The organism is Metabacillus sp. KJ11-3 (assembly GCF_055808295.1).
In genome coordinates this window covers 980,414-1,038,084 of sequence record NZ_CM147865.1, presented here as the reverse complement: position 1 = coordinate 1,038,084, position 57,671 = coordinate 980,414, and the positions used below count along the sequence as shown (strand labels likewise).

Here is a 57,671-nt window from a genome sequence, read left to right as displayed (position 1 = left end):
AATTCTTTTAACTGTACAGGCTTTGGATTAAATACCCCTACTTCAGTTACTTCAAATTCTTTACCTGTAGCCATCATTTTGATCTTTTGACCCACTTTAACCGATCCTTCTACAACACGGATATAGGCAACCACTCCGCGGTAAGCATCATATAAGGAGTCAAAAATCAATGCTTTTAACGGACCTTCAGGATCCCCCTGTGGTGCAGGAACTTTCTCAACTACTTGCTCCAGAATTTCTTCAATTCCAATACCAGCCTTAGCAGAAGCTAATACTGCTTCTGAAGCGTCTAGGCCGATAACATCCTCAACTTCTTGACGAACACGTTCTGGATCAGCACTTGGTAGATCGATTTTATTAATAACAGGTAATATTTCTAAATCATTATCAAGAGCTAAATACACGTTTGCCAGTGTTTGTGCTTCAATTCCTTGAGCTGCATCTACAACAAGGATCGCTCCTTCACATGCTGCAAGGCTTCGTGAAACCTCGTATGTAAAGTCGACGTGTCCTGGTGTATCAATTAAATGGAAAGTGTATTCCTCTCCATCTTTTGCTTTATATTTCAATTGAACAGCATTTAATTTTATTGTAATTCCACGTTCTCTTTCCAAATCCATAGAATCTAATAATTGATTCTTCATTTCACGCTGAGTTAATGCAGATGTTTTTTCTAAAATACGATCTGCTAGAGTTGATTTACCATGATCAATATGGGCAATGATCGAAAAATTCCGTATTTTCGATTGCCTATTTAATTTTTCTTCTCTGTTCATATTATGACTTCACTCCTACATAGCTTACAAATACACTATTTCTCATTATATCAACTGGCAAATCAACATTCAATGGATAATAAACATGCATTGAACAAAGTTTATTCCATCAAGAAATGATTCTGTATATAATGGTTGCAAAAAAACTGGGAAAGTTGCAAGAAAAATCGAGGCAATCAGACCAGTGAAAGCCACTATTTACAGTAGTTAAGAAAGGATAGTGAGTTACAACAATAAAAAACTGTCAAAAGATACAGTATATAATGTACTCTTTTGACAGCTTTTTCATTAGTTTTTGCTTTTGTGATTCATTCATCCATCCATTAATTCTGTTACTGTTTTAAGCAAAGATGATACACCACTGCTAACAATATTGGCAAATTGTTTACCTAATTGAGAGAACATATTAAAAGCTTCTATTTGTTCTAACTGTTCTTGTTTTTTTTGAAGGTCTTGGCTTGTAACCTCATTCCCCAGGATTGAAGCTTCTACGTCACCAGTCTCATTACTATCAATTTGGAAAGCACCTTGAAAATCAGGATCATTGTAGCCCTTCATTTTAATCATCCCTTGGTTAGCTTGTTGCATCCCAATAAGTACCCCAAAAAGTAGAACAGAACAAAGAACAATGCATTTTAACATAAATTTCACCATCTTGCTTCCCTCACAATAAGTTTACTTTTTTTCAGAAGAAGTTTCCCCATTCACCTTTTCTGCTTGCCAATAATACTCACTAAAAACATCTGCCACTGCTGCAATTGTATTTTTTAATTCGTCAAGGTTATTATCCACACCACCAAATTCAAGAAGCATGGCATTATTTGATAAATCTTGATTATAAACTCCGTTGTATCCTTTACCACCTTGTTCAAAAATACCTCTACTTAAACCTGGATATTTTTCTTGTAGTAATTCATGTAGATCTTTTGCCAGCTGTTCGTTTTTTTCAGCTGTTGGATTGTCTCCACCTATCACAAACGCAAGCTTCGCGTACGATTTGTCTCCAATTTTTATGGTTGTGACACCCTTCCTTTGTGAATCACGGTGAATGTCAATCATATACGTTAGGTCCTGATTACTTGCCATTGCACTTTGAACTACAGGACGAGAAGCTGTATAAGACTTGGCATAGTTCCAACCTTTTTGTTTCAAATTGGCTTGAATATCGGTTGTTTCCACTTGACTTCCAATTCCTTCTTCTTTAAGGGCTTTTCCTAATAGTTCACTAACCATTGTTACATTTGCCTTGGAATGAATGGCACGATTTGGATCGTCTTCACCCTCTAAAAGAGGAAGGTATGACTCCGTATTATGCGTGTTGTAAATGTACACTACTTTTTTGTCACCTGTTGTTAATGCCGGAGGAGTTTTAGGTTCACCATCATCTGCATTGACAACATCATTTTTATCAATTGAAGCTTCTCTTTCTTGAAGTAGCACTTCTGTTGGTGGTGGTGATTCATATGGCATATTTGTATAGTTTGTCCCATCTCCGGCAACAACTATTTCACTATCAAAGAGAGAAAAACCCGGTAACTCCCGTCCTAAAAGGCTTCGCGGATCATCAGGGTTTATGCTTGTTGCCACTTTAAACATAATTGAGGATAGTTTTATTGGCTCGGCTTTTTCCGGCATAGCGGAAACAAAATAGCGATTTTCCGCTCCTAACAATTGCAAGAATGCCTCACTATCAATGTGTTTTGTTAAATCATGAATGGATGAAGAGGTTAATCGGTATTCCGGCTTTAAAGATGTTAAAATACCTGAAAGTAAAAAGGTTATGACCAAAACAATGAAGCTTATGACGATTCCCTTTTTTATGCTTGTCCCATTTAAGGTAACAATCATATTGCGACTAGTAGTAGTACGCTTCATTCAATATCCTCCTTATGCTTGTCTACTAAAATGTATGTCCAAGCATAAGGAAATAGAACAACGTATTAATGAGTATAACCGCCTGAATTGCTTTGATCCACTTGTTGATGAAGGGCTGTGTTTAAGCCACTCGCGATAACATTTGCCATGTCATCGATAAATGTATCCACCTCTTTAGGTGTTACCATTAAATTATGTCCCAGAGGTGCAAGTACTTCATGAATGAGCTTACGCTTCTCATCATCCTCCAAGCCCCCGACAATACCTAAAAATTGTTGGCGTTGTTCATCACTTGGTAAATCCTCATCTGTTAAAACACGTCGTTCGCCAAAATTCATTCCTGCCGGTGTTAATGACCTTGACGGCCTGTTACCTTCGTTCATTTCTCGACCGAAATGCTTTAAGATATAATCGATCGTATCACTTGTTATGGATACAGCGTCTACTACTGTCGGGATACCGATTGCAATTACAGGGATGCCAAAAGTTTCTTTGCTTAATGCCTTTCGTTTATTCCCAACTCCTGACCCGGGGTGGATACCTGTATCTGAGATTTGAATAGTCGTATTTACACGGTCTATTGATCTGGCAGCCAACGCATCAATAGCAATAACAAAATCGGGTTTTGACTGCTCGATTACACCGGAAATAATGTCACTTGTTTCAATACCTGTTAATCCCATAACACCTGGCGCTATAGCACTAACCGGCCGGAACCCTTCTTCAACATTCTCGGGTTGAAGCTTAAATAAATGTCTTGTAATTAGAAGGTTTTCTACCGCAAGAGGACCAAGAGCATCTGGTGTTACATTCCAATTACCGAGTCCAACGACTAAACAGCTTGCATCTTTAGGTATATTTAAATCAGTTATAAACTGACTGAAATGTTTTGCAAAAACTTCAATGACTTTTTCTTGAAGCTCTGTGTCCTTTTGTCTTATCCCTTGAACTTCAAGAGTTAAATATTTCCCTGCTTTTTTTCCAACAATTTCAGAACCCTGTTCATCTATCTCCAATGAGGAAAGACCTACTCCCTCTTCCTCCCACTCTTTTATAATAACACCGCTAATATTGGATGTATTTTCAGCCTCTGTCTGCTCAAGTGCCATCGCCCTTGCTTCAACTGCCAAGTCTGTACGAACCGAATATTTACTTAAATCAAGTGACTTATCCATTTTTCAATACCTCCCATTTCATTATTCCTACTTTTTAGCCTTGCCATTTATACACGGAAACATTCTCTAATATTTGTTCAAAATGGAAGGAACAATTCCACTTGAATCCAAAATAAATAAATTTTAATGGCTTTCAATGTATTTTCCTTTACATTAGTATTGCAATATAGGTAGCTGTTTGATAGAATATCTTTTGTTCATGTAAAGGAAATGATCGAGTATTATAGATCTCGATTTACTTCTTAGGAGGTGAAAGATATGCCAAATATTAAATCTGCAATCAAACGCGTAAAAACTAGCAATGAGCGTAATGCACATAACTCTGCTATCAAATCAGCAATGCGTTCTGCTATTAAAAAAGTAGATGCACTAGTTTTAAACAACGATGCTGATAATGCAAAAACTGCACTAGTTGAAGCAAACAGCAAAATTGATAAAGCTGCACAAAGCGGTTTAGTACACAAAAACACTGCTGCTCGTTACAAATCACGTTTAGCAAAAAGTGTTAACGGATTAACTGCATAATTTAAAGAGAAAAATACGCAGGAGCTTTAAAGTCCCTGCTATCAAAACTTTCTCAAACAAAAAACGATCCGGTTTGGATCGTTTTTTTATGTTTCATTAAACAACTTTAATAAAAATAGCTCCAATAGTAGCTGTTTATCTTTTTTCCCTGTCTTCATTTCGTAATCTGCTTCTGCCAACTCCATTAATATCTTGGCCAATTCTTCCGTTTGAAATAGCCTGGCTTGTTGTAAGGCAAGCTTGACTCTGAAAGGGTGTACTTTTACAGTTGTTGCAATCTGCTGCTGACCATATCCTACAGTAGACAATTCCTTGACCTGTAAAATCAGGCGAAATTGATTAACTAATAGAGATAGAATTTTAATTGGTTCTTCATTGTTTTTTAAAAGATCATAGAATATCTGCAAAGCATGTTTGCTTCTTTTATGAATAACATGATCAATTAAGTCAAATATATTTTGCTCAAGTGTCCTGGCGACAAGAAGATTAACCGTATCAACTGTAACGATTCCACCTTCTCCAACATATGTACTGAGTTTTTGTAACTCTTGATGAATGACCATTAGGTCCCCAGCTGTTAATAAAAGCAGCTGATTAACGGCATCTCCCTCTAATTCAACTTGTGTTTCCCTAGCAACATTTATCATCCACTTTTTTGTATCCGCATCGGTAAGTGACTTCATTTCAAGTACTGTCGCTTGCTTTTTTAACAGCTTTGTAATCTTTTTCCGCTCATCCAACTTTTCGTATGGCGCAACAAATACGACAACTGTATACGGCGCTGGTGAATGTAAGTATTGTTCAAGTTTTTCAATACGGTGTTCCACTTTTTCCTTCTTTTTTTCACTTGTTAAAAATACAGGATTTTTTATTATCACAACACGGCGCTCTCCCATAAAGGGCAGAGTTTCCGCATCCTCAATGGCTGTTTCAATTGCCGTATCCTCCATGTCATATATAGATAAATTAAAATCTTTTTCCTCTTCAAGTAAAGAAGCTTGAACTATATAGCGTAATGTTTCTTGCATTAAAAAAGCCTCTTCTCCTAAAAGCAAATATACGGGGTTTAATTTCTTATTCTGGATATCCTTCCATACATCAAAAATCATCTTTATTTTCTCCAATCGTTCATTTCACTTCACTTATCGTAAAATGAAACCATCACTTTGGCAAGTATGAAAAGGAAACTCTATTTGCATTTACCAGGCTTTTTTTATAAAATAAGTATAAGAGACCTGAGATTACAGCTCAGATCCCCTTTCATCTATATGAACGTTCCGATCCAGGGCCTAGGTAACCTGAATACGAAACGATGCCCCAATGTTATCTATAGTGTAGCCATTCAATTTAAAATTATTTGTGAGTAATCAAGGCAACACTGGAAAGAAATAGCCTTTGTTAAGTAGAAGATAATGTAGATTTTTTTAGTGTAATCGCTTATACTAAATATGATATAGGAGGGGTAAACGTGAACGAATTTGAAAAGAACGTCCAAAGTAAGCGTAATGATGCTGTCGATTCAGGTGTAGGATTTGTTGTCTCATTTGGATTCTTCGCGACAATTTTCATTATTGCTACTGTTGTAAAACTAATTGCTACATAACTATGAATGACTACATAAGAGACTGCTCCGTGCAGTCTCTTTTTTCTTTCTATTTTACTTCATCATATGGAGGATGAATTGAAAAGGTTCCACTTGTTCCAATAAATTCATATAAAATTCCTCCATGTAAATCAGTCCTATATATTTTAATACCTCGACTTTTTAGTTTTTCAATTACCTCAAGATGAGGATGTTGATATCTGTTGTTATATCCTGCAGAAATAACAGCTACAGAGGGTGATAAAGCATCTAGAAACTGCTCAGATGTTGAACCCTTACTCCCGTGATGACCAACTTTTAGAACATCAGCTTGTATGCGCGGGTATTTTCTAAGAAGTTTTTCTTCACTACCATGTTCAGCATCACCTGTAAATAACCACTCGACTCCTCCTAATTCTGTCCACAAAACAAGAGAATCATCATTTTTACTGTCAGTTAGCTCCTGAGGGGATACGATATAAAAAGGAAAATCATTAAACATCAACCGATCACCGGTCCTCACAACCTCCACATTAATATTGTTTTCATTCGCTATATCTATCACCTTTTTTTCAACATCACCTCTTACAAACCCTTCCGGGACAATCAGGTCCTCAATCTTTATTTGATTTATGAGTTCAACCGCCTCACCAATATGGTCAACATCACCATGGGTTAGAAATAGACCATCTATTTTGGTTATCCCAATTGATTTTAAATACGGTATTGTTATGTTTTTTACAAGAGAATATGTGCTTTTTGTTTTTTCCCATTCTTCTTGCGGAAAAGAAATTCTCCCACCTGTGTCAATCAGGAAAACCCCCTTATTAAATGGCAATTGTATTAACACTGAATCACCTTGTCCTATGTCGATAAACATAACCTTCCCATATGGATTCACATGAGATGAAGAAACTTGAAAACTAAATAACAATACTAAAATTCCTACAGAATGACAGATTTTATGTATTGTAACTCTTTGTTCTATTCTAAGAAGAAGAAAATATGTTCCAAGACAATATAAGAAGATAAAAATAATAGACGGTCTCCCAGTTACCAGTGTTGAAAAAGGCAATTGCAACACATACAATACAAATTGATGTGAATATGAAAGAATACTATCAAGTAACGAAACAAAAATAGTACCGAAAGGAGGAAAAACGACGATGAAGAAAGTAGCGGCAATTGACAGTGGTAAAATAAGGTATGAATAGAATGGAACAAACATCATATTTAAAGGTAAACTAATTAGTGAAACTTCAAAAAAATGGAATAACAAAAGTGGTATAGAGCAAAGTTGTGCAACGGATGAGACGATGGTTAATACAACTATAAAGTTTTTATATTGACTGATTAACTTTGCAGAGAGTAATAAACCTAGACTGACAACAAAAGATAATTGGAATCCCACCTGAAATAGATAATACGGATTAAAAATAAGTAAAAATAAGCAAGTAAAGCTTATGACATCAATAGCCGGGATCTTTAAACGGAAGATCTTAATAAGAAAATAAAGTATTACCATAAAAGATGCACGAATAACAGAGGGAGATCCACCTGTTATGACCATATATATTGGCAATAATACAAGCAAGATCAATCTCGCTCTTTCATGAGTAACTCCACAATAAATCATACCATAATATACTCCACCTACTAATATAGCTACATGAAGGCCGGAAATGGCAAGTAAATGGACAATACCTAAGGATTGGTACCCTTTTTCAACCTCCTCATCAATTAATTGCCTTTCACCAAATAATAATGCTTGAACAATTCCCTCTGATGAAGGTGGAAAATGAAGTTCAATTAATTCCAACCCCTTCAATCGAATTTGTAATAAAAAAGTATCCACTTTTAACTGTCTTGGTGAATAACATCTCTCAATTTTTTCGACTTTATATTGCCAATGAATATGTTGGTCATGAAGGTATTGCTTATAATCAAATGCGTTTGGCATTGTTGCTGCTTTTGGTGTATGTAACCCTCCTTTAAAAACGCATTGATCACCCGGCTTTAGTTTTTCCACCACTTCTTTTTGCTCTATTGATTCTATCGTATATTGAAAAGTTAGCTTTTCTTTGTCCTCATTTTTCATCAGTCCCTTTAGTTGGTTTCCATCAACACTTGGTATGGATATTATTTCACCTAGTGTAAAATACTCCCCTTCAGTTAGACTTGATTGATTATGTTTTTCTGTAACTGTATAAAGAAAAATAAAGAAAAGAATGGTTAAAATATGAAGAATTACGTGAATAGGTTTGAATTTAAGTAAAATATAAAGAAGGAATAATAGAGTGAAACATAAAGAAAACGGATGAAATTGTAAACGGCATAATGATAGTGATAAGGAAGCAGAAATTGCGAAGAAAAGTAACTGACCTTTAATATGCAACACCTCTACAATATTTTTATGTTAAGTTTAAGTCAAGTAGAGAAGGAGGACTAATACTCCAGCTCTACTTGACCTTTAATTACTTATGACAGTAATTGATCAGCCTTGTTTCGAAGAGCTTGTACTACATCATTATCTGTATTTGATTCAGATAGCTTATTAAGTAAATTTAAGATTAGTTCATCTTTATCCTTATCAGCCTCACTTTTTGTCTTTTCAAATTTGACAAATTCTATTTTGACATCCGCCTGTTCAAAAAGTTCAATAGCATAAGGATGGTTTTTATAATCAGTTGCATAATAAACGGTTTTTATACCTGCTTGAATTAGTGCTTTACAACATTGTAAGCAGGGAAAATGAGTAACATAAATTTCAGCGCCTGCTGTCGGCACTCCGAATTTCGCACATTGCAAAAGAGCATTCATTTCTGCATGAATTGTTCTTACACAATGATTCTCAATCACATAACAGCCCTCATCTGAACAGTGTACGCCTCCTGCAATTGACCCATTATATCCTCCCGCAATAATACGTTTATCTCTAACAATTGTTGCTCCAACAGCTAATCTTGTACAAGTGCTTCTCATTGCCAAAAGATGGCTTTGAGACATAAAATATTGATCCCATGAAATACGGCCCATGATGTTATCCCCCTACTCGACATTTTTCTTTCTATAGTGTATCTGCAATACTAAATATTCGTCAATTTAAACTTCCTAAATAATCATTTAACCGAAATTTCTTCACGTAATTTCTCAAAAGATTTGTCTCCAATTCCAGTTACTTTGAGAAGGTCTTCAATCTTTGTGAAAGGCCCTTGTTCCTCGCGATAAGAGATAATTGCCTCCGCTTTAGAAGGGCCTATTCCTGTAAGTGTTTGAAGCTCCTCACTAGTTGCAAGATTAATATTCACCTTTTTTTGAGAGGGGTCTTCAGCAACATTTTGTGAGATAAAGGGATTTTCTTTTGTTTCTCCTTTAATAGGGATATAAACCACCATTCCATCCTGTAGGGGTGAAGCTAAATTAACGGCTAATTCATCAGCTTTTTCACTTAATCCTCCCGCCTCTTGAATAGCCTCATACACTCTGGCATCCTGAGGAACCTCATAAACGCCCGGTTTTAGTACAGCTCCCTTTATATCAATAACAATTGAAGTACGTTCCTCTCCATTATCAACGGGTTCCTTTTCATTTAAGGAAATGGTTTCTTCAAATTCATTCTTGTCCATTTCTTCTATCTTAACTATTTCAGATTTCATAGGTTCCATAGCGTAAAAATAATAAAAACAACAAACAATTAACACACTTATACAAATGATGATCATCCATTTTTTGTTTATTTGTAAATTCACGATTTCAAACTCCTTATTAATAAATCATTAGAAAATTTTTCTGTATTTTCAAGTCCTAATGGTGAAGACTTCGTTTTTCTTATACTATCATCAATAAAATTTTATACTTCTGATAGTATAAAATAACATTTCATATCATATCGTGTAGGAGAGAATTGCATTCTAAGGAGGGGATATACTTTGAATGTAGGTTTTGTTGGAACAGGGAACATGGGGAGAATACTTATTGAATCATTCGTTGAGTCGGGTGCAATTAGGCCCTCATTCATTTATATGACAAATCGAACAATCACAAAGGCAGAGGTGATAAAAGAAATATATCCAAAGGCAAATGTGATGGAAACAGCTGAGGAAGTTGTGAAAAGGTCTGATTTAGTTTTTATTTGTGTTAAACCATTGGATATACACCCCCTATTAAAAAAACTGGACCATCTTTTAACACCAAACAAGTGTATCGTATCAATAACAAGTCCATTAAGTGTTGAGCAGTTAGAGTCTCTTGTTCATTGTCAAGTAGCCCGTGCTATTCCTAGCATTACAAATCGAGCTTTCTCAGGAGTTTCCCTACTCACATTTGGTAACTCATGCCATAAAGAGTCTCAAAGAACCATCGAAGAGCTTTTTGAACAAATTTCAAATCCTGTTCAAATTGAAGATGATATTACAAGGGTTTCATCTGACATTGTTAGCTGTGGCCCAGCATTTTTCAGTTATCTTCTTCAACGTTTTGTTGATGGGGCTGTAGCAGAAACGAATATTTCAAAAGATCAAGCAGTTGTATTAGCTAGTGAAATGATTATTGGAATGGGTAAATTACTTGAAACAGAATTATACACATTACCTACCTTACAAGAGAAAGTATGTGTAAAAGGTGGAGTAACAGGAAAAGGAATAGAGGTACTTGAAGAAAATGTTGGTGATATGTTTGAGAAAATTTTTCAAGCAACACATAAGAAATTCGCTGAAGATCTTGTAGAAGTTTCAGAGCAGTTTAGTAAAATACCAAATAAGTAATTCTACTTAGGAATGATAAACTCCTTTATTTATTTAACATTTTTTTAAAAAAGGTGAACTCACTTAAAATGAGTTCACCTTTTTTTACAAATAAAAAATACTCTCTCCGTCATATCATTAGGCTCTTTATTTAATTCGAAGTCTCCACAAATGTTTACTATTTCAAAAGAGGCCCCTTTTAACCAAAGTGAATATTGTTCGATAGAAAAGGTACGCTGATAGTGAAGCTCATCATAGCGTTCATAATATTCATCTCTTTTCACAAAAAAAGTCATATCATGTTCAATACTATTCGGTTCATCACCTAAAAAGGAATTCCAAATAAAACTTACCTCTTCATCTTGATCAGTAAATGTTGCATTTGCAAATACATTGTGAATTTTATGTAGTGAATGGATATCAAAAATAAATAATCCATCATTTTGAAGCTGTGAATGCACAGCTTCAAACGTTGCTTGTACATCCAGTTCTGTCTCTAAATAATTAAGGGAATCACAACAAATTGTGATGACATCAAAGGGGGTAGGGAAATCCGTTAAATGTCGCATGTCCTGCTGAAGAAATAAAATGTTTGCTTTGTTCTTTTCCGCTTTTGACTGCGCGACAGCTAACATATCCTCGCTAAGATCAACACCTGTTACTGACAGCTGTTTATTTGCTAATAAAACCGCAATTTCTCCTGTTCCACAACCTACATCTAATAAGGTTGATGCCCCCGTGTGATAGAGCGAAATCGATTCTTCAATAATATTTACCCACTGTTCATAGGGAGCATCCTTCATTAACTGATCATAAATATAGGCGAAGCCTTGATAGATCATTGCTCAAGCTCACTCACAAGATCTTCAATAGGAGCATCTCCCCATAGACGTTCTAAATTATAGTAACTTCTCTCATCTTTATGAAACACATGTGCCACTACATCACCTAAGTCGATCAATATCCAACGTGCCTCATCAAACCCTTCAAGTCTTCTTACATGAATTCCGTTTTCTTCAGCTTGTTCTTTCATTTCTCTTGCAATGGCCTGTACTTGTTTGTCTGAGTTACCATGACAAATAAGAAAATAATCAGCTATTAATGAAATCCCATCCATATTGAGTGCAACCAGATCCTCTGCACGTTTACTATCAGCTGCTTTTGCTACGATTGTTAAAATATCTCTGCCAGTCATTAACTTGTTTTTCCTCCTTTTAATACTAACGAATTGTATGTCTCTATCGTGTCCGGATATACGGCATGATTTTTTTCAGTAAAAATATCATTGTATTTTGCAAAGATTTTAAAAGAGCTTGATTTAAGCTGGTCTCTGCAAGTTCTCTCACTTCTTCTACCCCTGGAAAATGTCTTCCCGGTTCTATATAGTCTGCCACATAAATGATTTTTTCAAGCATTGTCATATTTGGCCGACCGGAAGTATGATATTTTATGGCCTGTAAAACTTCTTTATCCTTTATCCCTACTTCTTTATTAACTAGATATGCCCCAACAGGTGCGTGCCAAAGCTCACTATTATGCTTTAATAAAATTGCCGGCATATCCTGTTCTTTAATGATTTTTTCCATTTCTTCTTTCGGTCTAAATTTAGCGTAATCATGAAATATGGCTGCCAGTTCCGCCTTTTTGACGTCTCCCCCATATGTCTTGGCAAGCCGGATAGCCGTCTCCATCACACCTAGTGTATGAACATATCGATGCTCTGTTATTTGTTCAGCTACAATTTTTAAGGCTTCCTCACGTTCCATATAATTTATTCTCCTCAATATATCTTCTCACATCATCCTGTATAAGAAATTCTGTATTTCCACCTTTTCTGAATCGTTCTCTTAACATTGTTGAAGACACCTCAAACTGAGGTATTTCAACCTCCAGTACTGGATAAGGTGTGTTTGTTTGATACCCACTTCTCTTCACACCGACAAAGGTGACCAATTTGATCACTTCATCGATTTTATGCCAGTTTGGCAAATACTCAATCATATCTGCTCCAATGATAAAATAAAACGTATGTTCAGGAAATTCTTCACGTAGCAATCTTAATGTATCATATGTATAAGATGGTCCTTCCCGTTCTAATTCAATTGTATTAACTGAAAAGTCCGGGTAATCCTTTACAGCAACTTTTATCATATTAAGCCGATGATCACTGTTAGTAAAATGATCCAGTTGTTTATGAGGAGGAATTTGATTCGGAATAAACCATATTTCTGAAAGTGCAAGAGCATGCTGTACTTCACTGGCAATTAATAGGTGGCCAAGATGAGGCGGATCAAAGGTACCACCTAAAATACCTATTTTTTTGACATCCTCATACCCCCCTATTTGTTAATTAGGTAGTCGAATTTGTTTATTTTCTTTGGATTCTTTATATATTACAATCGTGTTTCCAATAATTTGAACAAGATCTGCACCTGTTCCATTAACAATTTCTTCAGCCACCGTATTTTTATCATCTTCACAATTTTGCAACACAGACACTTTAAAAAGCTCGCGTGCTTCAAGCGCATCTGATAATTGCTTAATCATATTTTCATTGACCCCACCTTTACCCACCTGAAAAATTGGATTTAAGTGATGAGCTTCTGAACGCAAAAAGCGTTTTTGTTTTCCTGTTAACATGATGTACCTCCTAGTTGGTTATATACAATTTTTGTCATTTTTTCGATTGATGGAGCTTGTTTTGTCCATATCTTGAAAGCTAGAGCTGCTTGATGTACGAACATACCAACACCAGTATGAACAGTTAACCCAAGCTCCTCCGCTTCTATCAATAAAGCCGTATAAATTGGGTTATAAATGATATCACTAACAATTGCAGTCTTTTTAGCATTTTTTAGTGATAAAGGTTTCTGATGGATCTGAGGATGTAATCCGACGGCAGTTGTTTGGATAATAATGTCGTAGTTTTCAATAACACCCTCCGCTTCCTGTATAGTTAACGCATTGCTATTATTCGTAAAAGGACACTCTTGAATGAGCTCTTCAGCTTTTGAAATTGTACGGTTAGAAATATCAATATCCCTACAACCTTGGTGAGTAAGAGCAAGAAATATCCCTCTTGCTGCACCCCCAGCGCCAATAATTAGAATTTTATGATCTGAGATCGGTTTTTTGATCATTTCTTTTAGAGATTCAACATATCCATTTCCGTCTGTATTGTGTCCAATTAATCGACCATTGTCATTCACTACAGTATTCACTGCACCTGCTATCTTTGCTGTTTCATGCAGTTCATCTAAGAATGGAATAATAGAAATCTTATGTGGAATCGTAACATTAAATCCTTTAACCCCTAATAACTTTAAAGCTTTAACAGATTCCTTTAAATCTTCGGGTTCAACATGAAAAGCATGGTAATGATGTTCCATGTTTTTTTCTTTAAAAGCATCATTATGGATTGCCGGTGACATTGAATGCTCGACCGGACATCCAATCAGTCCATATAAATTCCCCATCCTCAACTCTCCCTAATTAAATTAGCGATTTTCTCAGTGTAACATTTACTCCTTTTGGAGCATAAGCAACGATTTTTTTACCAGGATTATTGACTGTAACCCATCCTAAACCTGAAAAGACAACATCTGTTTTTCCTTCATGAATCGTTAATTCATGAGGAACTAACTCCGGAAACGATTCTACATCATCTTTTCTTGGAGGTGTTAAAAGTTCTCCGACATGTTTTTCATAAAGGGAATCAGCATTCTCCAGTTTAGTTCGGTGAATAATCAGCTCAGTTGGAATATAACATACGAGTGCTTCTCTTTCACCTGATACATAATCCAATCTTGCCAAGCCGCCAAAATATAAGGTTTGTCGTTCATTTAATTGGAATACTTTTGGTTTAATTTCCTTTTTAGGACTTAATAGCTTTAGGTCGCGTTTATCAACAAAGTGTGCCATCTGATGGTGATTAATAATACCAGGTGTGTCATACAAGGAAGCTCCATTGTCCAGAGGTATTTCAATTAAGTCTAATGTTGTTCCCGGATAATGTGATGTTGTAATAACATCATTAACGCCTGCAACTTCTTTAATCATTCGATTTATAAATGTTGATTTCCCTACATTTGTACAACCCACAACATAAACATCTTGTCCATTTCGATATTCATCAATTAATTCGGCCACTTCTTTTATCCCATGTCCTTTTGCTGAGCTTACTAAACAAACATCAATCGGTTTTAACCCTAGCTCTTTTGCTTCTCTCTTCATCCAGTTAATCAGCTTTTGTTTTTTTACTGATTTAGGTAAAATATCGCTTTTATTCCCTATCAATAAAATTGGATTTCCTTTTACAAATCGTTGAATTCCCTGTAACCAACTACCACTGAAATCAAAGATATCTACAATTTTTACAATTAATCCTTTTGTTTCACCAATACCATGTAAAATCTTTAAAAAGTCATCATCTGTTAGTGAAACATCCTGAATTTCATTATAATTTTTTAATCGGAAACACCTTTGACAGATGATATCCTCTTTTTCTAAAGCACTTACTGGAGCATATCCAAGCTTGTCAGGATCTTGTGTTTGAATCGAAACACCACACCCTATACATGAAAATTGCTGTTCAGACACGTTTTATTCCTCCCATTGAATCATACCTTTACGTTTCAAATTAGCCATTATCTTGCGTTCAATTCTGCGGTTTATTCTAGTGAAAAACCCATCTGTAGAAGCAACTGGAACGACCAAAATGGTCTGAAATCCATTACGATTTCCACCTAATACATCTGTTAAAAGCTGATCTCCAATTACAACAACCTCTTCTTTTTTCAAGTTCATATCTTTAACAGCTTTTAAAAACGCTCTACCCATTGGTTTTCTAGCCTTATAGATAAAAGGAATTTTATGAGGTTCTGAAAATGCTTTTACACGTAATTCATTATTATTAGATACAATGGTTATTTTCATATCAAGGTCCTTCACTTCTTTAAACCACTCAATTAGTTGTGGGGTAGCATCTGGTCGATCCCATTCAACAAGAGTGTTATCTAAATCTGTAATAATACCCTTTATTCCGCTTTCCTTTAATTTCATAGGAGATATATGAAAAATACTTTTTACATAATCTCCAGGTAAAAATAACTGTAGCATGAGTTTTAACACCTCATTATCATTTTTTTGCCAACTTACATCATATCGAATTTATTTCATTCTTTCAAAACAAAATTAAAGTATATGAAAATTCAACACAAAAAATCACAAAAACTTTTCGACAATTTCCGACCACCTTCAACACTTGTGGATAATATTATACACAATATCCACCTTGTAATACCTCATTTTAATCACCTTATAAACAATATACCCACAATTTATCCACTGTTAATTGTGGATAACAGAACGGTTGTTCTCACTTTTGATTTCTGTTAGATTTAAGTTAATAACAAAATATAACATTTTTTTAATGTCTTATATCCGAGATCAACATGTATAAGACCATAACAAAATGTTAGGAGGTGGAGAGCCAAGTACTTGGCCATTCATATGCGTAAACTTTCTGACGAACTACTAATTGAATCTTACTTTAAAGCGATCGAAATGAAACTAAATGATGATTTTATAGAATTAATTATGATTGAAATTAAACGCCGTTCTTTGGGACATGTGTTAAAAGCTTCTTCTTAAAGCTTAACACTGTCGCCAGACGGCTTTTTTTCATTCTTTATACTTTGTCCATTCTGTTTTTACACTACTCTTTTAGCTTTATATGTAAGATCTAATTTGTGAATGTTATTATACCATTTGTTGTGAAGCACCACTATCTTTAATTCCTTTCAGACAAGAAATTAACCAGCAATCAACTTTAGTATAAAAGCCTTCAGCAACTTCTTGAAGGCTTTATCATGTTATTTTTTATTTAACGAAAATGATTGTAATAATAATAACCTCCACCAATAACAAGCAACAAAATTAACAAAACTACAATAAACGCATACCAATATCCATACCCTGCCGTACCAGCTGCAGGGTAATACGGGTATGGCGCTGGTCCATATGGTGAATAACCATACATCTGTTTTCCTCCTTTAATAGTCCCTTTTTTATATTACTATGTATGTAACCTAATAAAAGCGTAGGCTGTTACCCTACATCGTCCAAAAAACTCACAAATGTGAGAATATAAAATAGTTGTGTAAGAAAAGAATCTGAATAACTTTCATTGGTACAGACACAAACAAGCTTTCTTCAACATACACATGACTTATAGGCACGCGCCTAGATTATGTTTTTAGTGGAGGTGGGGGTATGACAGGGCTCATAACAGCACTAGGCTTCTTTGTAAAAGAATTAGTGTTCTTAGTATCTTATGTAAAGAACAATGCCTTTCCACAGCCTTTGTCTGCTACAGACGAAAAAAAGTATCTACAAAAAATGTCTGAAGGTGATGAGTATGCTAGGAACTTGCTAATTGAACATAACTTGCGACTCGTTGCTCATATTGTGAAAAAGTTTGAAAATACCGGTGAAGATTCTGAAGACTTAATATCGATCGGAACAATCGGGTTAATTAAAGCGATTGAAAGCTATTCACAAGGTAAAGGAACAAAACTTGCTACTTATGCTGCGCGTTGTATCGAAAATGAAATCCTTATGCATTTACGTGCCTTAAAAAAGACTAAAAAAGATGTCTCTTTACATGACCCTATCGGTCAAGATAAAGAAGGAAATGAAATCAGTTTAATTGATGTTCTAAAATCTGAAAACGAAGATGTAATTGACACTATTCAGTTAAATATGGAATTGGAAAAAGTTAAGGAATACATTGATATACTGGATGGTAGGGAAAAAGAAGTCATTGTCGGAAGATTTGGACTTGATTTAAAGAAAGAAAAGACACAGCGTGAGATCGCAAAAGAACTCGGTATTTCAAGAAGCTATGTATCAAGAATTGAAAAACGCGCCTTAATGAAAATGTTTCATGAGTTTTATCGTGCAGAAAAGGAAAAGCGAAATCGGTTAAAAGAAAAATAATACTTAAATAATACTTAATAGAAGAAGGACACATTCAATTGTGTCCTTCTTTCACCTTTTCTTGCAATTCACTCTTCTATTGAACTTGGCTAGGCAGTGTCCTTCTCAACAATTAAATGTAGCAGTAATTCGATTTTTAACATATTCATCGCCTCCGGTATTTTAAAATTTAACATCATTTACATGTTGTGAAAGTTCTCAAATTGCTTCGTTTTTACTTCTTCCATTCTTTTTTGGATCTCTTGATCATGTTGTATATCCGTTTTGGTTTTCTTTTTTTAGAAACAGAAAGTGTCAGCGTAATAAAGAATAAGTTAATTGTCATGTGTATCACCTCCTTTAAGTTATTTAACACCTTATCAGGCTGCCAAATCCTTAGAGGATTCATGAATAATCTTTGTGATGTGATCTCTTAATGACTAAAAAAACAAAACACGCCACAGGGCAACCTGCAGCGTGTTTAAATAACCATATAATACGCCACAAGGATTCAAATCATCCCGAGGCGTGTGTTTTGCTGATCATAATACAATCAATTTAAGTAAATAAATTAAGATACACCATTTCGGTCGATAAGAATGATTAAGTTGTTGTTATGTGAATTTGTTAGCATGTTCATGTCCTTCGACCTCCTTTTATTATTTACTATCACAATGGTAATTATATCCACGATTTCCAATTATGTAAATACACAATAAAAAGTTTATATATTCAGACAATTAGGATTAGCTTTATATCAATAAAAAAACCAATCTCATATAAATGAAATTGGTTTTTAACATATTTATTTGTTTTCTGTTTCATTTAATTGTTTCTTATATTTTAACGACATTCTGAAGCTTCCAAAAGCTCCAATTAAAAATAGTATGGTCGTAATCATTAAAACAATATCATACATAGCATGCTTTCCTTGATCCGGCAAAACGACACCTATATATAAAAATACGCTTGCTGCTAAAAGAACAAATGCATAATTTTTAAAATCTGTTACTAACGTTTGTAATGCTTTTTTACTCATATAATCACCTACTAAATGTGTTATATATAAACCATAACACAGCCTAGCAGACTATTAACCAAGTAAATTAACCCAAAGGTGGGATAATTTTTTACATAATGACTCAAATGGTTGAGAGCTTGCTCAACGATTAAAGTCATTTTGAAAATTTAGATCGCTTCAACAATTTTCAAAACTAAGTCAGCTGAATGTTTAGCTGCTTGGTCTAAAAATTGATCAAATGAAACATTTGATTCTTTACCAGCGATGTCTGATAACGCTCTAATGATCACAAATGGTACTTCAAATTGATGACAAACTTGTGCAATTGCTGCTGCTTCCATTTCACCTGCATAAAGGTCTTGAAACTTACTTCGTATAAAATCTACTTTAACAGGATCATTTAAAAATGAATCACCTGTCACGATTAACCCTTTAGCTACTTGAATATCGGTAATTTCTTCAGCTTTTCTCACAGCAATTTCCACAAGCTTTTGATCTGGAGTAAAGGCTGCAGGTAATCCCGGTACTTGTCCATATTCATAGCCAAATGCTGTTACATCCACATCATTGTGGCGTACTTCAGAGCTAATAACAACATCACCTACATTCAGTGACGAATGGAATCCACCAGCAGAACCGGTGTTAATTACGTAGTCAGGTTTATAGCGGTCTAATAATAATGTGGAACTAAGAGCAGCATTAACCTTTCCAATACCAGACTTAAGGAGAATGATGTCAACTCCATTATATATACCAGTAGTAAATTCACTTCCAGCAATTATTTCTTGCTCCCGATTATCCAATTTATCTCTTAAGATTGTTACTTCCTCTTCCATTGCTCCAATAATGGCAATTTTCATCTTACTCAATCCTTTCATATGTATCTTTGTACATTCAAGTTATCTCTTTCTATCTCCACATAGAAGTTTACCTATTTCATTTGTTCAACGCAAGGTTAATTGACTTACATGTATGTTTTGTTAGTATTTAATAAAGAAAAAGATATTGAGGTGTCGAACATGGATTTTTATTTAGACTTATTAAAAGACAAAGTTGAATTTTTTGAAGCAACATCTATTAAAGACCTAGAAAAAAAGATAAATGATCAAATCGTAAATAACCAGGCTATTTTGTTACATGTGCATTCTGTTTCCCATCAGATGTTTGTTACGGAAGAAGGCAAAAGAATATATAGTGCTGTCGTTCACTTTAAGGCCAAAATCTAGAACATAATAAATGTGCATCTCCACGACGATACTTGCACGTCCTGTGCTTGGGGACTAGGCACTGGAGCTGGACTAAAACTTAGTATAAAACTTTATCCTTTCTTACCTTGAAAAAAGGAGCTTCTACGTATTAAACGTAAAAGCTCCTAGTTTATTTAACTTTGTTTTTCAATTTTCGTTGGCATCCAACCTTGATTCTCAACCCAGGTAATATATACTTTATATTTTGCAGATTGATCTTTAGGTGAGATCGTACCTACTGCATCATTCGGGCTACCATTATTTTCAAGGCGCCAAATAATCATTTCTGCTTCAGGAATTCCGGTTGCATAACTAAGAGCTTTTGTCATTTCTTTCCAATCCTGTGAATTCTTATCATATTTTGCTGAATGAGGCTCAGATTGTGAGGTACCTACAGGCTCCCATGCTGGATTTTCAATTGTTTCAGCAACACCTGAACCAGGCTCTCCTTCAGTAATCGTTGCTTGCTCAAAAGGATCTTCTGTACTTTCTTTCTCAGCGGTATCATTGTTCTCTGTTTCCTCAGAACCTTCTTCCCCTTGGTCTTTAGAAGCTTCATCATGCTCTACTTCTGCTTCATCATTTTCATCGGTTTCAGCTGCAGGCTCTTTGGAACTTTCTTCATCACTTGCAAGTTTTATATCAGGCTGTTCATTATATTTTGCTGTTTTTTCAGATTGATTTGCCCCAAGGATAAGTTGTGATCCTATCACAAATATTAGAACCAGCACAATCCCTATTAATGCGTTTAACACAATATTCGTTTTTCTTTTTTTATCTCTTTTTTCATAACGAGAGGTGCTAAATTGATTATTACTCAATGCCCTACACTCCTTTTTATCCCTATACCTTCAGTCTTCATTCTAGCATTTCGAAGATTTTCTATCTAGTCGTATCATAAATCCTAATTGAAAAGATTACTACACCTAAACTAGTTTTTTCGTTCGTCAATTTTAGACATTTCATTTACAATATCATAAAAAGCGGCATTAGTACCAGCCTCAGCACTGGTTGTATCCATCTCCACAACTACTAATGCATATTTTGGTTGACCTGATGGAAAATAACCAGCAAACCACTTATTATACAACGTTTGATCATTTTCATTTGATTTACCTGTTTGAGCAGTCCCTGATTTACCTGATACCTCCATAGGAGATGTTTGAAACCTTCTTCCTGTCCCCTCAGAATCTGTCACAACCAATCTGAGCAGCTTTTGAAGCTTAGCAGCTGTCATGGGAGATATGGTATCTCCTTCTAAAGAATTAGACGTAAATGAATACATTTTGGTTCCATTTTTATATAATATATTTTTTACGATTTTCACTTGTTGTTTATGTCCGCCTCTTGCTATAGTTGCCATCATATTTGCAATAGAAAGAGGGGTAACTTTTACATCTTTTTGCCCAATAGCGGTTTGATCAATAGCTCTAAGGACATGTTTATCTTTATCATCACTCCAAATATTACCTGTTTTTTCATCGGGAAATTGCTTAAAGTTTTCATAATGGAATACTTCACCAGTCCATCCGACGGGATTGATTAAGCCCATTTTGCTTGCTGTATCTTCAATAACATGTTGATCTTTCTCCATTAATTCTCTAGCTAATGTTGTAAATGTGTAATTACAGCTTTTCGCAAAGCTTCTTTCAAAGGTAAGTTGTCCATCATCTTGTCCGCCATCTGCTTCACCGTGTAAGTTTAAACTGCAGTTAAACTGTCTTGTAGGATCATCTAAACCATATTCGATAGCTGCAGCAGAAATGACTGTTTTAAAAATAGAACCTGGAAAAAGGGGCTGAAGCATTTGATTTGATAGTGTTCTTGAATCAGATCGATTTAAACTTGGTTTACTAGCCATTGCTAATACTTCATTATTTTCTATATCAAGTAAAACAAGTCCCCCTTTCTCAATATTTTGTTGTTCTAACACATCTTCAGCCATTGTTTGTACTTCCTTATCAATTGTTGTTTCAACTGTTACAGGATAAAATGGATTTGAGTCAGCAATATATTTGACGTTAATACCAAATAGAGGATGGCCGTCTCCATCTACATGATAAAGCAGCTTTGTTTCTGCATCTGGTAACAAAAATTCATCAAATGCTTCTTCAAGCCCGGTCACACCAATTTTTGTTTTGTAGGATAAGTCTGTACGGTCAGGGTATTTCACTCTTAATGCCTCTGCATTTTCACCAACGATCCCAATAACATGTTCTCCTATTGTCTCGTCTAACTTTGTTTGCTGATAAATACCGAAAACGCCAGGAATTTCTAGTTCATTAATTTTTTCAAGTTCTGATGCTGTTAATGAAACACCATCTTTACTTGATAACACGATCGGCTCTTTCGTGTCACTAACTAATCCTTGTAATTTATTACTGGAAATTCCAACAATTCTTGAAAGGTCCTCAGAAGGCCACTTCGTCTCCTTTAAAAATGGAAAAAGAACCAATGAGGGTTCTGCCTGTTTTTGAAGCGGATCACCATTTTTATCAACAAAACGTCCCCGTCCATCATCAATCATGACTTCTTGTGTTCTTTGATTAACACTCTCCTGCACAAGATTAACACCTTTTTTAGAAAAGGATTCTGTATTTATTAATTGAATATCTGCTAAGCGATATAAAAAGAATGTTAATACCACTAAATACATAATACCAAAGAAAATAAATCTCTTATTTTGTAACATCGTTCCCTCCATTGAGGTCCGATCTTTCCCTTATTATTCCTCGAAAAGAGGAATAAAAAAGAAACACCTCGTCATCATTTTTGACGAGGTGTTTCTGATATAAACATTTTATTAACTAATATTCACAATTTTCACAAGCATTTCTCCACCAGGTGTTTGAACTGTTACTTCATCTCCTACTTTTTTACCAAGTAAACTTTTAGCAATTGGAGAATCATTCGAGATTTTACCTTCAAATGGATCTGCCTCGGCACTACCTACAATTGTGTATGTTTCTTCATCGCCATCTGGAAGCTCAGTAAAAGTAACTGTACGTCCAAGTGATACTGAACTTGTATCAGCTTCACCCTCAATTATTTTTGCATTACGAATCATATTTTCTAAGGTTGTAATTCGCCCTTCAACAAATGCTTGTTCTTCTTTCGCTGAATCATACTCAGAGTTCTCAGAAAGATCTCCGAAGCTACGCGCGATTTTTATTCTCTCTACAACTTCTTTACGTTTAACCGTTTTCAAATATTCAAGCTCCTGTTCGAGCTTTTCTTTACCTTCTCTAGTCATTGGAAAAACTTTTTCTTGTGCCATGTTTATTCCACTCCTTCTAGTAGACTTCCCGGTCGTACTGAGTCATTCATGCTATTCTTTACCCTTTTGCTTATGTATTAACTAAACATTTACATGATTAAGTAAAAAATTTTTAAGCTTTTAACCCTTTATCGTTTATCATAGTATGTAAAAAGTAAGGGCAACAATGTGCCCCGCTATTTTATATAAACGATGCTTTTAAAGAAAGCTAGATAATATTTATTACTTATACATAATATGATCACAGTAGACTTTATCTATGCTATGTTATTACAAAATTGCATTTAGTTCAAGAATTGTTTGAATTTTTGTTACCATTAAGTCAATTGCAACGTGATTTTGCCCACCTTCAGGGATAATAATATCAGCATATCTCTTTGTAGGCTCGATAAATTGGTTATGCATTGGCCTTACAACTGAAATGTATTGTTCAATAACCGAATCAATTGAACGGCCTCTTTCTTTGATATCACGAAGAATTCTACGAATAATTCGTAAATCAGCATCTGTATCAACAAATAGTTTGATATCCATTAATTCACGTAAGCGCTCGTCTTCTAAGATGAGGATACCTTCAAGAATAATAACATCTTTTGGTTCCACGATAATAACATCTTCAGATCTAGTATGCAATGTATAATCATAAACTGGTTTTTCAATTGAATTATGTTTCATTAATGCATTTAAATGTTCAATTAATAAATCATTATCAAATGCAAGGGGATGGTCATAATTTGTATTTAACCTCTGCTCAAATGGCAGATGACTTTGATCTTTATAATAAAAATCCTGTTCCAGCATTAAGATTGAATGACCTTTAAAATGCTCGTAAATTGCCTTTGTCACGCTTGTTTTTCCTGAGCCTGAACCTCCAGCAACCCCTATTACAACCGGATTCTTCGCCATTATTTTTAGAACCCCTTTCGCATCATGTTGTTTACGAAGACGGGTTTATCTACTTTAAAAGTCACAATTTGTAGTGGATGGCGAGCTGCATCTAGCTCTTTTCCATCTTCATCCCAAATCTTCTCAATTGTTTGTGTAAAGTTCTCGATTTCCGGACCAAAGAATTCAACTGTTTCACCTATTTTAAAGTGGTTACGTTGCTGCAGGGTAACCATTTGTGTATCTTTGTTATAATCTAATACAAGTCCGGCAAAATCATACTCGGTTTTCTTACTATGCTCGCCAAACATTTGTTGTTTATAGCCAGGAACTCCTTCAAAAAAGGCAGAAGCTGTTTCTCGGTTAGCACATTTACTAAGTTCTTTTAACCATTCAGGGTTTATCTCAAAGTTCTCAGGATCAGCACAGTAAGCATCAATGACTTTACGATAGACACTCACAACTGTAGCAATATAGTGAATTGATTTCATTCTTCCTTCAATCTTTAAACTGTCAATTCCAAGTTCAATCATTTTAGGAATAGATTCAATTAAATTTAAATCCATCGGACTCATTGCAAACGATGCATCATCTTCATTGAATAAAGCCACTTCTTGATTGTTTTCAAGCTTAAACAAGTCATAGTCCCAACGACATGACTGACAGCAACCGCCGCGGTTTGAGTCACGTGCAGTCATATGGTTACTTAATGTACAACGTCCGGAATAAGCAATACACATTGCACCATGGATAAAGGCTTCAATCTCAATATCAACCTTTTCTTTCATTTCCTTTATTTCCTCAGCACTTGTTTCACGAGCTAAAACGACACGCTCTAATCCTTCTTCCTTCCAAAACTGGACAGCTTTCCAGTTTGAAAGAGATTGCTGTGTACTTAAATGAACTTCAAGTTTCGGTGCCACACGACGGCATGTTTCGATGATAAGCGGGTCAGCAACAATAATTCCTGTTACACCTGCATTCTGTAATCCTATTAAATATTCATCAAGTCCGTCCATGTTTTCATTATGTGCAAAAATATTAGTTGTAACATAGATTTTCGCTCCATATTTATCAGCGAATTGTACACCTTCTGCCATTTCCTCTAAAGAAAAATTACCGGCATTTGAACGAAGACCATATTCCTGACCTCCAATAAATACAGCATCCGCACCATAATGAACGGCAATTTTCAACTTTTCTAAATTTCCTGCTGGAGCTAATAACTCTGGCTTCTTCGTTATTACACGTTTTCCATCGATGATTGTAGATATTTTATCTATAACTGTCGTCACTTTTTTCACTCCCTTTTTGCACTACAACTATTCAAATTAATAAACGGTTTCTTTAAAGAAAAAGCCTGTATCTAAAGAGCGGTTCTTCGCTTGTATGTTTTCGATTTCTTCTAAAAGTACATCTTTTGCTTCTTCGTACTTCGCATTGTCCTCAACATAAAGATCGATCGCTTTTCTATACTTTTTTGTGACCTCTATAATATAGTCTGATGTTTGTAATACTCCATCAATCTTGAAGGAGTCAATTCCTGCGTCAATCATATCTCCAAGCTCATCAATGATACAGATATCATTTGGACTCATAATATGTGTTCCATTCACATCTTCAAAGATTGGATATTTATTATCCCTTTCAGGATCAAATAAAAACATCATTTCCTTGGTATCTGTACGGTTTTCCACTTTTAATGCCTTACCTTGATACTCAAAATAATTACCTAAAAGTGTGCGCTTGGATTGGAACATGCATGTCATCCCGTGTACCTGTACCTCAATTTCAACCTCTGCATGGTCTTTTGTTTCAATAATGGAATCCATACTTAATTCACGTGCTAGTATTGCACGCTTTGCACCTTTTCTCCCCCAATAATTGCATGTATACCAGTTTGTTGCTGTTGTTTCAGTGTTCCAATGAAGGTTTAAATCAGGTGCCACTTCTTTTGCTGCCATTAAAACAGCCGGATCACCAAACACAACTGCGTCAGGACTTACTTTTGTTAAAAAGGATAAATAGTTTTCTATATCTTCGATTGCTTCGTTATGGAAAATAGCATTCATGGCAACATATACTTTTTTATTATGATGATGAGCAATTTCTATTGCTTGTTTCACTTGGTCTCTTGAGAATTCTCCTGCAAGGCGCAGCCCAAATCTTTGTTCTCCAATCATAAACGCATCTGCACCAGCTTCAATCAATGGAAGAACATCGTTTACTGATTTAGGTGTAACTAACAATTCTGGTTTTTGCATTTTTTCACACCTCGTTTATTTCATTTTCTTTGTTACTGCAATTCCATCGCCAACAGGTATAATCGTTGTATGATATCCTTCTAAAGTTGAAAGCATTTGATTATACTCATCCAGCTTTCGAACAAGAGTACGCTGCCTTCTCGTTTTAAGTTCTGAACGATCTCGGGCAACAGTTCCTTTAAATAACACGTTATCTGAATAGATAATGCCATCTTCAGCCAACATTGGTTCATATAATGCAAAAAACTTCTTATATTTTGCTTTTGTAGCATCTATAAATAACGCGTCAAATGGTCCATATTGTTTGACTTCTTCTGAAATAGAAAGAGCATCACCTAAAAAGGTTTTAATTTTGTTTTCTAAACCTAATTCATGGATATGTTTGTTCGCTTGGTGATACCGTTCCTCATCAAGCTCAACCGTAACAATTTGAGTTTGGGGCAAATGTGCCGCCATTCTAATGGCTGAATAACCAATCGCTGTTCCAATTTCAAAAATTCTCTTTGGCTGCTGCATGGATAAAAGTAAAAGCAAAACCTCAATACCAACCTTCTCCATTATTGGCACTTCATGTTGTTTCGCAAACTCTTCCATTTGCTTAATGTAGGGTGATGATTTCGGTATTAAATTTTCTACATACGTAATAACATCTTGATCTAACATGATTGCCCTCCTGTTCATGTATTGCAATCATAAACCTAAGTTTCTTTTGCTTACATTAAATCACAAATGGTAAACACTAAAAAGAAGAGCCTCATTCATAGAGAACTCTTGTTCAAAAATTATAAAAATCGTCGTCCAACTAACAACTCGATATATTTTACCACAACAAGAAAGGGAATGCGAATAGAATAACTGCGTTCCCTTTCTTATTTCTAAAAACGACATTTAGTTGTTTGTAATATATTTACTTTTAGCTTTATTATGCTCTTCGAGTGTTTTTGTAAAGATAACTTCTCCATCACCTGTTGCAAGGAAATATAAGAAATCTGTATCTTCGGGAGCTAGAGCTGCCACAAATGAAACTTCACCTGCATTAGCAATCGGTCCTGGTGGAAGTCCCTTATTTTGATACGTATTATACGGAGATTTCACTTCAAGATCTTCATATAATACTCGATCTTTGTGTTCTCCCAACGCATATAAAACGGTTGGATCTGTTTGTAAAGGCATATTTACGTCAATTCGGTTATAAAAGACACTTGAGATCTTTTCGCGATCTGCTTTTTCTGTCGCTTCTTCTTCAATAAGCGAAGCCATTGTAACGAATTCATGGACACTCATTTTTTGTTCCTGAAGCTTTGGAATATACTTTGCTACAATCTCGCTTGTTTTTTTCACCATTGGTTCTATCACTTCTTCAATGGTTGGTTTTTCTTTGTAATATGGATAAGTTGCCGGAAACAAATATCCCTCAAGAGCATATTTCACATTTTCCCCATAAATATCATCTGTTAAAAGATCAGGGTATTTTGCTTTCATCGAGTTAATAAATTCTTTATCTGTTAATGTTGCAAGAATCTCTGTTTCCTCAAAATCAGTATGATTTGCAATAATTGACGCAATCTCGGTTAATTGTCGACCTTCTGGGATTGTAATCTGAAAGGCTGCTTCACTTAGCAATTTTCCTTCTTTAAGACTTGTAATAATGTCCTTAAAAGTCATAGATTTGTTTAATTTATAATCTCCAGCTTGGAAGCCTGACTCATTTTTAAACTTTATATAATACTTAAATACCCGGTCATCCTTAATAATGTCATGCTCTTCCAGAATTCTTGAGATAGCTGATACAGATGAACCAATTGGTATTGTGACTTCTATTGCTGTCTGATCATTAGGATCTACTGGTTCTAGAGAAGATTTTATATATAGATAACCGCCTCCGATTATTCCTGAAAAAGCAATAATAAGAATAATAAAAACGGTTAATACAATTCTTCTAACTACCTTTGCCTCACTTTGTTTTTGCATTAGGTTTTTACGGAATGTATCCTTTTTCGGATCTTCAGACATATATATCCCCCTTTCACCCCATTATTATACTACAATGTTCTGGACGATTCGGCAATAAATTACATGATTTATGGAAATCACACCTACTTTTGTACCGGAAAGGAAAAAAGGTGCAAAGGAGATGTTCTCCCTTGCACCTTTTCGTTCGTTCTTATTCTTCCTCTTCGTCAAGAAATGTGTTTAACATTTCTTCAATTAAATCCCACTCTTCATCTGTTTCAACCGGCTCTAATTCTCCATCTTCACCATTCGCGTGTGGATTAAAGCTTGAAGCATGAATTTCAATTTCTTCATTATCATCTTCATCTGCTCCAACCGGGTAATAAAGTACATATGATTTTTTGAATTCTTCAGATTCAAAAGTGAATAATACTTCACATAATTGTTCATTTCCGTTTTCATCGATAACTGTAATTTGTTTTTCTCCGTGATCCATGTTTTCACCTCATGATTTGTTTTGTCTTTCTAGTTTAGACTATCTAAATAGCCCTGCAAGATCATCACTGCTGCCATCTTATCAATGACTTGCTTTCTTTTTTTCGGCTAACGTCAGCAGAAATCAGCATTTTCTCGGCTGCCATTGTGGTTAAGCGTTCGTCCCATAAAATTACAGGAAGATTAAACTTTTTTGTCAATATTTCAGAAAACCTTTGACTTGCTTCAGCTCTTGGGCCTATGGTTCCATTCATATTTTTGGGCATACCGAGTACAATTTTCTCTACGCTGTGCTGTTCGATAATATCAGAAAGCCTTCCTAATTGATAGTCTCGACTTTCCTCATTAATTTTAATCGTTTCAATTCCCTGAGCAGTCCAGCCCAGTTCATCACTCACTGCGACTCCAAGTGTTTTGGAGCCTAAATCTAATCCTAGTATTCGCATATTATGCCTCTCGGTTTTTTTGTAAGTAAGACTTAACTAGCTCCTCAATTAATTCATCTCTCTCAAGCTTGCGAATTAAATTCCGGGCATCACGATGTCGTGGAATGTAGGCAGGATCACCAGAAAGTAAATATCCTACAATTTGGTTTATAGGATTATACCCTTTTTCCTGTAACGCATCGTATACAGTATAAAGAACTTCGTTTACATTCGTTTCGACCGTTTCATCAGAAAAGTTGAATTTCATTGTTTTATCAAATGAACTCACCGTTCGCACCTCTTTCTCAGATTCATAATGGGAATCTGCTTGTCCTATCTTACTTACATTTTACACTACTTTTCCTAATTATAAAACGGATTCAACCCATTCTTCGACATATTTAAGTGCTTCTGTCAACTTTTCAGGTTGTTTCGCACCTGCTTGAGCCATTTCAGGACGACCGCCACCTTTTCCACCACAGCGTTCTGCCACTTCTTTTATTAACTTTCCAGCATGATAACCTTTATCGACTAGATCTTTTGTCACACCCGCAACAAGATTCACTTTTCCATCTTCACTAGCTCCGAGAACAACAATAGCTGATTGCAATTTATTTTTCAAGTCATCCATCATACCTCGAAGACTATTCATGTCTTTTGCATTCACTTTTGCAGCCAAAACAGTTACACCATTTATTGTGACAGCTTGATCAACAATATTACCTGCTTCTAAATTTCCAAGCTTTGTTGTCAAAGACTCATTTTCACGCTGTAGGGCACGGTAATCCTGTAAAAGGCCGGTTATTCTTGACACGATATCTCTAGGGTTGGATTTTAATAGTTCTGCAGCCTCTTGAAGTCTACCATATTGTTCATTTGTTAGTTCGTATGCCGCTTTGCCTGTAACAGCCTCAATTCGTCTTGTACCTGCTCCAATTCCTGTTTCTGTAATAATTTTGAAAATACCAATTGAAGAAGTATTTTGTACGTGACAACCGCCACACAGTTCTAAGCTGTAGTTACCAACCTGAACAACACGGACGATATTGCCATACTTTTCTCCGAACAGGGCCATAGCACCCATCTCTTTTGCTTCTGCCAGTGACTTATAATCAATTTGAACGTCAATGCTTTGCCAAATTTGTTCATTTACAATTTGTTCAATTCGAACTAACTCTTCTTGTGTAACTTGACCGAAATGAGAAAAATCAAACCTTAAGCGATCTGACGTTACTAATGATCCTGCCTGATTTACATGTGTTCCTAATACATCTTTTAAGGCTTGATGTAACAAATGTGTTGCCGTGTGGTTTTTCACAATACCACTTCTGTTTTCTTCTAAAACCTTTGCAGTTAGTTGATCACCTGTTTGAATTGTGCCACTTTCTACAATTACATTATGCAGATTTTGACCATTTGGAGCTTTTTGAACATCTTTTACCTTTAGAACAGCTTTTTCACTTGAAAGAGTACCAATATCCGCAATTTGTCCACCACTTTCAGCGTAGAAAGGAGTCTGATCTAGAATTAATTGTACTTCTTCCCCTTCATGGGCTTCTTGAATGACATCTCCATTTTTCACAATAACAACCGCTGTCGCATTTTCTACAACAAATTGGTCATATCCCACAAATTTGCTTTCAAGCTTAATCTCGCCTAACATTCCACCTTGGACTTGCATTGAATCAACCTTCTGCATGGCAGCACGTGCACGATCACGTTGCGCTTCCATTTCTCTATCAAAGCCTTCATGGTCAATTTTCATGCCTTCTTCTTCTGCATACTCTTCCGTTAATTCAACTGGGAATCCGTATGTATCGTATAAACGAAAAACATCCTCTCCAGGAATGACATCATTGCCGTTTCCTTTTTGAGTTTTCATCACTTCACTTAAAATTGTTAAGCCTTCATTTAATGTCTCATGGAAACGTTCTTCTTCATTTTTAATCACTTTTTGAATGAAGTCTGTCTTTGCTTTAACCTCGGGATAAAAATCAACCATAACTTCAGCGACAACAGGAACCAATTCAAACATGAATGGACGGTTGATATTAATTTGTTTAGCATACCGAACAGCTCTTCTTAATAAACGTCGCAGTACATATCCACGACCTTCATTTGATGGAAGAGCGCCATCACTAATAGCAAAGCTTACTGTACGAACGTGATCGGCAATTACTTTAAAAGCAACATCCTTTTCTTGATCCTTACGGTACTGTTCGTCAGAGATTTGCTCAGTTGCTCTAATAATCGGGATGAAAAGATCCGTATCAAAGTTTGTTGGGACATTTTGAATGACAGATACCATTCGTTCCAATCCCATTCCGGTATCGATATTTTTCTTTGGAAGCGGCGTATATGTTCCATCCGGATTATGATTAAATTGAGAAAACACAAGATTCCACACTTCTAAATATCGTTCATTTTCTCCACCAGGATATAATTCAGGATCACTTGGGTCATTCCCATACTCTTCGCCACGATCATAGAAGATTTCTGTATTTGGCCCACTTGGTCCTTCCCCGATGTCCCAGAAGTTCCCTTCTAAACGGATAATGCGCTCTTCTGGAATGCCAATTTTATCTTTCCAAATATCAAATGCCTCATGATCTTCAGGGTGGATCGTAACAGAAAGTTTCTCAGGATCGAATCCAATCCATTTTGCATCTGTAAGAAACTCCCACGCCCATTCGATTGCTTCAACTTTAAAATAATCACCGATAGAAAAGTTTCCTAACATTTCAAAGAATGTATGATGTCTTGCTGTTTTACCAACATTTTCAATATCATTTGTTCTGATGGACTTTTGTGCATTACAAATTCTTGGATTTTCTGGAATGACACGTCCATCAAAGTATTTTTTTAATGTTGCTACACCGCTATTAATCCAAAGTAATGTTGGATCTTCATGAGGAACGAGTGATGCACTCGGTTCAACATCATGACCTTTTTCTTTAAAGAAATCCAAAAACATTTGACGAACTTCTGCAGATTGTAAATTTCTCATATGTATTCCTCCATATCTTCTATAATAAATAGTAAACAAAAAACCCTCATCACTGTGAAAAGAATTCTCTTAACACAGGGACGAGAGTTAACTCGCGGTACCACCCTGATTACGGACATTGAAAAGCGGAAGGCGTCCGTTTATCGGCGACAAGCATAAGACAAGCCCTACTTGAAGGTTGTTCTTTAACCTTCTAGTCGGTTTGGCTTATGACCTCGATGCAGTCTTAGACGCGACATCCTGTCGCAATGACTGCACTTCCTGTGCTTCGCCGATGACGCCTGTAGCTAGACAGTAAGACAAAGTTAAATAGCAAATCTTTGAACTTCCACCAGTCCGTCACCTTTATTAAAACCGTAACGTGGTTCAATACGGCAGGTTTTTCTGCACTTAGGATTAGCTTTCTGCTGCCCTGACTTTAGAATTTTTCTCAGCCATGAAAATTCCTCTCTTAAAAGCGGTATCAGCATACTTCATTCCATCATCGTTTTTCCTTATTCTACCCTAGAATTATAGACAAGCGTTTTCTAAATGTCAATGTTGTCTTCTTAAAAGAGCAAGATGAACAATCATAACCTTTAAAATCACGATAACAGGTACCGCTAACATTAACCCAATCACTCCTCCAATTTCCCCTCCTGCGAGTAATGCTAGCATAATAACAATAGGGTGCATATGAAGGCTCTTCCCTACAATTAATGGCCCCAATATATTTCCTTCTATAAATTGCAGACTTGCAATAAGAACAATAACGATGATGACTGTTTTTGTCGACATCGTTGCAGCAATAATTAATGCAGGCACAGCACCGATGACAGGTCCGAAATAAGGAATAATATTTGTGGTTCCAATTAAAAGACCAAGAATTAAAGGGTATTTAACATGGAAAAACCACAGAGCTAGAAAAGCTAATGTTCCAATTATAAGACAGACAAACAATTGACCCCGAATATAATTTCCAAGAGAATGATCAATGTCTTTCAAAAACTGAATGGAATCACTTCTCCATTTGCGGGGAGTCAAATACCATGCAGCCTTTTTGATTTGCTCATAATCTTTTAACATATAAAAGACAAGAAACGGTATTATCGCAAGTAAGAGCATATAATCAAAAATTCCTTTTAAGCTATTAATAGCTTTTTCAATTGTAACAGCAAGCCATTCTTCTGTTTTACTAAACATTTGATCAATCCGGTCGTGAATTCCTACTGGCCATGTATCTGTGTGATCATGAATGGAATCCATCCATTCATTATAAATCATAGTAAACTGTGGAAAGTTTTCAGATAAATCTCTAAGCTGACTTATTAAGACAGGGATTCCCCTATAAAAGCCGTATCCTATTAACCCAAAAAACAGGAAATATATAATAAGAATGGAGATTGACCTGGGCAAGCCCTTACGATGAAGCTTTTCAACTACCGGATGAAGTAAATATGTTATAAACGCACTGATTAAAAATGGTATAATTACAGCTTTAAACATGACTAGAAAAGGAGCCCATATGGAGTAAAGTTTTAAAAATACATACACGGATAATAAGGCTAATAATAATATCGTTATTTGCAGCAGCCACTTAATATGCTTTTCTCTCATTTAACTCCTCCTTACTATATAGTTGTTTGGAGGTATTATCATTTTTATACATCTATTTCCAATATATAAGAAATAAAATTAGAAATACTTGGCTTATCGCAAAGACCTTATGGCGAAAGCATTACTATTACAAATAAAATCTTATACTTTCTGATCGTAAAATCTAAAAAGGAGCTGAACATATCAGCTCCTTCTTTACTAAAACATTTTCATTACTCTTTTTCTCATTTTCTTCATCGAACGATTATTTGTCATGTTTGTATTTCGTGCATAATGATAAGCAACTGCACCAAGACCAAGAGATACTAGTGATGTTAAAGTACGGTTCAAAATGATCTCCCCTTTACATGCTTATTGATCGTTCATCTTCTGAAAATAAATCATCGAGTGAACTTAACGTTCCATCTTCTTCCACTTGATGGGTTAATATTTTTCCTTTTGATACTGAAAGCTCAATAAAGCAACCCCAGCAGTAATATTGATTTACACCTATCTTTCCAAGATCTTTACTTCTACAATTAGGACATGAAAACAATTAGGCACACCTCATTCACATTAAATCAATGACGATCGCATCTTTGCTTATCGAAAATGGTTCTCCGGAAGCTTTAACCACTTTTTTCCCTTCAGCGATGTCTGCAAAAAATCCGTCCGTCAATTCGTATGCCTCAATTGTGCCCAATTTTTCAGAAAAATATACGTCTTCTAACAACCCTAATTTGGTTCCCTCTTTTGTTAAGACTGCTTTATTTTCAAGGTCATGATAGGTATTATACGTATATTGTTTCTTCATGTCCTGGATGGATAAAAGGGTTTCAATTTGTTCAACCATGACTCCATTTTCTCCAATCGAATAAATTGAATGAATTGGAATAAATTTATCACGATGAAAAAAACCCTTTCCTTCCATCATTAACCCAAAAATAAAGCCTTTGGAAGATAAGCATAAATTCGTTATATGTCCTAAAATGGTTGCATTATGGCAACAGTATACAGGTAGCCCTTTGAGTTTTGAGAATGTCCGCAAAGTCTTCTCCACCTTTCCGAACATTCTTATGTTTCACTTGGCTCCATGAAGTCATACGGTGAAAGGTTTTCCATGCCAATATTTGCATCACTTACGGGAAAAGGCAATTCCTTTTGAAGTTCATCCATTTCTGAGTCAGAATGCATGCCGCTTAATTTTTGCCTTAAACTTGTCTGCCGGTCTGAACTGTCATTATTTGACACTCCCCATTGAAGAGCTTCTAACTCCCCACATATCACAAGCGATCGTTTACTTCTGGTTACTGCTGTATAAATTAAATTCCGCCTTAACATCCGATAATATCCTTTTACAATCGGTAACACAACAATTGGAAATTCGCTTCCCTGAGACTTATGTATGGAGCAGCAAAATGCATGTGTAAATTGGTTGAAATCTTGCTTGGTGTAGGTAACTTCATTTCCATCAAAAGAAATGACAATCATATCCTCTTTCTCTGTATTTTCTTTAGCATAAAAGATTGAAACAATTTCTCCAATATCACCATTAAATACATTGCTGTCTGGTTGATTGACCAATTGAAGGACTTTGTCTCCATTACGATAGACAACCTCACCAAATTTCATTTCTCTTTTTCCCGGAGTTTTAGGATTAAACAGTTCTTGAAGTAATTTATTCAATTGGTCTATACCTGCTGCACCTCGGTACATAGGTGCTAATACTTGAATATCCTTTGCGGTATAGCCTTTACTTATTGCACTTTGAATAATCCTTTCAATTACTTCCTTCATTTGTGCTTGTGAACAGCGAATAAAGGAACGATCTGATGTTGGTTTGGCGATATTTTGCGGTAAATTTCCTGTTTTCATTTCATGGGCGAGCTCAATAATGGATGAGCCTTCAGCTTGACGATAGATATCTGTTAACTGAACAGTAGGAATCATTTTAGAAGACAATAAATCACGCAGGACTTGTCCAGGTCCTACCGATGGAAGCTGATCTTCGTCTCCAACCATGATGACTTGTATTTCCTTAGGCAGCGCTTTGAATAATTGGTTGGCTATCCATATGTCAACCATTGAAACCTCATCAACAATGAGCAGTTTTCCTGATATTGGATTATCTTCATCATGTTCAAAACCGTCTGCTCCATTCCATTTCAACAAGCGGTGAATCGTAACTGCAGGCATACCTGTCGCTTCACTCATTCGTTTAGCAGCTCGACCTGTTGGAGCAACAAGCAAGATTGGAAAGGGTTCTTCTTTTTTATAGTCTTTTGGTTCAAGAGAACAGCCATGCAAATCAGAATACAATTCAACAATCCCTTTAATAACGGTTGTTTTTCCTGTTCCAGGTCCTCCAGTCAATAAAAGCATTGGTGACATTAATGCTTTTTGAATAGCATCCTTTTGAGAAGGTGCATATTGAACCTTCATTCTTTCTTCTAGTTTACCAAGTGATAACAAAAACTCAGACTCAGGGAACAATTCATCATACTCTGTTTGCTCCAGAACTTTTTTAACGTTCTTGACTAATCCTTGCTCAGCAAAATAAAGAGAGGGTATATATACCCGTTCTTCTTCTACAATCAGCTTGCCTTCTTCTCCTAATGCAATAATTTCCGTCGCAATGTCTGTCTCATGAATAATGGCTTGCTTCGTATGATCAAGCAATTCCTTTGCTTTTATTATTAGTTGCTCAAGTGTTATGTAAACATGACCATCTTGTACACATAATTGCTCAATAATGTAATGACATGCTGCTTTTATTCTTTCAGAATCTTTTCCTGATATACCCAGCTGTTTACCGAGCTCATCGGCCCTTACAAAACCAATCCCTTCAATATCCTGCACAAGCTGATAAGGGTTATTTTGAACAATTGATAATGTTTCATCTTTATAGGTTTGATAAATCTTCATGGCTAATTGAGGTCCAAAACCAAACTGATTTAATGCGATCATAATTTGTTCAAGCCCCTGATGAGAAACTAAAGCATCGACTAATTGTTTTGCTTTTTCTTTATTTACCTTGGGGATATCATCTAAAACCGAAGGGTTTTGCAGGATCTTGGAGATGGCAGATTCCCCTAATTTCTCAACGATCGCCTCTGCCGTTTTTTTCCCAATCCCCTTAAAAAGATCACTTGAAAGATATTGAATAATTCCTTCTTTCGTTTGAGGTATTTCTTTACGAAAATGCTCTGTTTGAAATTGCAAACCAAATTTGGGATGATTTGTTAGTGTGCCATAAAACGTATAAAGATCATCTTCATGCAGGAGTGGAAAGTAACCTGTAACCGTTATTTCTTTATCTTCAATGTTTTCACTTGTTTCATGAACTCTTACTTTTAAAACAGAATATAGATTTTGATCATTGTGAAAGATCACAACTTTAACAAGACCTTTCACATAACGTTCATTTTCACTAAATAAATCGGCACTCTCCTGCATGAACGACTCTCCCTTCACAGATAGATCTCTAATTAGATTGACCATTCATAATTTTTAGTGCGTGTCCTGCCAGCATATGGTTCGGCTGAATATCTAACGCTTTTTCCAGCATTTCGATCGCTTTATCTGCCTTTTCCTTAAAAGCAAATGCAACACCAAGATTATAATATGCATCTGCATGATCCCCATCTAATTGTATCACAGCCTCAAATTGCTTTACTGCATCATCAATAAGTTCCAGCTGTGCCAAGCATAATCCATATTGAAATTTGGCGTCACTATCCTTTTTATTCAATTCAACTGAACGCTGAAAATATGGGAGTGCTAAACGGTTTTGACCAAGATTAAAGAGTGACATCCCTAGCATAAAATGCAGGTCACCTTCATCAAGCCCATTTTGTAATGCCTTTTCATACATTTTTTTAGCTTCATCAAAGTTTTCCTGATTAAAATATACATTACCTGCCCCATAATATGCTGTAGCTGCATTCGAATCTATTGCAATTGCCTTTTCATAAAATTTAAGTGCTTTTTCTAATTCATTGACTGCTGATAAAAGATTACCAAAATTTATATAGCTTATCGGATTATTTGGATTAGCTTCAATTGCTTCTGAAAAAATAGTTGCTGCTTCTTCAAAATTCCCTTTTTGCATCGCTTCAATTCCACGTTGATTTGTGTCCATCTTTATACCTGCCTTTATTTTCATTACTCGTTTCTTTACGAAGAAAAGGGGTTGACTCTTTGTGTGCCAACCCCTCTCATCTTATCAAAAAAATGTACCTAATGGAAGAACAAACGATAAAATCATTTTATCCTACATACCAAATCTTTTCGTTATTTTTAAATACATGATCAATCGTCCCGCCACCTAAACAAACATCACCATCATAAAACACTACGGCTTGACCAGGAGTTACTGCTCTAATAGGTTCTTTGAAAGTCACCTTAGCAGTTGTATCATCTATCATCGTAACGGTCACCTCATTATCTTGCTGACGATAACGGAATTTTGCCGTACATGATAGTTCTGTTACAGGTTGATCTGAAACCCAACTTACATTTGTTGCTGTGATTGAATCAGAATACAATAAATCATTATGAAATCCTTGATCAACATAAAGAATATTCTTTTCTAAATCTTTTCCAACAGCAAACCAAGGATCTCCGCTACCACCAATACCCAAACCATGTCTTTGACCGATCGTATAGTACATTAATCCATCATGTTTTCCTTTTACTTCACCATCAAGAGTTTGCATGATTCCAGGCTGTGCCGGTAGATATCCACTTAGGAACTCTTTAAAGTTTCTCTCACCAATAAAACAGATTCCTGTGCTATCCTTTTTAGTTGCTGTGGCAAGATTCGCTTTTTTAGCCATTTCCCGAACTAAAGGTTTTTCAATATCTCCTAGTGGAAACATTACCTTTGAAAGTTGTTCTTGACCTAGTTGATTTAAGAAATAAGTTTGATCTTTGTTTTCATCGACACCACGCAGCATTTTATATTCTCCATCTCGGTATTCAACACGTGCGTAATGTCCTGTTGCTAAATAATCAGCACCTAAAGACATAGCATGCTCTAAAAATGCTTTAAATTTTATTTCTTTATTACACATTACATCAGGGTTTGGCGTTCTCCCCGCTTTATATTCATCTAGAAAATAAGTGAAAACCTTATCCCAATACTGCTTTTCAAAATTTACTGCATAGTATGGAATGCCAATTTGGTTACATACCTCAATGACGTCATTATAATCTTCGGTTGCTGTACATACACCGTTTTCGTCCGTGTCATCCCAGTTTTTCATAAAAATACCAATTACATCATATCCTTGCTCTTTTAAACGAAGAGCAGCAACAGATGAATCAACACCACCAGACATGCCGACAACAACTCTTATATCTTTCGGGTCTTTTTTCATCCCATTTCACCTCCGTGTCTTTCTAAGCTGTTATTCGCTTAATCACTTTTACAATCTCTTGTGCAGCATATTGAATATCATCCATGTTTGTCCCAAGTCCAAAACTAAAACGTATGGAAGACAAGATACGATCTGATTCTTTTCCATACATCGCCACCAGCACATGTGAAGGGTCAACAGATCCTGCTGTACACGCGGATCCACTTGAAGCTGCAATACCTGCTAAATCTAAATTAACTAAAAGTGATTCTATATGTGTCTTAGGAAAATATAAATTGAGAACATGTGGAAGACCATTTAAAGAGCCATTTAAATGAAATGAAATGTTGTTTTCTTCAAAAATCCTCATCATTTCCTTTTTAAATCCAATATATTGCTCTTTTTTTGCTCCCTCTCTTCTATTGATAGCTTTGCTGCATGGCTAAACCCGCTAATTCCAGCTACATTTTCGGTACCTGCTCTGCGTTTTAGTTCTTGTTCACCGCCATATAAAGCAGGCTGAAGTTTAATACCGGCTTTTGCATATAAAAAACCGACACCTTTCGGTCCATTAATTTTATGTGCAGAAACCGTTAATAAATCCACTCCGAGCTCCCGTACATCAATAGTTTCCATCCCGAATGCTTGAACAGCATCAGTATGAAAAAAAGCAGGGTAATCTTTTAAATATTCACCGATCTCACGTATTGGCTGAATGGTACCAACTTCGTTATTTCCGAACATTACAGAGACAAGTACCGTTTGATTTGTTACATGCTTTTGAACATCATTTAATGATATAAGTCCCTGTTCATCAACTGGTAAATAAGTTACCTCATAACCTTGTTTTTCCAAATACTTACATGCATGTAATACAGCATGATGCTCAACCTGTGTTGTAATAATATGTTTTCCAATTTGGTTATTCGCCAAAACTGTTCCAATAACAGCTAAGTTGTCTGCTTCTGTTCCGCCGCTAGTAAATATAATCTCACCAGGATTGGCTCCAATTGTGTTCGCTAAACTTCTTCTAGACTCATCAAGAGTTCGACGTGCTTCTCGGCCAAAAGAATGAATACTTGATGGATTTCCAAAGTTTTCAATCATTTTATTCATCATTTTTTCAGCAACATCAGGATGAAGTGGCGAAGTGGCTGCATGGTCTAAATAAATTCTTCTCATTCTGAATACCCTCCTTTCTACTTTATTTGTTATATTTTTTAGATGTAGAACATGTAGGGTTCCTGGTCTCCATCTCCGTTGTAATTAGCAAGATCTTCTAATGTCGTATTGTCTAAAACATCTTTTACCGCATCACGAATCCTGATCCATAGTTGTCTTTTCGCAGGCTCTTCATCATCCAATACTTCAACAGGACTTAAAGGTCCCTCTAAAACACGAATGATATCTCCTGATGTGATATTTGCAGGTTCATCACCTAAAATATAACCGCCATATGCTCCTCTAATACTTTTCACCAAGCGTGCGTTTCGCAAAGGTGCAATTAACTGTTCTAAATAGTGTTCTGACAAATCATGAGCCTGAGCAATACTCTTTAAAGAGGTAGGACCTTCACCATGTTTTCTGGCGAGCTCGATCATAATTGTTAGTCCGTAACGGCCTTTTGTAGATATTTTCATTGTTTTCCCCCTTACGCCAGGAATTAATATAGGTAGTTAACCTTTTAAAATATATAAACTGTTTCAATATTATAAATCTTCTTCCATCATCAGCATGATCTACTATCTGATAAAAGATTCAGGAATTTTAAAAATAAGTATTTCAAAAGAGACAAACCATCTCTTTTCAGAACGAAACCCTTTTTCCAATGTATTACTAGTCTATATACTTTTGAACACTAGCCATTATAGCATAAACTTATCGTATTAAGCACTTAAACCAACTATGATAGATGGCCAAATCATTCATCATAAATACAATACTACTTTTTCTGTTTCCTAAACTGCTCTAACTTTTCATAGATGGCCGCAAGTCTTTTTTCATCACCGGCATCCAATGGCTGATAATATTTTGTTCCAATTAAATTCTCGGGTAAATAGTCTTGGTTAACCCAACCCCCAAATGTTCCAATCGGAAAGTCATGGGGATATTTATATCCAACATGTCCTAACACTTTTGCACCTGCGTAATGACCATCTCGAAGGTGCATTGGAATGTTTCCTACTTTTCCAGATCGAACATCCTGAATTGCCAAGTCTAAAGCTTTATAAGCTGAATTGGACTTTGAAGAAAGGCACATTTCAACAACTGCCACAGACAACGGAATACGTGCTTCCGGTAGCCCTAAACGCTCACTTGCAGTGACAGCGGCTAAAACATTATTACCTACAGCAGTGTTCGCTAAGCCGATATCTTCATATGCGATCACTACTAATCTTCGATTAACTGCAACAAGGTCACCTGTTTCTAATAAATGGGCGAGATAATATAATGCCGCATCTACATCACTGCCTCTAATACTCTTTTGTAAACTTGAAAGAAGATTATAAAAATGGGTTCCTTTCTTATCGCCATATACTCCAACATTTTCTACCATATCATTTACTATTTTATCATCAACAATAAATGTATCATTTACCTTTGAGGAAGAATAAACAATTGATTCCAATAAAGTTAAGGATTTTCGAGCGTCTCCGTTGGACCCAAAAGCAATCATTTTCACTTGTTCCTCTGAAATATCAATTTTAACCATACCCAACCCTTTTCTTTCATCCTGCAGGGCACGATGAAGAAGTACCTCGATATCTACAACAGTTAGTCTTGTTAACTGTTTTATCTGTCCACATCGACTTCTAATTGCCGGATTGACATCATGAAACGGGTTCTCTGTTGTTGCTCCAATTAAGATGATGTCTCCCCGTTCAACATGTGGTAACAAGTAATCTTGCTGGGCTTTGTTAAAACGATGAATTTCATCTAAAAACAAAATGACTTTTCCTGTAATTCTCGTTTCATCAACGACTGCTTCTACATCTTTCTTTCCGGCAGTTGTTGCATTCAGTGCAATAAAGGGGATATTTGTCGTGCCTGCTATGGCAAAAGCGATCGACGTTTTTCCAATACCCGGCTCACCGTACAGAAGCATAGAAGGGACATACCCATTTTTTATCATCTTATAAAGGCTTGTTTCTTCCCCAATCACCTCTTTTTGCCCAACAATCTCATCAATTGTTGAAGGCCTCATTCGGAAAGCAAGTGGTTCTCCGTTCACATGAATACCTCCTGTTCATTTCTAACTTACATTATAAACCGAGTAACGAAACATTGTAATTGAAGGAGCTTGGAAAACATCAGGAATAAACATGGATAATTCGGAAAGGATAAAAAATGACGAACTTGTTTGTAAGGTGATAAAGGAGAAACCAGGGAGGTTGTCGTGAAAACTAGACATGATGCGTGGACATTAGAAAATGATCAACTTCTAGCAGAAACGGTTCTATCATATGTTCAAAACGGCCGTACTCAGTCAGCTGCTTTTAAGGATATTGGAAATCGATTGAATCGTACAGCAGCAGCGTGCGGATACAGGTGGAATGCGGTACTACGCAAAAATTACCCAAAAGAGTTTGAACAAGCCAAAATGAGAGGAAAAGAAATTTCTCTTAACAAAAAGGAAGCTCATAATAATCAGCAGGTTTTACAACATGGTGAATTGATACAGCTATCAATAGACGAATGCATTCATTATTTATCTCAAGTTCGAAGCAAAGAGAAACACATTCACATTCTTGATGAAAATATACGATTAACTGAAGAGAATAAAAAGCTGTATGAGAAAAAACGAACCCTTTTGAACAAGTATGAGCAACTTACTAACCAAAAACAAAAGATAGATCATAAGTATAAGACTTTATTTTGTCTAATTAACGAGGTCCAATTAATTGAGGAGGAAAAGCTACTCTATCATTAATGCTTTTCCTCTCCCAATAAAGAAACCACTTACTTTTCATCCTTCACCCGAGTAATCTTAATATCCTTCAGTAGCTCTGTAATGACATATCCACCCATAATTAACCCTGCAACAGATGGAACAAATGCATTTGATGAAGGCGGCATTTTTGCTTTTCTTATTGGCGCCGCATCATTTCCAACTTCTTTCCGTACTTCTTCACGAATCACAATCGGGCTTTCATCTGAAAATACGACTTTTATGCCTTTATGAATTCCTTCTTTACGTAAGCGAGTTCGAATGACCTTTGCAATCGGATCTGTATGTGTTTTTGAAATATCAGCGACCTGAAATCTCGTTGGGTCCATTTTATTCGCTGCACCCATACTGGAGATAATCGGAATGTTTCTTTTTATACATTCTTTCATTAAATGAATCTTATAGGAAATTGTATCAGATGCATCCACAACATAATCAAGATTATGAGCAAAGAATTGTTCATACGTTTCTTCAGTGTAGAACATCTTTAAAGAAATGACTTCACAATCAGGATTAATGTCTTTAATACGATCAGCCATCAAGTCTACTTTCGGCTGACCTACGGTTGATACCAGTGCATGAATTTGACGATTTACATTTGTAATATCTACATCATCTTTATCTACCAGTACTAAGCAGCCGACACCTGATCTTGCTAATGCTTCTGCCGAGAAGGAGCCTACTCCTCCAATTCCCAAAACAGCGACAGTGCTGTTTTTTAAAATATTTAACCCTTCTTTACCTATTGCCAATTCATTACGCGAAAATTGATGTAGCAACTAACTCACTCCAATTGATAACCTAAAATTTCTAATCATGTCATAATGACAGTATTTTTACCTGAAAAAGAATATACCATACATCACTTAAAAAGTAAGCCCTTATTATAAGAAAAACTTGACTTATCGCCCTAATGGCGAAAGCCTTAGTTTTTCTTATACTTTCATCCATAAAATTTTTATACTTTCTGATAGTATAATAAAGGACACCTCATTTCACAGTTGGTGAAAGGGGTGCCCCTGTTTTATCTTCTATGTAGCAGTCCCGATTGTGCCGTCGCCATTTCCCTCGTTTTGATCCCGCACTCAGCAGGTGGGTGCTTTGTTCCAGAGGTTTGTAAGTCCTCATGCGAGTGAGAGGCATTTACTCTGTCCGGAAACTTCAAGCTCCCGTATAAAAAATGTTAGGTCAAAACTAGGTGTACAACGAACACATCAGGACTTTCTTATATATTACTTTAAAAAGATAATAGCATAAGAAAAATTTCATTTCAAGTTCTTGACTTAGTCACGAAGCTCAAGATTTAATTCTTCCAATTGTGCTTCACTAACTGCACTTGGTGCACTTGTTAATAAGTCACTTGCACTAGCTGTTTTAGGGAAAGCAATTGTGTCTCGTAGATTTGAACGACCAGCTAAAAGCATAACAAGTCTATCCAATCCAAGAGCAATTCCTCCATGTGGTGGTGTTCCATATTCAAATGCTTCCAATAGGAAACCGAATTGCTCTCTAGCCTCTTCTTCAGAGAAACCTAACAGCTTAAACATTTTTTCCTGAATATCTTTTTCAAAAATACGGATAGATCCTCCACCTAATTCATATCCGTTAAGGACAATATCATAAGCTTGTGCTTTCATATTTGCCGGATCTGTATCAAACAATTCAATATCTTCGCGTGCAGGCATTGTAAAAGGATGATGTGCTGCATAATAGCGTTTTGTTGCTTCATCATACTCAAGTAACGGCCAATCAACCACCCATAGGAAGTTAAATTTGCTTTCGTCAATTAAGTTCAGGTCCTTACCAAGCTTGGAACGAAGTGCTCCTAAAGCATCTGCAACAACTGATTTTTTATCTGCCACAAAGACGAGAAGATCACCAACAGTAGCATCTAATGTTTGTAACAGTCCTTTTTGCTCTTCTTCAGTGAAGAACTTGATAATAGGACCTTTTAGGCCGTCCTCTTCAACCTTAAGCCATGCCAACCCTTTGGCACCGTATGGAGCAACAAATTCAGCTAGTGCATCCATATCTTTTCTAGAGTATTTATCAGCTGCACCTTTAACGTTTATCGATTTAACTTGACCGCCGTTTGCGATTACAGTGTTAAATACTTTTAACCCACTATCCTTAACAATTTCACCAACATCCACGAGCTCGAGTCCGAAGCGTGTATCTGGCTTATCAGATCCATACCGTCCCATAGCTTCATCATATGTCATTCTAGGTAATGGTAGTTCAATCTCGATATTTTTTGTTTCTTTCATGATTATTGACATCATCTGTTCAGTCATAGACATAATATCATCTTGACTCATAAATGAAGTTTCAATGTCAATTTGGGTAAATTCCGGTTGACGATCAGCACGCAAGTCTTCATCACGGAAACAACGGGCAATCTGATAATATTTATCAAAACCAGAAACCATCAATAACTGTTTAAAGATCTGAGGTGATTGTGGTAGAGCATAAAATTCTCCCTCATGCACACGACTTGGTACTAGATAATCACGAGCACCTTCAGGCGTGCTTTTTGTTAATATCGGTGTTTCAATATCTAAGAAACCATTTTCATCCAAGAAATTTCTCATAGATCTTGTCACTTGATGACGTAATTGAAATGTAGTTTGTAAAGCCGGTCTTCTTAGATCTAAATAGCGGTACTTTAAACGAACATCTTCTGATACTTCATCCGATTTATCCTCAATTAAGAAAGGCGGATTTTTTGCGGCATTGATAATTGTCACTTTCTCTACAATAACCTCTATTGTCCCTGTTGAAACATTAGGATTGATTGTTTCTTCATCACGCTTAACAACTTTACCAGTTATATCTAACACATATTCACTACGAACTCTTTCTGCGATAGCTAATGCTTCAGCCGAAATTTCAGGGTTAAAAACAACCTGTACAACACCTGTACGGTCACGAAGGTCAATAAAAATAACTCCGCCTAAATCACGTCTTTTCGCTACCCAACCTTTTAAAATGACTTCTTCACCAATTGCTGACTCTGGAACTTCGCCACAGTAATACGTACGGCCAAACATGAAACCCTCTCCTTTTATTACGTTGTTTTTTGTTTTAAATATGAGATCACTTGATCAAGTGCAATTTCTTCTTGTGTGCCTGTTTCCATATTTTTAATGGCAATCACATTGTTTGCTAATTCGTCATCCCCTAAAACCGCAACAAATTTAGCTTGATGACGATCTGCAGCTTTAAATTGAGCCTTCATCTTTTTATCTTCGTAATCCTTCTCCGCAACGAGACCAGCATTTCTCATATCATTCAATAATGATACGGCACGATCTTTTGCTTGGTCTCCCATTGTTACGATATAACAATCAACTTCAGCTGAAATTGGTAATTCAACACCTTCTGCCTCAAGTGCTGCTAATAAACGCTCAATACTTAGCGCGAATCCTATACCAGGAGTCTCCGGGCCACCGATTTCCTGTGCTAAGCCATTGTATCGTCCACCACCGCAAAGTGTCGTAATAGCTCCGAATCCTTCTGCATTGCTCATAATTTCAAATGCAGTATGATTATAATAATCCAATCCTCTTACAAGTCCCGGATCAACTTCAAACTCAATCCCATTAGCAGTTAAATACTGCTGAACCTTGTTAAAGTAATGGGTAGAATCTTCATTAAGGAATTCAAGTATAGATGGTGCAGTTTCCATCAATTCATGATCTCGATCCTTTTTACAATCCAAGATTCTTAACGGATTTTGTTGTAATCTTTTTTGACAATCAGAACAAAATTCCCCAATCCTTGGTTCAAAATGAGCAATTAGAGCTTCACGATGAGCCTTACGACTTTCGCTATCACCTAAGCTATTTATCACCAGCTTTAAGCTTTTCAAACCAAGTGCTTGATATAAATTCATTGCTAGTGAAATTACTTCTGCATCAATGGCTGGATCATTGCTCCCAAGCGCCTCAATACCAAATTGGACAAATTGGCGGAAACGACCTGTTTGAGGACGTTCATAACGGAACATCGGTCCAATATAATATAATTTTGTTGGCTGTGAAGGATTTGCATAAAGTTTTTTCTCTACAAAAGCTCGAACAGTTGAAGCTGTTCCCTCTGGACGAAGGGTAATACTTCTTCCTTTCCGATCTTGAAATGTATACATTTCCTTTTGAACGATATCGGTACTTTCCCCAACACCACGAGCAAAAAGCTCTGTATGTTCAAAAATAGGTGTACGAATCTCCTTATATTGATATCTCTTACATAAATCACGTGCAGTATTCTCAACAAACTGCCACTTCTCAACCTCTCCAGGTAAAATATCCTGAGTACCTCTAGGAATCTGGAATGACATAATTTACCTCCCTTAAAAAATACAACAAAAAAACTCCCGTCCTACAAAATGTAGGGACGAGAGTTATACCCGTGGTTCCACCCTAGTTGAAATAATCATCTATTTCCACTCGATCAGTTAACGCCTGTCACGTTCTACTCCTACTAAACTTACTGTTTTTCAGAGAGAAACCTAAGGAGTGTTTTTCAATAAGTCATCATGCAGAAATGCTTTCAGCCTAAGACATTTCCTCTCTTTTCATGTGTTATCTTATTTACTGTTCTCCCTCATTGGTTCACAAAATTATATATGTTGTATTTAGATAATACTTTCGAATTTTATCTTATCATACGTATCTTTGTAGTATATTGTCAAGACCGATTTAAATGTTTTTTTAAATTCTTTACTTCTCTTAAGGAAATTCCAAATTCAGATGCAAGTTCAAAAGACGAGTCATTTTGCTCTTTTGTCATAAAATCATGAAAGTTCACCCCGAAAACATCCCGTCTGGAGTGCATTAATTCCCCTTTGTCATTATTTCTCATTGATCATTCCACCTCATCTCGTCATAGTCATTATTATCTTTTCCTATTTTGGAAAAATTTATTTCAAATTTCTAAAGGAATGGCGATATAAGTAGAGAAATGTTTTATTTAATTACTTTTTATAAAAAGGAGGTTTATCGTGATTCGCAAAATGATAACCATATCAATATGTATCACATTAGTGATACTATCCTTTTTCGCCGAAACTTCACCTTCAACTGCAAAGGCTGCTGATCAAGTCACCATAAATGTTGATATGCTGAATGTGCGAAACGGAGCAGGACTAACATACTCCGTCATTGCCAAAGTAAAAAAAGGACAAACATATGATGTGGTAGAAAAGAAAAATGATTGGATTAAGATTAAATTATCAGCAAGATCTTCTGGATGGGTAGCAAATTGGTTAGTCACCCAGAAAAAGGCAGTAACAAGCTCTTCTACACCTGCTGTTTCAACTTCGAAGGGTTCAGTCGTTGAATCCACTGCAACAGGACTTAGGTTTCGTTCAGGACCTGGAACTTCTTTCGGGGTGATTGGTGTATTTGAAAAAGGGAAAACAGCTTCCTATTTGGAGAAAAGCGGGGAATGGATCAAAATTTCCTATTCAGGGAAAACAGGCTGGGTATCTTCTAGCTATGTAAAGGTCAAAAATACTTCATCAACACAAGGATCGACCGGTACATCGTCCGGAAAAAACGGTACTGTGACCGCATCATCCTTAAATGTTCGTAAAACGGCCTCTACTTCCGGCAGTATTGTTGGAAGCCTTAAGAAAAATGCCACTGTTTCAATTGTAAAAGAATCAGGGAAATGGGCTCAAATCCAAACAAAAAATATCTCAGGCTGGGTACATAGTGATTATTTAAAGATAAATTCGTCCAATTCGGCTTCAAAAGAAAACACATCTTCTACATCAAACCAAAGTTCTGCCGCAAAAGGTAGCGGAAAAGTGACATCCACATCATTAAATATAAGAAACAGCGGCTCTCTTAGTGGAAGTGTTGTTGGTTCCATAACAAAAGGAACAAAGGTAAATATTCTAGAAGAAAAAAATGACTGGTATAAGATTGCATACGGTTCAAACAAGGTTGGTTGGGTTGCTGGCTGGTACATTGCTAAAGATTCTACACAAACCACAAATACAAATACAAGCAATAGCAGTAAACAGGTAAAAATCATTTATAACGGTACAAATATCCGCTCAGGAACATCTACTTCTCATTCAATTATTAAACGTGCAAGTATTGGTGAGAGTTATGGCATTATTGAAAAAACAGGAGATTGGTATAAGATCAGTCTTGGAGGCAATAAAACTGGTTTTATTGCCGGTTGGGTAGTTGAAACAACAGGTGTCAGTTCACCGGTTACGAAGCCGGGGGTGTCACAATACATTAAAAACCAGACAATTGTCATTGACCCTGGACATGGCGGACGTGACAGTGGTGCTGTTGGAGCATCTGGTACATTAGAGAAGAATTTAACACTTTCCACAGCAAAATTAGTTTATGATAAGCTTAAATCTGCCGGAGCCAATGTTTTTATGACAAGATCAAATGATACATATATTAGCTTAAATTCTCGTGTGAGTACATCACATTATCGAAATGCAAAAGCATTTATTAGCATTCATTTTGACAGCACAGCAGATCGAAGTGTTTCAGGAACAACAACGTATTATTATCATTCGGTAAAAGATGGTTCTCTAGCAAAGTCTGTAAATAATGAACTGGTTAAACAAACCAAGCTGAGAAACAGAGGTCAAAAATTCGGTAATTTCCATATCCTTCGAGAAAATAAAGCTCCTGCCGTATTGCTTGAGCTGGGCTTCTTAAGTAATCGGACAGAAGAATTAAACGTAGCTACTTCAAGCTATCAAGAACGGGCTTCACAGGGAATTTTTAATGGGTTAGCACAGTATTTCAAGTAAGAACAAAAGCGCAAGCGCCTTGATCAGCCTAGGGCAAATAAGACACAAATGAATAGATGACGTTCTTTGTCTTCAATTCATTTGTGGAAAGACCTTCGAGGCAGTCAATAACGCGACGTCACAATAACTCTAGATAATATAAAAAAGGTTATCCTTCATTCAAATACAGAAGAAGGATAACCTTTTTATTTGCTTTCTAAAATCAATGTTACTGGCCCTACGTTTGTAAATTGAACATCCATCATAGCTCCGAAAATTCCCGTTTCAACCTGCAAGCCTTTTTCTCTTAAGATACGATTAAAAGACTCATAAAGCTCATTTGCTACGTCAGGTTTTGCCGCATTCATATAGTTAGGTCTTCTACCCTTTCGGCAATCTCCATATAAGGTAAACTGAGAAACAGATAAAACCTGACCATCCACATCAAGAATAGAATGATTCATTTTGCCTGTTTCATCTTCAAAAATCCTTAAATGAGCAATTTTTTCAGCTAGGTATTCAGCATCTGCTTCTGTATCATCATGTGTAATCCCCACAAGCACCATAACACCTTTATCAATTTTCCCAACTACTTTTTCATCAACAGTAACCTTCGCTTGAACTGCACGTTGTACAACTACCTTCACAATAAAACCTACCTTACCTTAGTTCATTACTCTTCTAACAGAGTATATATCAGAAATCTGTTTAATTCTTTCTACAACTTTTTGTAAGTGATTAATATTTGAAATAGAAATAGCCATATTAATTGTTGCTACTTTGTTACGGTCTGATTTACCTGCAACAGACGAAATATTTGTTTTTGTCTCATTTACTGCTTGCAATACTTCATTTAACAGGCCTCGACGATCATAGCCCAAAATTTCAATTTCAACATTATATTCTTTTCGACTTGATGAGGGCTGATTTTCCCATTCAACATCAATTAACCGTTCTTTTGCATCGTCAGTGTGGACATTTGTACAATCAGAACGGTGAACAGATACTCCTCTTCCCTTCGTTATAAAACCGACTATATCATCACCTGGAACTGGATTACAGCATTTTGAGAGACGAATTAATAAATTATCAATTCCTTTAACTTGTACACCTGCATCACGCTTCTTGGAAGTTGTAGAGGAAGGGATTTGTTTCGTCTCATTCATAACCTCTTGTATATTTTTTTCTTGTTCTTCCTGATCACGTTTTTTACGCCATTTTTCTGTTAAACGATTCGCAACTTGTAGTGCCGTTACACCATTATATCCAACAGCTGCATACATATCCTCTTCATTAGAAAAGTTGAACTTCTCAGCTACTCGTTGTAAATTATCAGCTGTCATAATTTCTTTGACATTAAAATCTAAATTTTTTATTTCAGTTTCAACCATTTCTTTCCCTTTTTCAACGTTTTCTTCACGACGTTGCTTTTTGAAGAATTGGCGAATTTTGTTTTTCGCTTGAGAAGTTTGAGCAAGTTTCAACCAATCTTGACTAGGTCCATATGAGTGCTTGGATGTTAAAATCTCAATAATATCGCCTGTTTTCAGCTTATAGTCAAGGGTCACCATTTTACCGTTAATTTTCGCACCGATGGTTTTATTGCCAATTTCTGAATGAATACGATAAGCAAAATCAATTGGAACAGACCCAGACGGCAACTCGATTACATCGCCTTTTGGTGTGAAGATGAATACCATATCTGAAAACAAATCAATTTTTAGAGATTCCATGAATTCTTCTGCATTTGTTACATCATTTTGAAATTCTAATATTTCTCTGAACCAGGACAGCTTTTTTCTAATGTTGTTTTTTCATCAACATCTTTTCCCTCTTTATAAGCCCAGTGGGCTGCGATCCCATACTCAGCGATTTGATGCATTTCAAACGTACGAATTTGCACCTCAAGCGGATCTCCCTTAGGTCCGATCACGGTTGTATGAAGAGACTGATACATATTCGGTTTCGGCATGGCAATATAATCTTTAAAACGACCAGGCATCGGCTTCCAGCAAGTGTGAATAATACCTAATACGGCATAACAATCTTTAATGCTATTGACAACAATCCTAACCGCTAGTAGATCATAGATTTCATTAAATTGCTTATTTTGAAGAACCATTTTCCGGTAAATGCTGTATATATGCTTTGGTCTTCCTGAAAATTCAGCTTCTATGTTGACCTCATCAACCCGTTCTCGAACTTCGTCAATGACTTGATCCAAGTATTCCAATCGTTCCTGACGCTTTTTCTTCATTAAATTCACAATTCGATAATATTGCTGCGGATTTAAATACCTTAATGATGTATCTTCTAACTCCCATTTAATTTTCGAAATCCCTAAACGATGAGCAAGGGGTGCAAAAATTTCTAATGTTTCATTTGAAATACGTCGCTGTTTCTCCTGTGGAAGGTGTTTAAGAGTTCTCATATTATGCAGACGGTCTGCAAGCTTTATAAGAATTACACGAATATCCTGAGCCATCGCTACAAACATTTTCCTATGGTTTTCAGCTTGTTGCTCTTCTTTTGATTTATATTTTATTTTCCCCAGCTTTGTTACACCATCAACGAGCATTGCCACTTCATTGTTGAACTCCGCTCGTAAGTCATCTAACGTAACATCTGTATCCTCCACCACATCATGTAAAAAACCACCTGCTATTGTAGCAGGATCCATCTCTAAATCTACCAAAATGCCTGCAACTTGAATGGGGTGTATAATATATGGTTCGCCAGACTTACGGAATTGTTCCCGGTGTGCTTCTTCAGCAAAATCATAAGCACGCTGTATAAAATCAGTATCTTCGGCTGATAAATAGCGCTGTGCTTTTTGAATTACTTGCTCGGAGGATAATACTTGTTCATTAGCCATGAAATCACCTTTTTATATTGAAAACTTTGATTACAAATCTTTTTCCTTCTTGCTGTTTATCTATTGTCATAAAAACCGAATAACGAAGTTCATTATATCGATTAGAAATTTTAGTATATTGTAACTATTATCAATAAAAAAACACGAGATGTAAAGAGAAAACAGTATTTTTCACACTAGCCAGAAAGTGGTATATGACCATTTACACAAAAAACGTTAAATGAATGGAGTAAAATGGAGTTTATAAGTCAAGTTAACTAAAATAGTATATACAATGCAATTTGCAAAAAAAGCACCCGTTTGAGTGCCTCTAAAAATAATGGGGACCGAACTGTAAATAACTCGGGTCCCCATATAATTAAAATGTCATTAATGTTAAAACATCATAGCCATCCAATAAATTACGGCCATCTAAATATGATAATTCTATTAAGAAAGCAATACCTGCTACAACTCCACCTAATTCCTCCACAAGCTTGATTGTCGCTTCAATTGTTCCACCAGTTGCCAATAGGTCATCTGTGATTAATACTCTTTGACCAGGCTTAATCGCATCTTTATGGAGTGTAAGGACATCTTTACCATACTCAAGACCATACTCAACACGTACAACCTCACGTGGTAACTTTCCTTCTTTACGTACTGGAGCAAAGCCTACTCCTAATGAATATGCCACTGGACAACCGATAATAAAGCCACGTGCCTCTGGACCAACAACGATGTCAATCTCTTTTTCACGAGCATATTCCACAATTTGGTCTGTCGCATATCGATACGCATCCCCATTATCCATTAATGTTGTAATATCCTTAAATTGAATTCCTGGTTTCGGATAATCAGGAACGACTGTTACAAATTGCTTTAAATCCATTTTTCCTTTGTCCTCCTTATACACCTACAGGCGCATCTAATGGAAACCTTTGTTCAAACCACTGCTTAAGCTGCATGTAAGATGTATATAATAACGTTTTTTCTAGTTCAATTTGGTTTTGCTTTCGGGTATACGTTTTCGATTCACTTAAATCTCTTTTTCGAGATGTGGAATTTGTCGAAATAACACCATTTTCTATTGTAACAAATTCTAGCTCAAAAAACACCTGTGACATAAATTCTATTGTTTCTTTTGTCCAGCCTTTATGTTTCGCAAGAAGCTCACCTTGTTCACGAAGCTTAAAGGAACCTTGCTTTAGCAGGAAACCATAGTACCATTTAAAATGATCCCTTGTCGGTATTGTCGAAAAGAAGTGATCCGCTTCTTGTTGAAACACAGAATAAATTCTTGCAGGTTTACCTTTAGAAAAAAGCCCGTCCAATAATTCAATTGAAGAAGGAATGTCAAGTAAAAGAAGATGTTTGTCACGGGCATCAAGATTTTTTGCATCTTCATCCGTTTGTACTTGATGTGCTTTATGATCCAGTCCCCTTTTCACCAATTCTTCATATGTTTTTGACTGAAATGTAATAATCTGCCCAGCTTCATTGGATGAAAGTAAGCTAATAAGATGATCAACATTTCTGGAACCGCGAAAGTCAAACAGCTGCCATTGATTTACCTTTAAATCCTTCAGCATAATTTGTGGTTTTCTCAAGTTATTCCATTCATTTATTGTAAGCTCTCCAATAGCGGATACCGCAACAGCAGGTGAGAGCTCATCATGAATATAACCCATACCGAAGCCAACACAATCGAGTTGCTGTTCTTCTTGTGAAAAGACAATCTTTAAATGATTTTGCTCTGCCCCTATTTTACGGACATTAGCCAATGTCATATCTTCCAAATGAATAATCGGTTTTGGATTATTCATACCAAACGGCGATAACTGTTGCATCTCTTCGATAGACTTAACCGTTATATCCTCTAATTTACAGCTAACATCAACTCTGGAAACAGGAATAAAATCATCTTCAGTCAATATCATATGTGCTTTTTCTACCAGTCTCTCGCGAAGCTTATTTACATCTTCAAGTTGTAACGTCATACCCGCAGCCATGGGATGACCGCCGAAATGAGGTAAAATATCACGGCATGTTGATAAATTTTCAAACAAATCAAAGCCTGCAATACTTCGGGCTGATCCCTTTGCAATCCCTTTTTCTTTGTCAATACTTAAAACAATTGTCGGCCGATAAAAACGATCAACTAATCTTGAAGCTACTATCCCAACAACACCTGGATTCCAACCTTCTCTTGCAATAACAAGGACAGGATTTTGCTCAATTGGAAAGCGAGTATTAACCTCTTCAATAGCTTCCTCAGTCATTGTGTTCACTAGTTTTTGTCTTTCTTTATTAAGTAAGTCTATTTCTTCAGCGATCATCATTGCTTCTTCTTCATTATCAGAAAGAAGTAAGTCGACAGCTGGATCTGCAGATTGTAATCTTCCAACAGCATTAATTCTAGGACCAAGAGCGAAACCTATTGTATCCTCATTTATTTCTTGCAGCTTTACATTGGCAATTTTTAATAGAGCTTTTAACCCAATTCGATTTGTTGTTTTTAATTGGTTTATACCACGTTTTGCTATTAATCTATTTTCTCCATGCAGGGCAACTAAATCAGCAATTGTGCCAATTGCTGCAACCTCTAATAAATCTGTTGGGACTTCCCCCAACAGTGCATGGCTTAATTTAAATGCTACACCTACACCGGCCAATTCCTTAAATGGATACATGCATTCCGGCTGTTTAGGATGTATGATTGCTAATGCATCAGGTAAAACTGGACCTGGTTCATGATGGTCAGTGACAATTAAATCCACACCTAAATCCTTCGCAACTTCTGCTTCATGGACTGCAGCAATACCGGTATCAACCGTAATGATTAGTGAAAAGCCCCTTTCATGAGCTAATCTAAATGCTGTCTCATTTGGTCCATATCCTTCTGAAAATCGATTTGGTATATAAAAATCTGCTTTAGCACCTAATTTTCGTAATGTCGTTAATAAAACGGTCGTACTACTTACTCCATCTGCATCATAATCACCATAAACCAAGATATGTTCATTATTATGAATTGCCTTTTGAATACGTTGCACAGCTTTGTCCATATCTTTTAAGAGAAATGGATCATGAAAAGTTTGTGAGTCCGTATCTAAAAATTCCTGTGCAGCTTCGACAGAGTTAATTCCTCTATTTACTAGTAAAGAAGCTACCAATGGTGTCACTGATAAATTCTCTCTTAAATTTTGAATGAAGGTTTCATCAGATGATTGAATCATCCACCTTGTATTTGCCTTTAACATAGTTTCACCCCTCAACCTTCTCATTATACAAGAGTGGCCAAGGGGTTTCAATTTAAGGATTCTTCCATTGTATGATGTTAGTGTTTATGATAGATCTGTTTCTAATGGACGATCATTTTGCACAGCCTGATCTGTTTCTGCTAAAGTTTTTATTTCTTCTTTTAACTTTGTGTTTTCCTTTTCTAATGCCTTTAATTTTCGATTGAGTGAAAGGATTCTAACCACTCCTGTAGAGGCAATCATAAAACCGCCCATAAATACTGAGCCCAAAATAAGTAAAATAAGCGGCCACTCAGCTTTCCCGAATAAATAATCCACCTCTACAGCTTCCACATTTATGACTGCAAAAATCGCAATAATTAAGGCAAAGATAATGGCCAGGATTATACTCCACTGACGTTTCATCCGCTTCCCTCCTTTTAAGATAAGTACAATTTGAATGGCTTTTAGTACACTATTTCGCTCCAAAACATAGTGTTACCAACTAAAACACAATAAATAAGAATCAACCCATCTCTATTTATTATTACCCCATTCTCATGGCATAGTAACAAAAAGAGTGAGTTGATCCTTTATACAGTCAGTTATACTTGTGGTTCATCGGTTACGTGAGATGCTGTTTCTTTCTTTTTTGTTAATTGCTTACCTTTCCAAATCAGCCATAATTGAGCTGCAATAAATAGAGAAGAATAGGTACCGGCAACTAAACCAACTAATAATGCAATGGAGAAATTCGTAATGGATGAGCTACCAAATACCAACAGGGCTGCAACAGCAATAACAACTGTTAACACAGTATTAATTGAACGGGTAAAGGTCTGTTGTAGACTTCTATTTACAATAAACTGTAAATCTTCAATCGTTTTAGCCTTTTTCTTTTTATTTAATTCCCGGATTCTATCAAAGGTAACGATCGTATCATTTATTGAATACCCGACAATCGTCAACACGGCTGCAATAAATGTAATATCCACTTCTAATCTAGTGATGCTAAAAAGTGCAATAATGAAAAACGCGTCATGTAATAAGGCAATAATTGATGCCAGCGCCATATAGAACTCAAAGCGAATAGATACATAAATAATAATCCCAATGGAGGCAATTAACACTCCATACATCGCATTCCTTGCAAGTTCTTTTCCTACCGTCGGGGAAACCGTACTTACATTTGGTTCAGAACCATACAATTCATTGAAATGGCTTTTTACTTCAGCAATTTTTTGTGGTTCAAGTACACCTATAAAGCGTGCAACTCCAACCTCTTTGTTTTCTCCTGCAAGGACAACATCATCCACTTCGAGGTCCAGCTTACTCATTTCACTCTCAATTTCCTCGGCTGTTAAGCTCTTATCCGCTAATACCTCGATTCGTGTACCACTTGCAAAATCAATCCCTAGATTTAATTTAAATACTAAAATAACAATAACACCTGCAACAACAAGTAATGTTGAAAGCATAAAGAATTTTCTCCGGTGTTTTAAGAAATCAACATGATCAAACTTTGTTGGTGCAATCGTATCATCGTCAGTTTCTTCGATACTAAGGATCTCATCCTTTTTCACACCAAAGTAACTTTTTTTCTTATCAAGCCATCGACTTTCAACTAATAAAGCCAATAGAATTCTCGATAGGAACACAGCTGTGATAAAGCTGATAATAATACTCAGAATCAGC

Annotated in this window: 55 protein-coding genes, 1 other RNA gene, 4 pseudogenes and 1 other annotated feature (2 of these 61 running past the window's edge); of the genes and pseudogenes, 8 read left to right on the top strand and 52 right to left on the bottom strand. The window is 36.0% G+C overall.

Annotated elements, in window-relative coordinates; translation table 11 throughout:
- The 4 genes from lepA to gpr all read right to left on the bottom strand — a co-directional run.
- A protein-coding gene (gene lepA, locus AC0L8O_RS05310; protein ID WP_473446872.1) for a translation elongation factor 4 crosses the window boundary here: on the bottom strand, positions 1-776 show its 5' portion. The gene continues 1,048 nt to the left of window position 1, outside the view; the window shows 776 of its 1,824 coding nt (coding positions 1-776); the start codon lies at positions 774-776; its stop codon lies off the left edge, out of view.
- A 312-nt stretch (positions 777-1,088) separates the two neighbouring features.
- Positions 1,089-1,430, bottom strand: coding sequence for a YqxA family protein (locus tag AC0L8O_RS05305; RefSeq protein ID WP_026558688.1), 342 nt, complete (start codon positions 1,428-1,430; stop codon positions 1,089-1,091).
- Positions 1,431-1,451: 21 nt separating this feature from the next.
- Positions 1,452-2,651, bottom strand: a complete 1,200-nt coding sequence (gene spoIIP, locus AC0L8O_RS05300) for a stage II sporulation protein P (RefSeq protein ID WP_473446871.1) — start codon at positions 2,649-2,651, stop codon at positions 1,452-1,454.
- Between the two features lie 65 nt (positions 2,652-2,716).
- Positions 2,717-3,826, bottom strand: coding sequence for a GPR endopeptidase (gene gpr / locus AC0L8O_RS05295; protein ID WP_473446870.1), 1,110 nt, complete (start codon positions 3,824-3,826; stop codon positions 2,717-2,719).
- A gap of 258 nt (positions 3,827-4,084) precedes the next feature.
- Between gpr and rpsT the strand changes: the two genes are divergently transcribed.
- Positions 4,085-4,351 (top strand): 30S ribosomal protein S20, encoded by a 267-nt coding sequence (gene rpsT / locus AC0L8O_RS05290; RefSeq protein ID WP_078432395.1) that lies wholly within the window; start codon positions 4,085-4,087, stop codon positions 4,349-4,351.
- 86 nt (positions 4,352-4,437) lie between these two features.
- Here the strand turns inward: rpsT and holA are convergent, their stop codons facing one another.
- Positions 4,438-5,460 (bottom strand): DNA polymerase III subunit delta, encoded by a 1,023-nt coding sequence (gene holA / locus AC0L8O_RS05285; RefSeq protein ID WP_473446869.1) that lies wholly within the window; start codon positions 5,458-5,460, stop codon positions 4,438-4,440.
- 359 nt (positions 5,461-5,819) lie between these two features.
- On the opposite strand from holA, the gene AC0L8O_RS05280 reads away from it, so the two are divergent.
- Positions 5,820-5,954, top strand: a complete 135-nt coding sequence (locus tag AC0L8O_RS05280) for a YqzM family protein (protein WP_078432397.1) — start codon at positions 5,820-5,822, stop codon at positions 5,952-5,954.
- Between the two features lie 49 nt (positions 5,955-6,003).
- Here AC0L8O_RS05280 and AC0L8O_RS05275 read toward each other — a convergent pair whose 3' ends face one another.
- The 3 genes from AC0L8O_RS05275 to AC0L8O_RS05265 form a co-directional block, all read right to left on the bottom strand.
- Positions 6,004-8,328 carry a DNA internalization-related competence protein ComEC/Rec2 gene (locus tag AC0L8O_RS05275; RefSeq protein ID WP_473446868.1) on the bottom strand — a complete coding sequence of 775 codons (2,325 nt, stop codon included), beginning with the start codon at positions 8,326-8,328 and terminating at the stop codon, positions 6,004-6,006.
- A gap of 83 nt (positions 8,329-8,411) precedes the next feature.
- Positions 8,412-8,969: a ComE operon protein 2 gene (locus tag AC0L8O_RS05270; protein WP_473446867.1), complete on the bottom strand. Its 558-nt coding sequence runs from the start codon at positions 8,967-8,969 to the stop codon at positions 8,412-8,414.
- A gap of 83 nt (positions 8,970-9,052) precedes the next feature.
- A complete protein-coding gene (locus AC0L8O_RS05265; protein ID WP_473446866.1) occupies positions 9,053-9,682 on the bottom strand; it encodes a helix-hairpin-helix domain-containing protein in 630 nt (209 codons plus the stop codon).
- A 180-nt stretch (positions 9,683-9,862) separates the two neighbouring features.
- Between AC0L8O_RS05265 and comER the strand changes: the two genes are divergently transcribed.
- Positions 9,863-10,696 carry a late competence protein ComER gene (comER, locus tag AC0L8O_RS05260; RefSeq protein WP_473446865.1) on the top strand — a complete coding sequence of 278 codons (834 nt, stop codon included), beginning with the start codon at positions 9,863-9,865 and terminating at the stop codon, positions 10,694-10,696.
- Between the two features lie 74 nt (positions 10,697-10,770).
- On the opposite strand, the gene AC0L8O_RS05255 is transcribed toward comER, so the two are convergent.
- The 8 genes and pseudogenes from AC0L8O_RS05255 to AC0L8O_RS05220 form a co-directional block, all read right to left on the bottom strand.
- Positions 10,771-11,517, bottom strand: coding sequence for a class I SAM-dependent DNA methyltransferase (locus AC0L8O_RS05255; RefSeq protein ID WP_473446864.1), 747 nt, complete (start codon positions 11,515-11,517; stop codon positions 10,771-10,773).
- Positions 11,514-11,870 carry a ribosome silencing factor gene (rsfS, locus tag AC0L8O_RS05250; RefSeq protein WP_078432402.1) on the bottom strand — a complete coding sequence of 119 codons (357 nt, stop codon included), beginning with the start codon at positions 11,868-11,870 and terminating at the stop codon, positions 11,514-11,516. The genes AC0L8O_RS05255 and rsfS overlap by 4 nt, the downstream gene beginning before the upstream one ends.
- Positions 11,870-12,441 (bottom strand): annotated as a pseudogene (gene yqeK / locus AC0L8O_RS05245) (bis(5'-nucleosyl)-tetraphosphatase (symmetrical) YqeK). The gene rsfS and the pseudogene yqeK overlap by 1 nt, the downstream one beginning before the upstream one ends.
- On the bottom strand, positions 12,431-13,018 hold the full coding sequence (locus AC0L8O_RS05240; protein ID WP_473448677.1) for a nicotinate-nucleotide adenylyltransferase: 588 nt from the start codon (positions 13,016-13,018) through the stop codon (positions 12,431-12,433). The pseudogene yqeK and the gene AC0L8O_RS05240 overlap by 11 nt, the downstream one beginning before the upstream one ends.
- Positions 13,019-13,021: 3 nt before the next feature.
- Positions 13,022-13,315: a ribosome assembly RNA-binding protein YhbY gene (gene yhbY, locus AC0L8O_RS05235; RefSeq protein ID WP_473446863.1), complete on the bottom strand. Its 294-nt coding sequence runs from the start codon at positions 13,313-13,315 to the stop codon at positions 13,022-13,024.
- Complete coding sequence (gene aroE / locus AC0L8O_RS05230; RefSeq protein WP_473446862.1) at positions 13,309-14,151, bottom strand: shikimate dehydrogenase; 843 nt, start codon at positions 14,149-14,151, stop codon at positions 13,309-13,311. The genes yhbY and aroE overlap by 7 nt, the downstream gene beginning before the upstream one ends.
- A 16-nt stretch (positions 14,152-14,167) precedes the next feature.
- Positions 14,168-15,274 (bottom strand): ribosome biogenesis GTPase YqeH, encoded by a 1,107-nt coding sequence (yqeH, locus tag AC0L8O_RS05225; RefSeq protein ID WP_473446861.1) that lies wholly within the window; start codon positions 15,272-15,274, stop codon positions 14,168-14,170.
- A 3-nt stretch (positions 15,275-15,277) separates the two neighbouring features.
- Positions 15,278-15,793 carry a YqeG family HAD IIIA-type phosphatase gene (locus AC0L8O_RS05220; protein WP_473446860.1) on the bottom strand — a complete coding sequence of 172 codons (516 nt, stop codon included), beginning with the start codon at positions 15,791-15,793 and terminating at the stop codon, positions 15,278-15,280.
- Between the two features lie 393 nt (positions 15,794-16,186).
- Here AC0L8O_RS05220 and sda point away from each other — a divergent pair, with 393 nt between their 5' ends.
- Positions 16,187-16,327 (top strand): sporulation histidine kinase inhibitor Sda, encoded by a 141-nt coding sequence (gene sda / locus AC0L8O_RS05215; RefSeq protein ID WP_026558670.1) that lies wholly within the window; start codon positions 16,187-16,189, stop codon positions 16,325-16,327.
- A 232-nt stretch (positions 16,328-16,559) separates the two neighbouring features.
- On the opposite strand, the gene AC0L8O_RS05210 is transcribed toward sda, so the two are convergent.
- Entirely contained in the window at positions 16,560-16,715 is a 156-nt protein-coding gene (locus AC0L8O_RS05210; RefSeq protein ID WP_198025657.1) for a hypothetical protein, read from the bottom strand.
- 233 nt (positions 16,716-16,948) lie between these two features.
- On the opposite strand from AC0L8O_RS05210, the gene sigK reads away from it, so the two are divergent.
- Entirely contained in the window at positions 16,949-17,674 is a 726-nt protein-coding gene (sigK, locus tag AC0L8O_RS05205) for an RNA polymerase sporulation sigma factor SigK (protein WP_026558669.1), read from the top strand.
- A 784-nt stretch (positions 17,675-18,458) separates the two neighbouring features.
- Here sigK and AC0L8O_RS05200 read toward each other — a convergent pair.
- Both AC0L8O_RS05200 and mtnN read right to left on the bottom strand, forming a co-directional pair.
- Positions 18,459-18,692 carry a YrhC family protein gene (locus AC0L8O_RS05200; protein ID WP_473446859.1) on the bottom strand — a complete coding sequence of 78 codons (234 nt, stop codon included), beginning with the start codon at positions 18,690-18,692 and terminating at the stop codon, positions 18,459-18,461.
- Between the two features lie 149 nt (positions 18,693-18,841).
- Positions 18,842-19,534 carry a 5'-methylthioadenosine/S-adenosylhomocysteine nucleosidase gene (gene mtnN, locus AC0L8O_RS05195; protein ID WP_026558667.1) on the bottom strand — a complete coding sequence of 231 codons (693 nt, stop codon included), beginning with the start codon at positions 19,532-19,534 and terminating at the stop codon, positions 18,842-18,844.
- A 159-nt stretch (positions 19,535-19,693) separates the two neighbouring features.
- Between mtnN and AC0L8O_RS05190 the strand changes: the two genes are divergently transcribed.
- Positions 19,694-19,900, top strand: a complete 207-nt coding sequence (locus tag AC0L8O_RS05190; RefSeq protein WP_473448674.1) for a DUF2536 family protein — start codon at positions 19,694-19,696, stop codon at positions 19,898-19,900.
- A 155-nt stretch (positions 19,901-20,055) separates the two neighbouring features.
- On the opposite strand, the gene AC0L8O_RS05185 is transcribed toward AC0L8O_RS05190, so the two are convergent.
- From AC0L8O_RS05185 to AC0L8O_RS05080, 22 genes and pseudogenes are all read right to left on the bottom strand, one after another.
- Positions 20,056-20,742, bottom strand: a complete 687-nt coding sequence (locus AC0L8O_RS05185; protein WP_473446857.1) for a YrrS family protein — start codon at positions 20,740-20,742, stop codon at positions 20,056-20,058.
- 110 nt (positions 20,743-20,852) lie between these two features.
- On the bottom strand, positions 20,853-22,613 hold the full coding sequence (locus AC0L8O_RS05180; RefSeq protein WP_473446856.1) for a peptidoglycan D,D-transpeptidase FtsI family protein: 1,761 nt from the start codon (positions 22,611-22,613) through the stop codon (positions 20,853-20,855).
- 111 nt (positions 22,614-22,724) lie between these two features.
- Positions 22,725-23,198, bottom strand: coding sequence for a transcription elongation factor GreA (gene greA / locus AC0L8O_RS05175; RefSeq protein WP_026558663.1), 474 nt, complete (start codon positions 23,196-23,198; stop codon positions 22,725-22,727).
- A 270-nt stretch (positions 23,199-23,468) separates the two neighbouring features.
- The gene (gene udk / locus AC0L8O_RS05170) at positions 23,469-24,104 is read right to left on the bottom strand and encodes a uridine kinase (RefSeq protein ID WP_473446855.1); all 636 of its coding nucleotides are present in this window, start codon (positions 24,102-24,104) and stop codon (positions 23,469-23,471) included.
- A gap of 5 nt (positions 24,105-24,109) precedes the next feature.
- Positions 24,110-25,378 (bottom strand): peptidase U32 family protein, encoded by a 1,269-nt coding sequence (locus tag AC0L8O_RS05165; protein WP_473446854.1) that lies wholly within the window; start codon positions 25,376-25,378, stop codon positions 24,110-24,112.
- A 36-nt stretch (positions 25,379-25,414) separates the two neighbouring features.
- Positions 25,415-26,347, bottom strand: a complete 933-nt coding sequence (locus tag AC0L8O_RS05160; RefSeq protein WP_473446853.1) for a peptidase U32 family protein — start codon at positions 26,345-26,347, stop codon at positions 25,415-25,417.
- A 15-nt stretch (positions 26,348-26,362) separates the two neighbouring features.
- The gene (locus tag AC0L8O_RS05155; protein WP_473446852.1) at positions 26,363-27,010 is read right to left on the bottom strand and encodes an O-methyltransferase; all 648 of its coding nucleotides are present in this window, start codon (positions 27,008-27,010) and stop codon (positions 26,363-26,365) included.
- Between the two features lie 225 nt (positions 27,011-27,235).
- Positions 27,236-28,360 (bottom strand): endolytic transglycosylase MltG, encoded by a 1,125-nt coding sequence (gene mltG, locus AC0L8O_RS05150; protein WP_473446850.1) that lies wholly within the window; start codon positions 28,358-28,360, stop codon positions 27,236-27,238.
- A gap of 151 nt (positions 28,361-28,511) precedes the next feature.
- Entirely contained in the window at positions 28,512-28,796 is a 285-nt protein-coding gene (locus AC0L8O_RS05145) for a DUF1292 domain-containing protein (RefSeq protein ID WP_026558657.1), read from the bottom strand.
- A 29-nt stretch (positions 28,797-28,825) separates the two neighbouring features.
- A pseudogene (gene ruvX / locus AC0L8O_RS05140) lies at positions 28,826-29,241 on the bottom strand (Holliday junction resolvase RuvX).
- A gap of 1 nt (position 29,242) precedes the next feature.
- Entirely contained in the window at positions 29,243-29,509 is a 267-nt protein-coding gene (locus AC0L8O_RS05135) for an IreB family regulatory phosphoprotein (RefSeq protein WP_026558655.1), read from the bottom strand.
- Between the two features lie 78 nt (positions 29,510-29,587).
- Positions 29,588-32,227: an alanine--tRNA ligase gene (gene alaS / locus AC0L8O_RS05130; protein ID WP_473446848.1), complete on the bottom strand. Its 2,640-nt coding sequence runs from the start codon at positions 32,225-32,227 to the stop codon at positions 29,588-29,590.
- A 534-nt stretch (positions 32,228-32,761) separates the two neighbouring features.
- A complete protein-coding gene (locus tag AC0L8O_RS05125; protein ID WP_473446847.1) occupies positions 32,762-33,823 on the bottom strand; it encodes an AI-2E family transporter in 1,062 nt (353 codons plus the stop codon).
- A gap of 198 nt (positions 33,824-34,021) precedes the next feature.
- Entirely contained in the window at positions 34,022-34,153 is a 132-nt protein-coding gene (locus tag AC0L8O_RS05120) for a YrzQ family protein (RefSeq protein WP_078432422.1), read from the bottom strand.
- Between the two features lie 13 nt (positions 34,154-34,166).
- Positions 34,167-34,358, bottom strand: coding sequence for a hypothetical protein (locus tag AC0L8O_RS05115; RefSeq protein ID WP_026558652.1), 192 nt, complete (start codon positions 34,356-34,358; stop codon positions 34,167-34,169).
- A gap of 15 nt (positions 34,359-34,373) precedes the next feature.
- Positions 34,374-34,850 carry a PRC-barrel domain-containing protein gene (locus AC0L8O_RS05110; RefSeq protein ID WP_473446846.1) on the bottom strand — a complete coding sequence of 159 codons (477 nt, stop codon included), beginning with the start codon at positions 34,848-34,850 and terminating at the stop codon, positions 34,374-34,376.
- 26 nt (positions 34,851-34,876) lie between these two features.
- Positions 34,877-37,258 (bottom strand): SF1B family DNA helicase RecD2, encoded by a 2,382-nt coding sequence (gene recD2 / locus AC0L8O_RS05105; RefSeq protein WP_473446845.1) that lies wholly within the window; start codon positions 37,256-37,258, stop codon positions 34,877-34,879.
- Between the two features lie 28 nt (positions 37,259-37,286).
- On the bottom strand, positions 37,287-37,943 hold the full coding sequence (locus AC0L8O_RS05100; RefSeq protein WP_473446844.1) for a tetratricopeptide repeat protein: 657 nt from the start codon (positions 37,941-37,943) through the stop codon (positions 37,287-37,289).
- A gap of 127 nt (positions 37,944-38,070) precedes the next feature.
- Entirely contained in the window at positions 38,071-39,183 is a 1,113-nt protein-coding gene (gene mnmA, locus AC0L8O_RS05095; protein WP_026558648.1) for a tRNA 2-thiouridine(34) synthase MnmA, read from the bottom strand.
- A 22-nt stretch (positions 39,184-39,205) separates the two neighbouring features.
- Positions 39,206-40,344, bottom strand: a pseudogene (locus AC0L8O_RS05090) (cysteine desulfurase family protein).
- A gap of 38 nt (positions 40,345-40,382) precedes the next feature.
- Entirely contained in the window at positions 40,383-40,802 is a 420-nt protein-coding gene (gene cymR / locus AC0L8O_RS05085) for a cysteine metabolism transcriptional regulator CymR (RefSeq protein ID WP_026558646.1), read from the bottom strand.
- Between the two features lie 302 nt (positions 40,803-41,104).
- A complete protein-coding gene (locus tag AC0L8O_RS05080) occupies positions 41,105-42,394 on the bottom strand; it encodes a replication-associated recombination protein A (RefSeq protein WP_473446843.1) in 1,290 nt (429 codons plus the stop codon).
- A 165-nt stretch (positions 42,395-42,559) separates the two neighbouring features.
- On the opposite strand from AC0L8O_RS05080, the gene AC0L8O_RS05075 reads away from it, so the two are divergent.
- Positions 42,560-43,093, top strand: coding sequence for an RsfA family transcriptional regulator (locus AC0L8O_RS05075; protein ID WP_473446842.1), 534 nt, complete (start codon positions 42,560-42,562; stop codon positions 43,091-43,093).
- Positions 43,094-43,122: 29 nt separating this feature from the next.
- On the opposite strand, the gene AC0L8O_RS05070 is transcribed toward AC0L8O_RS05075, so the two are convergent.
- From AC0L8O_RS05070 to AC0L8O_RS05050, 5 genes are all read right to left on the bottom strand, one after another.
- Positions 43,123-43,890: a tRNA threonylcarbamoyladenosine dehydratase gene (locus tag AC0L8O_RS05070; protein ID WP_473446841.1), complete on the bottom strand. Its 768-nt coding sequence runs from the start codon at positions 43,888-43,890 to the stop codon at positions 43,123-43,125.
- Positions 43,891-44,148: 258 nt separating this feature from the next.
- Positions 44,149-44,335: non-coding RNA, 6S RNA (gene ssrS / locus AC0L8O_RS05065), on the bottom strand.
- A gap of 59 nt (positions 44,336-44,394) precedes the next feature.
- On the bottom strand, positions 44,395-46,161 hold the full coding sequence (aspS, locus tag AC0L8O_RS05060) for an aspartate--tRNA ligase (RefSeq protein ID WP_473446840.1): 1,767 nt from the start codon (positions 46,159-46,161) through the stop codon (positions 44,395-44,397).
- 17 nt (positions 46,162-46,178) lie between these two features.
- Positions 46,179-47,450 (bottom strand): histidine--tRNA ligase, encoded by a 1,272-nt coding sequence (gene hisS / locus AC0L8O_RS05055; protein ID WP_473446839.1) that lies wholly within the window; start codon positions 47,448-47,450, stop codon positions 46,179-46,181.
- A gap of 49 nt (positions 47,451-47,499) precedes the next feature.
- Positions 47,500-47,729, bottom strand: a binding site (T-box leader).
- A 71-nt stretch (positions 47,730-47,800) separates the two neighbouring features.
- Positions 47,801-47,974, bottom strand: a complete 174-nt coding sequence (locus AC0L8O_RS05050; RefSeq protein ID WP_026558640.1) for a hypothetical protein — start codon at positions 47,972-47,974, stop codon at positions 47,801-47,803.
- Between the two features lie 139 nt (positions 47,975-48,113).
- On the opposite strand from AC0L8O_RS05050, the gene AC0L8O_RS05045 reads away from it, so the two are divergent.
- The gene (locus AC0L8O_RS05045; protein ID WP_473446838.1) at positions 48,114-49,901 is read left to right on the top strand and encodes an SH3 domain-containing protein; all 1,788 of its coding nucleotides are present in this window, start codon (positions 48,114-48,116) and stop codon (positions 49,899-49,901) included.
- Between the two features lie 185 nt (positions 49,902-50,086).
- Here the strand turns inward: AC0L8O_RS05045 and dtd are convergent, their stop codons facing one another.
- From dtd to secDF, 6 genes and pseudogenes are all read right to left on the bottom strand, one after another.
- Complete coding sequence (gene dtd, locus AC0L8O_RS05040; protein ID WP_473446837.1) at positions 50,087-50,527, bottom strand: D-aminoacyl-tRNA deacylase; 441 nt, start codon at positions 50,525-50,527, stop codon at positions 50,087-50,089.
- Between the two features lie 18 nt (positions 50,528-50,545).
- Positions 50,546-52,755 (bottom strand): annotated as a pseudogene (locus tag AC0L8O_RS05035) (RelA/SpoT family protein).
- A 358-nt stretch (positions 52,756-53,113) separates the two neighbouring features.
- A complete protein-coding gene (locus AC0L8O_RS05030) occupies positions 53,114-53,626 on the bottom strand; it encodes an adenine phosphoribosyltransferase (RefSeq protein ID WP_026558636.1) in 513 nt (170 codons plus the stop codon).
- A 16-nt stretch (positions 53,627-53,642) separates the two neighbouring features.
- Positions 53,643-55,997 carry a single-stranded-DNA-specific exonuclease RecJ gene (recJ, locus tag AC0L8O_RS05025; protein WP_473446836.1) on the bottom strand — a complete coding sequence of 785 codons (2,355 nt, stop codon included), beginning with the start codon at positions 55,995-55,997 and terminating at the stop codon, positions 53,643-53,645.
- A gap of 84 nt (positions 55,998-56,081) precedes the next feature.
- Positions 56,082-56,402: a LapA family protein gene (locus tag AC0L8O_RS05020; RefSeq protein WP_473446835.1), complete on the bottom strand. Its 321-nt coding sequence runs from the start codon at positions 56,400-56,402 to the stop codon at positions 56,082-56,084.
- Between the two features lie 179 nt (positions 56,403-56,581).
- A protein-coding gene (secDF, locus tag AC0L8O_RS05015) for a protein translocase subunit SecDF (RefSeq protein ID WP_473446834.1) crosses the window boundary here: on the bottom strand, positions 56,582-57,671 show its final stretch. It continues 1,154 nt past the right edge of the window; the window shows 1,090 of its 2,244 coding nt (coding positions 1,155-2,244); the start codon falls outside the window, past its right edge — the gene reads right to left on this strand; it ends in the stop codon at positions 56,582-56,584.

Bases quoted from the DNA above. Each gene is read 5' to 3' on its own strand.
- AC0L8O_RS05305 (WP_026558688.1), bottom strand. From the start codon at position 1,430: ATGGTGAAATTTATGTTAAAATGCATTGTTCTTTGTTCTGTTCTACTT.
- spoIIP (WP_473446871.1), bottom strand. From the start codon at position 2,651: ATGAAGCGTACTACTACTAGTCGCAATATGATTGTTACCTTAAATGGG.
- gpr (WP_473446870.1), bottom strand. From the start codon at position 3,826: ATGGATAAGTCACTTGATTTAAGTAAATATTCGGTTCGTACAGACTTG.
- rpsT (WP_078432395.1), top strand. From the start codon at position 4,085: ATGCCAAATATTAAATCTGCAATCAAACGCGTAAAAACTAGCAATGAG.
- holA (WP_473446869.1), bottom strand. From the start codon at position 5,460: ATGATTTTTGATGTATGGAAGGATATCCAGAATAAGAAATTAAACCCC.
- AC0L8O_RS05270 (WP_473446867.1), bottom strand. From the start codon at position 8,969: ATGGGCCGTATTTCATGGGATCAATATTTTATGTCTCAAAGCCATCTT.
- AC0L8O_RS05255 (WP_473446864.1), bottom strand. From the start codon at position 11,517: ATGATCTATCAAGGCTTCGCCTATATTTATGATCAGTTAATGAAGGAT.
- rsfS (WP_078432402.1), bottom strand. From the start codon at position 11,870: ATGACTGGCAGAGATATTTTAACAATCGTAGCAAAAGCAGCTGATAGT.
- yhbY (WP_473446863.1), bottom strand. From the start codon at position 13,315: ATGTTAACAGGAAAACAAAAACGCTTTTTGCGTTCAGAAGCTCATCAC.
- aroE (WP_473446862.1), bottom strand. From the start codon at position 14,151: ATGGGGAATTTATATGGACTGATTGGATGTCCGGTCGAGCATTCAATG.
- AC0L8O_RS05220 (WP_473446860.1), bottom strand. From the start codon at position 15,793: ATGCTACAGTTATTTTTACCTGGAGATTATGTAAAAAGTATTTTTCAT.
- sda (WP_026558670.1), top strand. From the start codon at position 16,187: ATGCGTAAACTTTCTGACGAACTACTAATTGAATCTTACTTTAAAGCG.
- AC0L8O_RS05210 (WP_198025657.1), bottom strand. From the start codon at position 16,715: ATGTATGGTTATTCACCATATGGACCAGCGCCATACCCGTATTACCCT.
- sigK (WP_026558669.1), top strand. From the start codon at position 16,949: ATGACAGGGCTCATAACAGCACTAGGCTTCTTTGTAAAAGAATTAGTG.
- AC0L8O_RS05200 (WP_473446859.1), bottom strand. From the start codon at position 18,692: ATGAGTAAAAAAGCATTACAAACGTTAGTAACAGATTTTAAAAATTAT.
- mtnN (WP_026558667.1), bottom strand. From the start codon at position 19,534: ATGAAAATTGCCATTATTGGAGCAATGGAAGAGGAAGTAACAATCTTA.
- AC0L8O_RS05190 (WP_473448674.1), top strand. From the start codon at position 19,694: ATGGATTTTTATTTAGACTTATTAAAAGACAAAGTTGAATTTTTTGAA.
- AC0L8O_RS05180 (WP_473446856.1), bottom strand. From the start codon at position 22,613: ATGTTACAAAATAAGAGATTTATTTTCTTTGGTATTATGTATTTAGTG.
- greA (WP_026558663.1), bottom strand. From the start codon at position 23,198: ATGGCACAAGAAAAAGTTTTTCCAATGACTAGAGAAGGTAAAGAAAAG.
- udk (WP_473446855.1), bottom strand. From the start codon at position 24,104: ATGGCGAAGAATCCGGTTGTAATAGGGGTTGCTGGAGGTTCAGGCTCA.
- AC0L8O_RS05160 (WP_473446853.1), bottom strand. From the start codon at position 26,347: ATGCAAAAACCAGAATTGTTAGTTACACCTAAATCAGTAAACGATGTT.
- AC0L8O_RS05155 (WP_473446852.1), bottom strand. From the start codon at position 27,010: ATGTTAGATCAAGATGTTATTACGTATGTAGAAAATTTAATACCGAAA.
- mltG (WP_473446850.1), bottom strand. From the start codon at position 28,360: ATGTCTGAAGATCCGAAAAAGGATACATTCCGTAAAAACCTAATGCAA.
- AC0L8O_RS05145 (WP_026558657.1), bottom strand. From the start codon at position 28,796: ATGGATCACGGAGAAAAACAAATTACAGTTATCGATGAAAACGGAAAT.
- alaS (WP_473446848.1), bottom strand. From the start codon at position 32,227: ATGAGAAATTTACAATCTGCAGAAGTTCGTCAAATGTTTTTGGATTTC.
- AC0L8O_RS05125 (WP_473446847.1), bottom strand. From the start codon at position 33,823: ATGAGAGAAAAGCATATTAAGTGGCTGCTGCAAATAACGATATTATTA.
- recD2 (WP_473446845.1), bottom strand. From the start codon at position 37,258: ATGCAGGAGAGTGCCGATTTATTTAGTGAAAATGAACGTTATGTGAAA.
- AC0L8O_RS05100 (WP_473446844.1), bottom strand. From the start codon at position 37,943: ATGGACACAAATCAACGTGGAATTGAAGCGATGCAAAAAGGGAATTTT.
- mnmA (WP_026558648.1), bottom strand. From the start codon at position 39,183: ATGAAAAAAGACCCGAAAGATATAAGAGTTGTTGTCGGCATGTCTGGT.
- cymR (WP_026558646.1), bottom strand. From the start codon at position 40,802: ATGAAAATATCTACAAAAGGCCGTTACGGACTAACAATTATGATCGAG.
- aspS (WP_473446840.1), bottom strand. From the start codon at position 46,161: ATGTTTGGCCGTACGTATTACTGTGGCGAAGTTCCAGAGTCAGCAATT.
- hisS (WP_473446839.1), bottom strand. From the start codon at position 47,450: ATGTCATTCCAGATTCCTAGAGGTACTCAGGATATTTTACCTGGAGAG.
- AC0L8O_RS05050 (WP_026558640.1), bottom strand. From the start codon at position 47,974: ATGAGAAATAATGACAAAGGGGAATTAATGCACTCCAGACGGGATGTT.
- AC0L8O_RS05030 (WP_026558636.1), bottom strand. From the start codon at position 53,626: ATGGATTTAAAGCAATTTGTAACAGTCGTTCCTGATTATCCGAAACCA.
- recJ (WP_473446836.1), bottom strand. From the start codon at position 55,997: ATGTTAAAGGCAAATACAAGGTGGATGATTCAATCATCTGATGAAACC.
- AC0L8O_RS05020 (WP_473446835.1), bottom strand. From the start codon at position 56,402: ATGAAACGTCAGTGGAGTATAATCCTGGCCATTATCTTTGCCTTAATT.